This window comes from Pseudomonas sp. FW305-3-2-15-E-TSA4, assembly GCF_058787295.1.
This window is the reverse complement of sequence record NZ_JBYSZP010000006.1, coordinates 116,622-174,292: the sequence shown is the minus strand read 5'-3', so window position 1 is coordinate 174,292 and position 57,671 is coordinate 116,622. Positions and strand designations below refer to the sequence as shown.

The following is a 57,671-nucleotide window of genomic DNA, read 5'->3' as shown; positions in this document are numbered from 1 at the left end:
GGACCTACATCCAGGACGTCGGCGCCATGACCCCGGTGTTCTTCACCTTCACCGACCGCCAGAAGGCATACACGGTGATCGAAGCCATCACCGGTTTCCGTCTGCACCCGGCCTGGTACCGCATCGGTGGTGTTGCCCACGACCTGCCGCGCGGCTGGGACAAACTGGTGAAAGACTTCGTGGAGTGGCTGCCAAAACGCCTCGACGAATACACCAAGGCTGCCCTGCAGAACAGCATCCTCAAAGGTCGGACCATCGGCGTCGCCCAGTACAACACCAAAGAAGCCCTGGAATGGGGAGTCACCGGTGCCGGCCTGCGTTCGACCGGTTGCGACTTCGACCTGCGCAAAGCGCGTCCGTACTCCGGCTACGAGAACTTCGAATTCGAAGTACCGCTGGCCGCCAACGGCGATGCCTACGATCGCTGCATGGTCCGCGTCGAAGAGATGCGCCAGAGCATCAAGATCATCGACCAGTGCATGCGCAACATGCCGGAAGGCCCGTACAAGGCGGATCATCCGCTGACCACGCCGCCGCCGAAAGAGCGCACGCTGCAGCACATCGAAACCCTGATCACGCACTTCCTGCAGGTTTCGTGGGGCCCGGTCATGCCGGCCAACGAATCCTTCCAGATGATCGAAGCGACCAAGGGCATCAACAGTTATTACCTGACGAGCGACGGCGGCACCATGAGCTACCGTACCCGGATCCGTACTCCGAGCTTCCCGCACCTGCAACAGATCCCTTCGGTGATCAAAGGCAGCATGGTCGCGGACTTGATTGCGTACCTGGGTAGTATCGACTTCGTTATGGCCGACGTGGACCGCTAAGCATGAACAGCACGCTTATCCAGACAGACCGTTTCACCTTGAGTGAAACCGAGCGCTCGGCCATCGAGCACGAGCTGCATCACTACGAAGACCCGCGCGCGGCGTCGATCGAAGCCCTGAAGATCGTTCAGAAAGAACGCGGCTGGGTGCCGGATGGCGCCCTGTACGCGATCGGCGAGATCCTCGGCATCCCGGCCAGCGACATTGAAGGCGTTGCGACGTTCTACAGCCAGATCTTCCGTCAGCCGGTCGGCCGTCACATCATTTGCGTCTGCGACAGCATGGTCTGCTACATCGGCGGCCACGAGTCGGTGGTCAGCGAAATCCAGAACATTCTGGGCATCGGCCTGGGTCAGACCACCGCCGACGGTCGTTTCACCCTGCTGCCTGTCTGCTGCCTCGGCAACTGCGACAAGGCACCGGCGCTGATGATCGACGACGACACCTTTGGCGACGTGCAGCCTGCCGGCGTGGCCAAACTGCTCGAGGGCTACGTATGACCCTGACATCTTTCGGTCCTGCCAACCGCATCAAGCGTTCGGCCGAGACTCACCCACTGACCTGGCGTCTGCGTGACGACGGCGAAGCCGTGTGGCTCGACGAATACCAGGCCAAGAACGGTTACGCCGCTGCGCGCAAGGCCTTCGCCGACATGGCTCAGGACGACATCGTCCAGACCGTAAAAGACGCCGGCCTAAAAGGTCGCGGCGGTGCAGGCTTCCCCACTGGCGTGAAGTGGGGCCTGATGCCCAAGGACGAATCCATCAACATCCGCTACCTGCTGTGCAACGCGGACGAAATGGAACCGAACACCTGGAAAGACCGCATGCTGATGGAGCAACTGCCCCATCTGCTGATCGAAGGCATGCTGATCAGTGCCCGCGCACTGAAAACCTACCGTGGCTACATCTTCCTGCGTGGCGAGTACACCACCGCCGCCAAGCACTTGAATCGTGCCGTGGAAGAAGCCAAGGCTGCAGGCCTGCTGGGCAAGAACATTCTGGGCAGCGGTTTCGACTTCGAACTGTTCGTCCACACCGGCGCCGGGCGTTACATCTGCGGTGAAGAAACCGCACTGATCAACTCCCTCGAAGGCCGCCGCGCCAACCCGCGCTCCAAGCCGCCCTTCCCTGCCGCCGTCGGCGTGTGGGGCAAGCCGACCTGCGTGAACAACGTCGAAACCCTGTGCAACGTGCCGGCGATCATTGCCGACGGCGTTGAATGGTACAAATCGTTGGCCCGCGAAGGCAGCGAAGACATGGGCACCAAACTCATGGGCTTCTCCGGCAAGGTCAAGAATCCGGGTCTGTGGGAGCTGCCATTCGGCGTCACCGGTCGCGAACTGTTCGAAGACTACGCTGGTGGCATGCGCGACGGTTACAAGCTCAAGGCCTGGCAGCCAGGTGGTGCCGGTACCGGTTTCCTCCTGCCAGAACACCTCGACGCGCAAATGTATGCCGGCGGCATCGCCAAAGTGGGCACCCGGATGGGTACCGGCCTGGCCATGGCGGTGGACGACAGCGTCAACATGGTTTCCTTGCTGCGCAATATGGAGCAGTTCTTCGCTCGCGAATCCTGCGGCTTCTGCACCCCGTGCCGTGATGGCCTGCCATGGAGCGTCAAGCTCTTGATGGCCATCGAAGAAGGCCGCGGTCAGCCAGGCGACATCGAGACCCTGCTGGGTCTGGTCGGCTTCCTCGGCCCAGGCAAGACCTTCTGTGCTCACGCACCGGGTGCCGTGGAGCCGTTGGGCAGTGCCATTAAATACTTCCGTCCAGAGTTCGAAGCCGGTATCGCGCCCGCAAGCGCCGCCGTCCCGCCTCTGGCAAGGCCGATCGTAGTCGGCGCGTAAACGCTTAAAAAGGCGAAGGGTCCGTGCCCTTCGCCTTTCGTCCGATGACGCCTTTCGGGGCTGACTGGATTCGGACGGATAACAAGATTCCATTAGCCACGCCCGCTGACACCGGGCCAACGAAGACCTTTGAACCATGGCCACTATCCACGTAGACGGCAAAGCGCTCGAAGTCGACGGGGCAGACAACCTGTTACAGGCATGTCTGTCGCTGGGCCTCGACATCCCTTATTTCTGCTGGCACCCCGCGCTTGGTAGCGTCGGGGCCTGCCGCCAGTGCGCGGTCAAGCAGTACACCGACGAGAACGACACCCGTGGTCGCATCGTCATGTCCTGCATGACCCCTGCCACCGACAACACCTGGATCTCCATCGACGATGAAGAATCCAAGGCGTTCCGCGCCAGTGTTGTCGAATGGCTGATGACCAACCACCCGCACGACTGCCCTGTGTGCGAAGAAGGCGGTCACTGCCACCTGCAAGACATGACGGTGATGACCGGCCACAACGAGCGCCGTTATCGCTTCACCAAACGCACCCACCAGAACCAGCAACTGGGCCCGTTCATTTCCCACGAAATGAACCGCTGCATCGCCTGCTATCGCTGCGTGCGTTTCTACAAGGACTACGCCGGCGGCACCGACCTCGGTGTGTTCGGCGCCCACGACAACGTGTACTTCGGTCGCGTTGAAGACGGCACCCTCGAAAGCGAGTTCTCCGGCAACCTCACCGAGGTCTGCCCGACCGGTGTGTTCACCGACAAGACTCACTCCGAGCGCTACAACCGCAAGTGGGACATGCAGTTCTCGCCGAGCATCTGCCATGGCTGCTCCAGCGGTTGCAACATCTCCCCGGGCGAGCGTTACGGCGAACTGCGTCGCATCGAAAACCGTTTCAACGGTTCGGTGAACCAGTACTTCCTGTGCGACCGTGGCCGTTTCGGTTATGGCTACGTCAACCGCACCGACCGTCCACGTCAGCCAATGCTGGCCGACGGCACCAAGCTGGGCCTGGATCAGGCGCTGGACAAGGCGGCCGATCTGCTGCGCGGTCGCAACATCGTCGGTATCGGTTCGCCGCGTGCCAGCCTCGAAAGCAACTACGCGTTGCGTGAACTGGTCGGCGCCGAGCACTTCTACTCCGGTATCGAGGCCTCCGAACTGGAGCGCATCCGTCTGGTTCTGCAAGTGCTCAAAGACAGCCCGCTGCCCGTGCCGAACATGCGCGACATCGAAGACCACGACGCCGTGTTCGTCCTCGGTGAAGACCTGACCCAGACTGCTGCGCGTATGGCTTTGTCCCTGCGTCAGTCGGTCAAGGGCAAAGCTGAAGACATGGCCGAAGCCATGCGTGTTCAGCCGTGGCTCGACGCCGCGGTGAAGAACATCGGTCAGCACGAACTGAACCCGCTGTTCATCGCCAGCCTGGCGGAAACCAAGCTCGACGACATCGCCGAAGAATGCGTTCACGCCGCTCCGGATGATCTGGCGCGCATCGGTTTCGCCGTGGCTCACGCGCTGGATGCCAGCGCACCGGCCGTTGAAGGTCTGGACGCCGAAGCACTGGAACTGGCTCAGCGTATCGCTGACGCCCTGCTCGCGGCCAAACGTCCGCTGATCATCGCCGGTACTTCGCTGGGTTCCAAAGCCTTGATCGAAGCCGCTGCGAACATCGCCAAGGCCCTGAAGCTGCGCGAGAAGAACGGTTCGATCAGCCTGATCGTGCCGGAAGCCAACAGCCTTGGCCTGGCCATGCTCGGTGGCGAATCGGTCGACGCGGCGCTGCAAGCCGTGATCGACGGCAAGGCCGACGCCATCGTCGTGCTGGAAAACGATCTGTACACCCGCACCTCGAAAGCCAAGGTCGATGCCGCGCTGAACGCTGCGAAAGTAGTGATCGTTGCCGACCACCAGAAGACCGCCACCACTGACCGCGCGCAACTGGTTCTGCCAGCGGCGAGTTTCGCTGAAGGCGACGGTACTTTGGTCAGCCAGGAAGGCCGCGCCCAGCGCTTCTTCCAGGTTTTCGATCCGCAATACATGGATGCGAGCATCCTGGTTCACGAAGGCTGGCGCTGGCTGCACGCCCTGCGCTCGACCCTGCTGAACCAGCCGATCGACTGGACGCAACTCGACCACGTCACCGCTGCCGTGGCTTCGAGCACCGAGCAACTGGCGCGTATCGTCGACGCCGCGCCGTCTGCCGCGTTCCGCATCAAGGGTCTGAAACTGGCGCGTGAGCCGCTGCGTTATTCCGGTCGCACCGCGATGCGCGCCGACATCAGCGTTCACGAACCGCGCACCCCGCAAGACAAAGACACCGCGTTCGCCTTCTCCATGGAAGGTTACTCGGGCTCGGCCGAACCGCGTCAGCAAGTGCCGTTCGCCTGGTCGCCGGGCTGGAACTCGCCGCAAGCCTGGAACAAGTTCCAGGACGAAGTCGGTGGTCACCTGCGTGCTGGCGACCCGGGCACCCGCCTGATCGAAAGCTCCGGTGATTCGCTGAACTGGTTCGCTGCTGCTCCGCGCGCATTCAACCCGGCGCCGGGCACCTGGCAGGCCGTGCCGTTCTACCACCTGTTCGGCAGCGACGAAAACTCGTCGAAAGCCGCACCGGTACAGGAACGCATCCCGGCTCCGTACGTGGCGCTGGCCAAATCCGAAGCGGATCGCCTGGGCGTCAACGACGGTGCTCTGCTGAGCCTGAATGTGGCCGGCCAGACCCTGCGTCTGCCGCTGCGCATCAATGAAGAACTGGGCGCTGGTCTGGTGGCCTTGCCTGCGGGCATCGCCGGCATTCCACCGGCATTCGCCGGCCTGTCCGTCGACGGTCTGCAGGAGGCAGCGCAATGACCTGGTTCACCCCTGAAGTGATCGATGTGATCCTGACGGTCATCAAAGCCATCGTGATTCTGCTGGCCGTTGTGGTCGCGGGCGCGTTGCTCAGCTTTGTCGAACGTCGCCTGCTGGGCTGGTGGCAGGACCGTTACGGTCCGAACCGCGTTGGCCCGTTCGGCATGTTCCAGATCGCCGCCGACATGCTGAAGATGTTCTTCAAGGAAGACTGGACCCCGCCGTTTGCCGACAAGGTGATCTTCACCCTGGCACCGGTGGTGGCCATGTCCGCCCTGCTGATCGCGTTCGCGATCATCCCGATCACCCCGACCTGGGGCGTCGCGGATCTGAACATCGGCCTGCTGTTCTTCTTCGCCATGGCTGGTCTGTCGGTCTACGCGGTGCTGTTCGCCGGCTGGTCGAGCAACAACAAGTTCGCCCTGCTCGGCAGCTTGCGTGCCTCGGCGCAGACCGTGTCCTACGAAGTGTTCATGGGCCTGGCCCTGATGGGCATCGTGGTGCAGGTCGGCTCGTTCAACATGCGCGACATCGTCGAGTACCAGGCGCAGAACCTGTGGTTCATCATTCCGCAGTTCTTCGGCTTCTGTACCTTCTTCATCGCAGGCGTCGCCGTGACTCACCGTCACCCGTTCGACCAGCCGGAAGCGGAACAGGAACTGGCCGACGGTTACCACATTGAATACGCCGGTATGAAATGGGGCATGTTCTTCGTCGGTGAATACATCGGCATCATCCTGATCTCGGCGCTGCTGGTCACCCTGTTCTTCGGTGGCTGGCACGGTCCGTTCGGCATCCTGCCGCAACTGTCCTTCGTCTGGTTCGCACTGAAGACCGCGTTCTTCATCATGCTGTTCATCCTGCTGCGCGCTTCCATCCCGCGTCCGCGTTATGACCAGGTGATGGATTTCAGCTGGAAATTCTGCCTGCCACTGACCCTGATCAATTTGCTGATAACCGCTGCGGTTGTGTTGTGGAACACACCTGCGGTTGCGGTTCAGTGAGGATTTGACCCATGTTCAAATATATTGGCGACATCGTTAAGGGTACCGGTACCCAGTTGCGCAGCCTGGTCATGGTCTTCGGCCATGGCTTTCGCAAGCGCGACACCCTGCAATACCCGGAAGAGCCGGTCTACCTGCCGCCACGCTACCGTGGTCGCATCGTCCTGACCCGTGACCCCGATGGTGAAGAGCGTTGCGTAGCCTGCAACCTGTGCGCCGTGGCTTGCCCGGTAGGTTGCATCTCGCTGCAGAAAGCTGAAACCGAAGACGGTCGCTGGTACCCGGACTTCTTCCGTATCAACTTCTCGCGCTGCATTTTCTGCGGTCTCTGCGAGGAAGCCTGTCCGACCACCGCAATCCAGCTGACTCCGGATTTCGAGATGGCCGAGTTCAAACGTCAGGACCTGGTGTACGAGAAAGAAGATCTTTTGATCTCCGGCCCCGGCAAAAACCCTGATTACAACTTCTATCGTGTTGCAGGTATGGCAATCGCTGGCAAGCCGAAAGGCTCTGCACAGAACGAAGCCGAACCGATCAACGTGAAGAGCTTGCTGCCTTAAGGAAGAACGATGGAATTCGCTTTCTATTTCGCATCGGGTATCGCGGTGGTGTCCACGCTTCGTGTGGTCACCAACACCAACCCTGTGCACGCCCTGCTCTACCTGATCATCTCGTTGATCGCCGTGGCCATGACCTTCTTCGCCCTCGGCGCGCCGTTCGCCGGCGTGCTGGAAGTGATCGCCTACGCCGGCGCCATCATGGTGCTGTTCGTGTTCGTGGTGATGATGCTGAACCTGGGCCCGGCCTCGGTTCAGCAGGAACGCACCTGGCTCAAGCCCGGCATCTGGGCAGGGCCGGTGATACTCGCCGCCCTGCTGCTGGCCGAACTGCTGTATGTGCTGTTCGCTCACCAGAGCGGCCAGGCCATCGGCCACACCACCGTCGATGCAAAAGCCGTGGGCGTCAGCCTGTTCGGCCCGTATCTGCTGGTGGTCGAACTCGCCTCGATGCTGCTGCTCGCCGCAGCCGTCACGGCGTTCCATTTGGGCCGTAACGAGGCGAAGGAGTAAGACATGCCTGCTATCCCTCTCGAGCATGGATTGGCCGTTGCCGGCATCCTGTTCTGCCTTGGTCTGGTCGGCCTGATGGTCCGCCGCAACATTTTGTTCGTGTTGATGAGTCTGGAAGTGATGATGAACGCCTCTGCCCTGGCCTTCATCGTTGCGGGCGCCCGCTGGGCGCAACCGGATGGACAGATCATGTTCATCCTGGTGATCAGCCTGGCAGCCGCCGAGGCCAGTATTGGCCTGGCGATCCTGCTGCAACTGTATCGCCGCTTCCACACGCTCGATATCGACGCTGCCAGTGAGATGCGCGGATGAACCTAATCTTTCTGACTTTTGTATTCCCTCTGATCGGTTTCCTGCTGCTGTCGTTCTCCCGTGGACGCTGGTCGGAAAACCTCTCGGCGCTGATCGGCGTGGGCTCCATTGGCTTGTCGGCGATTGTCGCCGCCTACGTCATCTGGCAATTCAACGTCGCGCCTCCCGAGGGCGGCCACTACACCCTGGTGCTGTGGAAGTGGATGGCGGTCGAAGGCTTCAAGCCTGACTTCGCCCTCTACATCGATGGCCTGTCGATCACCATGCTCGGCGTGGTGGTGGGTGTCGGTTTCCTGATCCACCTGTTCGCGTCCTGGTACATGCGCGGCGAAGCGGGCTACTCGCGCTTCTTCTCGTACACCAACCTGTTCATCGCCAGCATGCTGTTCCTGGTCCTCGGCGATAACCTGTTGTTCCTGTACTTCGGCTGGGAAGGCGTGGGCCTGTGCTCGTACCTGTTGATCGGTTTCTACTACAGCAACCGCAACAACGGTAACGCCGCACTCAAGGCCTTCATCGTGACCCGGATCGGCGACGTGTTCATGGCCATCGGCCTGTTCATCCTGTTCCAGCAAGTGGGCACGCTGAACATCCAGGAACTGCTGGTGCTGGCACCGCAGAAATTCCAGGTCGGCGACTTCTGGATCACCCTGGCGACCCTGATGCTGCTGGGTGGTGCGGTCGGTAAATCGGCGCAACTGCCACTGCAAACCTGGCTCGCGGATGCGATGGCGGGTCCAACCCCGGTGTCGGCACTGATCCACGCCGCGACCATGGTGACCGCTGGTGTCTACCTGATCGCTCGTACCCACGGCCTGTTCACCCTGGCGCCGGAAATCCTCCACCTGGTCGGCATCGTTGGCGGTGTGACTCTGGTTCTCGCAGGTTTCGCCGCACTGGTACAAACCGACATCAAACGTATCCTCGCCTACTCGACCATGAGCCAGATCGGCTACATGTTCCTGGCGCTGGGCGTTGGTGCCTGGGATGGCGCGATTTTCCACCTGATGACCCACGCCTTCTTCAAGGCCCTGCTGTTCCTTGCTTCCGGTGCGGTGATCGTTGCCTGCCACCACGAGCAGAACATCTTCAAGATGGGCGGTCTGTGGAAAAAACTGCCACTGGCCTACGCCAGCTTCATCGTCGGTGGTGCTGCACTGGCCGCCCTGCCACTGGTCACCGCAGGCTTCTACTCCAAGGACGAAATCCTTTGGGAAGCGTTCGCCAGCGGCAACCACGGTCTGCTTTACGCAGGTCTGGTCGGCGCGTTCATGACTTCGCTGTACACCTTCCGCCTGATCTTCATCACGTTCCACGGTGAAGCCAAGACTGAAGCCCACGCCGGTCACGGCATCTCGCACTGGCTGCCACTGTCGGCGCTGATCGTGCTGTCGACTTTCGTCGGCGCCATGATCGTCCCACCGCTGCACGGCGTACTGCCGGAAAGCGTTGGCCATGCCGGTGGCGAAGCCAAGCACAGTCTGGAAATCGCCTCGGGCGCCATCGCCCTGGCCGGTATCCTGCTGGCGGCCCTGCTGTTCCTCGGCAAGCGTCGCTTCGTGACGGCGATCGCCAACAGCGGCATCGGGCGTTTCCTTTCGGCCTGGTGGTTCGCTGCCTGGGGCTTCGACTGGATCTACGACAAACTGTTCGTCAAGCCGTACCTTGCGATCAGCCATGTACTGCGCAGAGACCCGCTCGACCAGACCATCGGTCTGATCCCGCGTATGGCCAAAGGCGGTCACACCGCCCTGAGCCGCACCGAGACCGGTCAACTGCGTTGGTATGCCGCCTCGATGGCTGCTGGTGCCGTGCTGGTAATCGGCGCCATCGTGCTGGTAGCGGTCTGATATGAACCTTGCGAATTTGCGAAAGGAAACGAGCCCGTCATGATTCTGCCTTGGCTAATCCTGATCCCCTTCATCGGCGGCCTGCTGTGCTGGATGGGTGAGCGCTTCGGCGCTACCCTCCCCCGCTGGATTGCGCTGTTGACCATGACCCTGGAACTCGCCCTCGGCCTCTGGCTGTGGGCCCACGGTGACTATTCATTTGCTCCGGCGCCTGGCGCCGATCCGACCTGGGCGCTTGAGTTCAAGCACGTCTGGATCCAGCGCTTCGGCATCAACGTGCACCTGGCCCTCGACGGCCTGTCGCTGTTGATGATCCTGCTGACCGGCCTGCTGGGTATCCTCTCGGTACTCTGCTCGTGGAAAGAGATTCAACGTCACGTTGGCTTCTTCCACCTGAACCTGATGTGGATCCTGGGCGGCGTTGTCGGCGTGTTCCTCGCCCTCGACCTGTTCATGTTCTTCTTCTTCTGGGAAATGATGCTGGTGCCGATGTACTTCCTCATCGCGCTCTGGGGTCACAGTTCTTCGGACGGCAAGAAAACCCGGATCTACGCAGCGACCAAGTTCTTCATCTTCACTCAGGCTTCCGGCCTGATCATGCTGGTGGCGATCCTCGGTCTGGTGCTGGTCAACTTCAACAACACTGGCGTGATTACCTTCAACTACGCCGACCTGTTGAAGACCAAGATGTCGATGACCACCGAGTACATCCTGATGCTCGGCTTCTTCATCGCCTTCGCGGTCAAGCTGCCAGTCGTACCGTTCCACTCCTGGCTGCCTGATGCCCACGCCCAGGCGCCGACCGCCGGTTCCGTCGACCTCGCCGGTATCCTGCTGAAAACCGCGGCCTACGGCCTGCTGCGTTTCGCCCTGCCGCTGTTCCCGAATGCCTCGGCCGAATTCGCGCCGATCGCCATGACCCTCGGTCTGATCGGGATCTTCTACGGTGCATTCCTGGCGTTCGCGCAAACCGACATCAAGCGTCTGATTGCCTTCTCGTCCGTTTCCCACATGGGCTTCGTGTTGATCGGCATCTACTCCGGCAGCCAACTGGCGCTGCAAGGTGCAGTGATCCAGATGCTGGCACACGGTCTGTCGGCCGCGGCCCTGTTTATCCTCAGCGGTCAGCTGTACGAGCGCCTGCATACCCGTGACATGCGTGAGATGGGCGGTCTGTGGTCGCGTATCGCTTACCTGCCGGCGATCAGCCTGTTCTTCGCCGCCGCGTCGCTGGGCTTGCCGGGTACCGGTAACTTCGTCGGCGAGTTCCTGATCCTGATCGGTTCCTTCGCCAGCGCGCCATGGATCACCGCGATTGCCACCTCCGGTCTGGTGTTCGGTTCGGTCTACTCGCTGATCATGATCCACCGTGCCTACTTCGGTCCGTCGAAATCGGATTCGATCCTGCACGGCATGGACGGTCGCGAACTGACCATGGTGCTGGGCCTTGCGGTGCTGCTGATTTACCTCGGCGTCTACCCGCAACCGTTCCTCGACACTTCCGCCGCCACGATGCATGGCGTGCAGCAGTGGCTCGGCACCGCCTTCACTCAACTCGCTTCGGCCCGGTAAGAGCGCTATGGAATTCACGATTCAACACTTTATTGCGCTTGCGCCACTGTTGATCACCAGCCTCACCATTATCGTGGTGATGCTGGCAATCGCCTGGCGCCGCAACCACTCGCAGACCTTCCTGATCTCGGTCGCTGGTCTGAACCTGGCCTTGCTGTCGATCCTGCCAGCCCTGAAAGTCGCGCCTCTGGCCGTGACCCCGTTGCTGCAGATCGACACCTTCGCCTGCCTGTACATGGCGCTGATCCTGGTCGCCACCCTCGCTTGTGTAACCCTCGCCCACGCCTACCTCGGCGATGGCGGTTCGGGTTACCCGGGCAACCGTGAAGAACTGTACCTGCTGATCCTGATGGCCGCCGCCGGTGGTCTGGTTCTGGTCAGCGCGCAGCACCTGGCCGGTTTGTTCATCGGTCTGGAACTGCTGTCGGTGCCGGTCTACGGTCTGGTCGCTTACGCCTTCTTCAACAAGCGTTCCCTGGAAGCCGGCATCAAGTACATGGTGCTGTCGGCCGCCGGTTCCGCGTTCCTGTTGTTCGGTATGGCCCTGCTCTACGCTGACGCCGGCACCCTGAGCTTCGTTGGCATCGGTCAGGCCCTGGCTGCGACTGGCCTGCCTAGCTCGCTGGCACAACTGGGCCTGGGCATGATGCTGATCGGTCTGGCGTTCAAGCTGTCGCTGGTACCGTTCCACCTGTGGACGCCGGACGTCTACGAAGGTGCTCCGGCACCGGTGGCTGCCTTCCTTGCGACCGCTTCCAAGGTTGCGGTGTTTGCGGTGATGGTGCGTCTGTTCCAGATCTCCCCTGCCGCGAGCAGTGGCGTGCTGAGCGACGTACTGAGCGTGATCGCCGTCGCCTCGATCCTGTTCGGTAACCTGCTGGCCCTGACCCAGAGCAACCTCAAGCGTCTGCTCGGTTACTCGTCCATCGCGCACTTCGGCTACCTGCTGATCGCGCTGGTGGCGAGCAAGGGTCTGGCGGTGGAAGCCATCGGCGTGTACCTGGTGACTTATGTGATCACCAGCCTCGGCGCCTTCGGCGTGATCACCCTGATGTCCTCGCCGTACAACGGTCGTGACGCCGACGCCCTGTACGAGTATCGCGGCCTGTTCTGGCGCCGTCCGTACCTGACCGCGGTACTGACCGTGATGATGCTGTCGCTGGCCGGTATCCCGCTGACCGCTGGCTTCATCGGCAAGTTCTACATCATCGCCACCGGTGTCGAGTCGCACCAATGGTGGCTGGTCGGTTCCCTGGTACTGGGCAGCGCCATCGGCGTGTTCTACTACCTGCGCGTGATGGTCACCCTGTACCTGATCGAACCGAACCTGCGCCGCCACGACGCCCAGCTGCACTGGGAACAGAAGGCAGGCGGTGTAATGCTGCTGGCCATCGCCGTGGTCGCGTTCTTCCTCGGTGTGTACCCGCAGCCATTGCTGACCCTGGTTCAGCAGGCGGGTCTGGCGGGCTGATTGCTCGGCTGGCTACAAGTGAAAACGGCACCTTCGGGTGCCGTTTTTGTTTTTGCGGGATTTAACGTCAAAAGATCGCAGCCTTCGGCAGCTCCTACACAACTCCCCTGTAGGAGCTGCCGCAGGCTGCGATCTTTTGATCTTCATCCCAATGTCTTCACCATTGGCACGCAGGCCAGTTGCAGGCCAGAAGGCGATTGATAAACCGCACTTTCCTCCCCGATGTAACCGCAGCGCCGGTAAAAGTTGACCGCATTCAACGTCGCGTCCAGACACACCTCGGTCAGCCCGAGATCCCGCGCGAAATCTTCGAGAAAGTACAGAACACGCTTGCCCAGCCCGCGCTGCATGAAATCCGGGCGAATGAAGATCGCGCCGATTTCACGGTAATCCAGATCGAGCATGCCGGTCGCTACGGCTTCACCCTCAATGCAGCCCAGATAGAAGTGTCTCTCCATCAGCGCGTCGTAGCCGTCTTCGGCCGCTCCTTTGGTCCAATCGAGCATTTGCTGCTCGCTATAGGCACCAATGCACTGATGCCGAATCGCTAGTCGCCGGATATCGAAGGCAATCTGGGCATCGTCCGGGGTAGCTCTTCTGATGTCGAACATTTCTCTCTCCTTGAGCCATGTGCGGACGGGGCATGAAAAAGCCCCGTCCATTGCTGGCGGGGCTTTGGGTAACACGTCAAATGACAAACACGTATGACCTCATGGCCCGCCGGAAGCGGTCATGGAGGAGCACATCATGTTCATTCGAAGTTGGACAGTCATGGGGCGATAGTGCTGCGGATTGTTCCGACACGTCAATTGCCAAGCCTCCTCGCTACTCAATCGAACGTTCTCACCACACTCGTCGATTCGTCCTACAGGTGTTTTTACGACCGGCGTCTACCGTTGAAAAAGGGACGAAAAGCAAGGCCAGGAGGCCTTGACCGATTCGATTATCGAGACAACACTATACGTAGGTAACGTACAGAACATGGATGCTCTATTTATCGAATTACCTGTATTTCAGAAGCACCGAGACGACTATCTGGATGACGATCTGTTTCGCAGCTTTCAATTGGAGTTGCTGAAAAATCCGGAAGCGGGCGATCTCATCGAGGACACAGGCGGGCTTCGTAAAATTCGCTTTAGCGACCAACGAAGAGGGAAAGGCAAGCGCAGCGGATTACGAGTGATTTATTACTGGTGGTCAGGCTTCGATCAGTTCTGGCTCTTTACCGTCTACAACAAAAACGAGCAGGACGATTTGACGCCTGCCCAGAAAAAACTTTTCAGAAAAACACTGGATAGAGAACTCAACGCGAGAAGCCACTATGAAACGTGACATTTTTTCCGAACTGATGGATGGACTGGAAGCACTGGCCGATGAACGCCAAGGCAAAATCACCTTGCGTACCCACAAGGTTCAGCTGCCAAAACTGATGCCGATCACTGCTGAGGAAGTGGTAGCCATCCGTCAGCAACTTAATCTCTCTCGGTCAGTATTCGCGATGTATCTACGCACCAACACGCGAACGCTCGAAAACTGGGAGCAAGGACGAGCAACGCCCAATGCTCAGGCCACAACCCTGATCCGTCTGGTCGAGCGTTTTCCACAGACAATCGAACAACTCGCAGCCCTGACCTGATAGAGGGTTTTCATTCCAGCCACATGACGAAATTGTAATTCCCCCATCACCTTGGCGTTATCCGCAGCTTGCAACGATGTGACCCGGCGACCACTGCCGGCGGGCCTTTGCCCGTCGAACAATAAAACTACGCCGACGCACGTTCCCGTTCTGCCGAACCCAAGGAGTGTTTGATGGTTAACAATACAAAAATGTCGATGGCCGCTTTAGCGGTGGTGGTCGGCGCCGGGCCGTCCATGGTGTTTGCAGAAGACAAGCCTGAAGGCTTTGTCGAGGGCAGCAGCCTGACGGTGCTCAACCGCAACTTCTACTTCAATCGTGATCATCGCAACGGCCAGTCCAGCCCGACCGGCAACGGTTATTCCGAAGCCTGGTCGCATGCCGTGATCAGCAAGTTCGAATCCGGTTTCACCCAAGGCACCGTCGGGGTTGGAGTCGATGCGTTTGCGATGATCGGTCTGAAGCTCGATACCGGTGACGGGCGCAACGGCGGGCGCAGTTCGTTCGATGTGTTGCCGGTCAACAGCGACGGCGAAGCACGGGACGAATACAGCAAAGTCGGTGGCGCTGCGAAAATTCGGGCGTTCGATACGGTGGTCAAGGTTGGCGATGTGTTCCCGGCCAATCCGGTGGTCGCGGCGGGTGACTCGCGCTTGCTGCCGGAAAGCTTTCGCGGGGTGACGGCGAGCAACACCAGCATTGAAGGTCTGTCGGTGCAGGGCGGTCGGTTGCACGCGATGAGCCAACCGGTGTCGAGCGACATGCGCGAGAACTTCGCGACCTTCTACGCAGGCCCAGTCAATTCGCCGTGGATCGCTTACGGCGGCGGCGACTATGTGCTGAACAAGAACCTCAGTTTCAGCCTGTATTCCAGTCGCCTCAAGGACGCCTGGAACCAGTATTACGCCGGCACCGCATGGACCTACCCACTGGCGGACGAGTTGTCGTTGTTCGGTGGTCTGAGCTATTACAAGGCAGTCGATGAAGGCAAACAACTGCTCGGCGAATTCGACAACAACATCTGGAGCGGCCGCGTCGGCGTGAAACTCGGCGCGCACTCCGTCGCCCTCTCCCACCAGCGCAACAACGGCAACGACGACTTCGATTACCTGCGCCAGTCGGACTCGATCTTCCTCGACAACTCGATCCAGTACAGCGACTTCAACTCGCCGAAAGAACGTTCGTGGATGGTGCGTTATGACCTCGACATGAGCACTTACGGCGTACCCGGTCTGTCGTTCATGACCCGTTACGCACGTGGCACCGACGCCGACTATTCCAACGCCAACGCCGTGTACATGCGCCGCGATGCCGAGGGCAATCCGCTGACCGATCAGAAACGTTGGGAGCGTGATATCGAAGTCAAATACGTGGTGCAAAGCGGCTCGATGAAAGACCTGTCACTGCGCTTGCGCCAAGCCACTACCCGCGCCACGGCGTTCGAGTCGGATCTGGATGAAGTGCGGGTGATCGTCGAGTATCCGTTGGCGATTCTCTGAGTTTCCCCGAGCAATACCATTCACCTTTAGAAGCTCCTTGCTCCTTTGGTCAGAGGTGAATTTTTTGGCGCCCTTCGGGGCGCCTTTTTTGCTCTGCGGTCGCGACATAATCAACCCGCTATCGAGACAACCTGGCGGATAGCTGATTAATCCAAGCTTTTAGCGTAAAGGCAGCATCAGTGTTATAGGGGAAATGTCGGGGCACGGAATGAATCCCGCGTACTTGATATAAAAGCTCGACAGCCGATCATTCAAGGGATGAACAATTATCGCGCTGGATCCGATCGACTGAGACGCGTTGAGAGCTCTTTCAATCGCATCTTGCAGTAAATCGATGGCGAAGCCCTGGCCCTGAGCTTCCCGTGTTACGCCCATACGTCCCAATAGAGTTACCGGATGGACACTGGGCGAGTTGCGTTGACGGCTTTTCGGCATGACGCTGGCGCGGGCGACTGATCCGCTGGATAGCGTGTAGTAGGCCATCACATTCGACGTGCCTTTGAGGCAACTGACGTACACAACAGCCTGCTTGGTGGATTGGGCTTTTCGCGCCTTCCTCTGCAGGTATTGGTCAATGGTCACCTCACCAGAATCGAAGGCATCAAGTTCGTGTTGGTCGTTGAGCTTCTCGGGCGCGGTCAACTCCAACGTTTTGGACGAGCGAGCAGTTGGTGCAGGCATTCGTTACCTCGAGCCGGATTGGCTTCAATAGCCTGTTCGAATGCGTCAAATGCGCTGTCGTCGAGAAGGAACAGTCGTTTATCCAGAATCACCTCTTCAGCTTTTTGGCAGGCAGCTTCCAGGATAAAACTTGTGCGATCACGACCAGACATGGCGGCTGCCAAATCGATCAGATTACGTTTCTTTTCGTCCGCTCTCATGTTGATTGGAACGGGTTTGGATTTTTCAACGCTTTCAGTTGTGGACATTGTTCTGTTTCCCATCTGGGTAGGTGATGTTGGAGCTGGAGCCTCCTTATGGCGTTAGCACATCAGCTTTTGTTTATTTTTCATTTTCTGACTCCTTGAGTGGCCCGGAGAGGTTTAGGCCATGCTCTTAACGTGAGATCTAACGTTTGAGGTGCGAAGCCATGAGAGCGACTTCGGAGTCGATTCTATACCGACCGTGTAGCCAATGCATATACGCGTATAGCTTTCAGATACACGGTCATTTTATTCAGGTCTGGCGAGAAAAGGATCCTCGTCAAAGGACCTTCGCCTACGTCGCGACTTCCACGTTATCCAGCGCTTTGTTCACCGCCAGTTCACCGAGCATGACCACCTGCGCGATGCCGAGCAGCGTCTTGCGATGCGTGCCCTCCAGCAACGCGGCGAAGTCGCCGAGCATCACCGTGGCCGAGGCCAGGGATTCGCAGGCGTTGGCCAGCAGGGATTCGGTGTCGGCGTTGGGGTTGACCAGAAACAGCGCGTTGGCGGTGTATGGCGTGGCCATGATGGGCGCTGCGGGCTTGAGGTAGTAGTCGAGGGCGCGCTCGGCGGCTTCGTGGAGTTTGTGGGTGTCGATGGCGGCGTAGGGGGTTGTTGGATCGGGGTCTGCAGCAGCGTTCGCTTCGGGCGGATTGGGTGTTGGCTTTTTCATAATGTTTTCACTCAGCTTGACGGTGGAGCTGGCCCTTTCGGTTCCACGCGAAGGGGTGGCAGCTGTACGCAGGTTGGAACCCGGGCAACTGAGCAAAACCCGACAGACTCGAAGTCTCCCGCGCACAGCCGCCATAACGGAGTGCACACATGAAAGTGCGCAAGCATACGTCATGAACGGTGCGTTTTGCGTCAGTTAACCGAGGGGTTCCAATCCCGATCGCTGATTTGGCAGCGACCCACACAGGCTAGAGAGCGGACGTCCGAGGGACAACCTGAAAACATTGTGGGAAGGTTCAGCTTTTCCCACACAACTTTTAAACATTCCGAATCTAAATACAGATCGTGATACTGAAAATGTGCCCCGTGTAGGAGCTGCCGAAGGCTGCGATCTTTTGACTTTGAAGACCAAGATCAACAGATCGCAGCCTTCGGCAGCTCCTACAGGGATTAGGTGTTGGTTAGCCACCACTGTTGCGGCACACGCCTGCCACGCTGTACTTGAGCGTATTGAGCTGTCCTTGCGAGTCTTCGTAAGTCATGGCGGTCGGTACCACCGAGCAAGCCGGCTGCGGCTTCACCACGCTGACGATTTTCACCACGTCGAGCTTCATGCCGTATTCGTATTCCTTGACCACCGGCGCCGCTTTGCCCTGCTCGGCGGCGTATTGCTCCATGGCTTTGGCGTTGGCGCTGAACGCACGTTCGAAAGTGCGATCGCCGCCGCCTTCGGCCAGTGCATTTACCGACATCGCCATGATGCCGGCGAGGGTCATCCATTTGATCAACTGCATGTTTACTCCTCCGTAAAAAAACCCGGCATCGGCACACGACAACGGGCTTGTTCCAGTACGCCGGGCTTACAGGTCTTTGGTCTTGTCGTCTTTCTTCTCGTTGACGACGACCGGGTCGCGAGCCTGTTCCTTGGCGACGAACAGCTCCACGGCGCGATCATTGGCGGTCATCATCCGCTCGAAAGTACGGTCACCGCCGCCTTCGGCCATGGCCAGGGACGACAACATCAGGGCGGCTGCGAAGGTGCTCAGTTGGGCGAATTTCATGCTTGATTCCTCGTTTAAGTAGCTGACGGGATCAAGGTAACAAGGCGCACCTTTCGTGACGGTGGCGGGGGAATTACATATCCGTTATCTGCCGGATCAGTGCACGGAACCCATGTGGGAGCGGGCTTGCTCGCGAAAGCGGTGTGTCATCCAACATTGATGTCGACTGACACGGCCTCTTCGCGAGCAAGCCTGCTCCCACAAGGGATCACCTATTCAGACGGTACGGTGTCCTCATCCCGGCGATGGGCGATCTGGTACAGCACGGGCAATATCAGAAGCGTGAGGATCGTCGAGGACAGAATCCCGCCGATCACGACGGTTGCCAGTGGCCGCTGCACTTCGGCACCGGTGCCGGTTGCCAGCGCCATCGGAATAAACCCCAGCGACGCCACCAACGCCGTCATCAACACCGGCCGCAACCGCGTCAACGCGCCGACGTTGATTGCCTCCGTCAGTGAGCGCCCTTCCTCGCGCAAATTGCGAATGAACGCGATCATCACCAAACCGTTGAGCACCGCCACCCCGGACAGCGCGATAAACCCGACGCCAGCGGAAATCGACAACGGAATATCCCGCAACCACAGCGCCATCACCCCGCCAGTCAAGGCAAACGGAATCCCGGTAAACACCAGCAAGCCGTCCTTGAGGTTGTTGAACATCATGAACAGCAACCCGAACACCAGCAGCAACGCCACCGGCACCACAATCTGCAGGCGCTTGGCCGCCGATTGCAGTTGCTCGAACTGCCCGCCCCAACTGGTCCAGTAACCGGCCGGCACCTGCACCTCGCGTTCGATCACCTCACCCGCCTCGCTGACGAACGAGCCGATATCGCGCCCGCGCACGTTGGCGCTGACGATCACCAGGCGCTTGCCGTTTTCGCGGCTGACCTGGTTCGGCCCGAGCACCAGATCGAGGCTGGCGACGTCCTTGAGCGCGATAAAACCGATCTGATTCGCCGCACCGCTCAACGCCGGCACCGGAATCAGCAACGCCGACAAGCCGTCGATGTCCTTGCGCATGGCGTCGGACAAACGCACCACCATGTCGAAACGCCGATCACCCTCATATAAGGTCCCGGCCTGACGCCCGCCCACTGCGACGGCGATGGTGTCCTGCACATCACCGACGTTGAGCCCGTAGCGCGCCGCCTTGTCGCGGTCGATATTGATGGTCAACACCGGCAACCCGGTCGTCTGCTCGACCTTCACTTCAGCGGCACCGTTGACCTTTTGCATCACCGCCGCGATCTTCGCCGCCGTGGCGTTGAGCACGTCCATGTCATCGCCGAACACCTTCACCGCGACGTCGCTGCGCACGCCGGAGATCAGTTCGTTGAAGCGCAACTGGATCGGCTGCGACAGTTCATAGTTGCTGCCCGGCAGCGTCGCGGCAGCGGCTTGCAGCTCGGCCATCAGGGTTTCGCGGGACTTGTTCGGGTCTGGCCATTGCTCCTTGGGTTTGAGCATCACGTAGCTGTCGGAGATGTTCGGCGGCATTGGGTCGGAAGCGATTTCCGCCGTGCCGGTGCGGGCGAACACCCGTTCAACCTCTGGCACTTTGGCCAGGATCAGCGTCTCCAAACGCTGCTGCATATCCACCGATTGCGTCAGGCTGGTGCCCGGTACGCGCAACGCTTGCAGGGCGAAATCGCCTTCACTGAGGCTCGGCACAAACTCGCTGCCCATGCGACTGGTGAGTACGCCGCTGAGCAAGATCACCCCCAACGCCGCGCCCACGGCCACCGCGCGATGCGCCATGACCCAGGCCAGCGCCGGCGCATATACGCGACGTGCGCCGCGCATCACCGCGCCCTCTTCTTCCTTGACCTTGCCAGTCACGAACAGCGCAATCGCCGCTGGAACAAAAGTCACCGACAACAGCATCGCACCGAGCAACGCGATCACCACAGTGAACGCCATCGGGTGGAACATTTTCCCTTCGACGCCGCTCAGGGCGAAGATCGGTAGGTACACGACCATGATGATCAACTGGCCGAAAATCAGCGGTCGCCGCGCCTCTTTCGCCGCGGCGAAGACTTCCTTGAAACGCTCGGCACGGGTCAACAAACGCCCGTGATGTTGCTGCGCATGCGCCAGACGACGCAGGGTGTTTTCGACGATCACCACCGCGCCGTCGACGATGATCCCGAAGTCCAGCGCGCCGAGGCTCATCAGGTTGGCGCTGACCTTGTTACTGAACATGCCAGTGAAGGTGAACAGCATCGACAGCGGAATCACCATCGCCGTGATCAGCGCGGCGCGGATGTTGCCGAGGAACAGGAACAGAATCGCGATCACCAGAATCGCGCCTTCGATCAGGTTCTTTTTCACTGTGGCGATGGCTTTGTCGACCAGGTGCGTGCGGTCGTACACCGGCACGGCGATCACGCCTTGTGGCAAGGACTTATTGATCTGTTCGAGCTTGCTCGCGACGGCCTGCGACACGGTGCGGCTGTTCTCGCCGATCAACATGAACACGGTGCCGAGCACCACTTCCCGACCGTTTTCCGTGGCTGCGCCGCTGCGCAGTTCGCGGCCGATTTCCACTGTAGCGACGTTCTTCACCCGGATCGGCGTGCCGTCGACATTGGCCATGACGATGTTGGCGATGTCCTCGGTGCTCGCCACTTGCCCCGGTGCGCGGATCAGCAACTGCTCGCCGCTGCGCTCGATGTACCCGGCGCCGACGTTGGCGTTGTTGCGCTCCAGCGCGGTGATCAGATCGGTAAGCGTGAGCTTGTACGCGGCGAGGCGTTTCGGGTCCGGCGCGATCTGATATTCCTTGGCAAAGCCACCGATGGTGTTGATCTCGGCGACGCCCGGCACGTTGCGCAATTGCGGCTTGATGATCCAGTCCTGAATCACCCGCAGATCGGTCGGCGTGTAGGTTGTGCCGTCGTCCTTCAACGCGCCCTCCTTCGCCTCGACCGTCCACAAAAAGATTTCACCGAGGCCGGTGGAGATCGGCCCCATCACGGCTTCCGCGCCTTCCGGCAATTGCTCCTTGGCGATCTGCAGACGCTCGTTGACCAGTTGGCGAGCGAAGAACAGGTCGGTGCCGTCCTTGAAGATCACCGTCACTTGCGACAACCCCGAACGCGACAGCGACCGGGTCTGCTCCAGCGCCGGCAAACCGGCCATCGCGGTTTCAATCGGGAAAGTGATGCGCTGCTCGGTTTCCAGCGGCGAGAACCCGGCGGCGCCGGTATTGATCTGTACCTGGACGTTGGTGATGTCGGGCACGGCGTCGATCGGCAGTTTCTGATAACTGGCGATGCCGAGGCCGGCCATGAGCAGAACGGCGAGCAGCACGATGATGCGCTGCTCGATGGCAAACCGGATCAGGCGTTCGAACATGGGAACCTTCCAGAATTAATGACTGTGCTCGGCCGAGGCTTTGCCCAGCTCCGACTTGAGGACGAAGCTGCCGGCGCTGGCGACTTGCACGCCCGGTTCCAGCCCTTGGGTGACTTCCACGTGGCCGGCGGCACGGCTGCCCAGTTCCACCGCCTGCGCCTTGAAGCCGTCGTCGGTACGCACGAACACCGTGGGTTTTTCCTCGACGGTCTGGATCGCGGTTTCCGGTACGGCGACTTTGGCTTGGCGGCTCTCAGTGGCGACCAGTGCGGTGACGAACAGCCCCGGACGCCATGAGCCCTGCGGGTTTTCCAGGGTCACGCGTACGGTCGCAGTGCGGGTCTGTTCGCCGAGCAGGCTGCCGACGTACGCCACGCTGCCGGTCACTTCAGCCCTTAATTCAGGAGCGCTGACGGTCACCGGTTTGCCCACCTGCACCTTGGCCAGATCCTTGGGCGAAACGCCGAAGGTCACCCACACCCGGGACAAATCCGAAAGGGTGAACGCGGCGGTGGTTTCATCGACCACCTCGCCCGGCGTCAGGTGTTTTTCCACCACCACGCCGTCGAACGGCGCACGCAGTTCGTAGCGATTGCCGCCGGTGGCGACCACGCTGCCACTGAGCACGCTGATTTTTTGCCGGGCGTTGTTCATGGCGATTTCCGCCTCTTCCAACGCTTGCTTTGCCTGGAGGAAATCCTGCTCGGCGGAGATCTTGTCCTGCCAGAGCTTTTTCTCGCGCTCGTAGGTAGTGCGCGCCAACGCCAAGCGACGTTGCGCGGCGGCCTGTTCGCTGCGCTGATCGGATATCTGCTGACTGGCGATCACTGCCAGCAACTGACCCCTCTTCACCGGTTGTCCGAGGTTGACCGCGACCGACTCGACCACCCCCGGCACGCGCGGCACGACGTGCGCCGTGCGGTCCTCATCGAAACGCACTTCGCCGGGGAACGACAGGCCGAGACTGATGCTCTGCGCTCGTGCCTCGGCCAGTTGAATGCCTGCGGCGACGATCTGCTCGGCGCTCAATTCGATGTGGCCTTCTTCGGCATGTTCGCCTTCGGCGGCAGCGCCCTCCTCGGCATGATCAGCGTGTTCGGAGGCCTCATCGGCATGCGCGTCGATATTTGAATTGGCCGGCCACATCGAACCGATGCCAATGCCGAGCGCCAAGGTCGCCACCGCGACCACCATCAGTTTTTTATCCATGGAAACTCCTCTGCGCCGTGCCATCGCGCAGTTATCTGAAAGTGAAATTCAAGGGCTGACGCTGAGGTCGCCGAAGATCCGTTCGAGGCGCACGCGGGCGTCGGTCGCCTCGCTGACGGCCTGGATGTATTGGCTGCGCGCGGCAATCAGGGTGCGCTGGGCGTCGAGTACGTCGAGGAAAGCGAACTTGCCCATTTCGAAACCACGGGTGGCGCTGTCCACTGCGCTTTGTGCGGCAGGCAGGATGGTCTGGTTGAACGCGTTGATTTCGCCGTTGGCGGTCTGCCATTGCTCAAGGCTGGTCTGGACTTCGGTGCGCAAACGCAGCTCGGTGGCGTTGCGCAGATCCCGCGCCTGATCGCTGCGCCGTGCGGCGGCGAGCACATTGCCCTGATTGCGGTTGAACAGCGGAATCGGCATCGACAGCCCGACCACGTTGACCCGCTCGCGCTCGGTTTCGCTGTACTGGCTGCCGATGCTCACGGTCAGGTCGGGAATGCGCTGCGACTTTTCCAGGCCCAACGAGGCTTCGCGCTGATCGATCTGCAGTTTCGCCAGACGCAGCTCGGCGGTCTGGTTCAGACGCTCGAGCAAACGGCCGGGCGGCGGCAGCGTGGCGAGGTTTTGCGTCGCGGCTTGCACATTGGTCGAGGTCGGCAACGGTGCGCCCATGACCTGCGCCAACTGTTGATACGCGTTGGCCTGATCGCGCTCGGCGCGGCTCAATTCCAGGCGCACTTCCGAGAGCTGCACCTGTGCTCGCGTACCTTCGACCGGCGACGATTTACCGGCCTCGATCCGCCCCTGAGCAACGCGCACACCGTGCTCGGCCAGTTGCAGCGACTGGCGCGCCAGCTGCAAGCGTTGCTGCGCGGTTTGCGCGCTGTTGAACGCCTGGAACACATCGGCGCGCAAGGCATTGCGCTTGCGCTCCAGCTCGATGCCGGCGGCGTCCTGCGCGCGGCTGGCGACATCGATGCGCGCGCCGCGTTTGCCGCCCAGTTCAATCGGCTGACTGAGCATCACCGTGGTGGTGCGCGAGTTGCGCCGGGTGTCTTCGGCCTCCCACGACACCTCGGGATTGGGGATCAGCCCGGCCTGCTGGCGATCGCCCTCGGCAATACCGATTTCCCATTGCGCGGCAGCGAGATCGGGGTTGCCGGCGAAGGCACTTTGCAGCGCCTGATCCAGTGTCAGGGTCGATGCGCTGGCCAAGCTGCTGCCAACCAGCAACAAGAGGCCGCTGGCAGCTTTTTTCAGGCGTGATCGCGCCGTCAGTTCAATTAGACCGGGCAATGGAGGACTTCCTTTAATTCAGGATTTTTCGATGCCGCCACGTTAGAGTTTTGAACTTATCGACAAGGTGACTGGAACATTACAAATCCGTTATCCACGGTTCAGCAAAGTTGTTTTGTTCTAGGATGCGAAGTGCAATCGGCTTTGCCGCAATACATGGAAACAAATACTCGGTAGTTATCTGCTGAACAGCACTTGTCGGAATCAAACTTACGAGAGTCACGTGGTCCGCGCTGCGGCGGACTGTCGCACAGCCCCGGTTTAAAGCATTGGGTTGTTGACCCTGTAGCCGCTACAACCTTTATCGTTGCGGACATCCCCTCACCCCAGCCCTCTCCCGGGGGGAGAGGGGGCCGACCGAAGTGTCTCGCGTTTTTTATCGACCTGTTACATCAAGTCGATTATGGATTCAGTAAAGTTTTTTCACGTTGGCGTAGTTCTGAAATATCCCGCATTCAGTCCCCTCTCCCTCGGGGAGAGGGTTAGGGTGAGGGGTTGCCTTAATTAAATATCCCTTAAATAAAAGTGGTGATAGATCATGCGAATCCTTGTCGTCGAGGACGAGCTTAAAGCTGCCGAATACTTGCATCAGGGTTTGACCGAAAGTGGTTATATCGTTGATCACGCCGCCACCGGTGCCGATGGATTGCATCTGGCGCAACAGCAGGCGTATGACCTGATCATTCTCGACGTGAACTTGCCGGAACTGGACGGCTGGGGCGTGCTGGAGCAACTGCGCCGCACCCACTCGACGCGGGTGATGATGCTCACCGCGCGCGGGCGGCTGGCGGACAAGATTCGCGGCCTCGATCTGGGCGCCGACGACTATCTGGTCAAGCCGTTCGAGTTTCCCGAATTGCTGGCGCGGGTGCGTACCCTGATGCGCCGCAGCGAAAACATCCCGCTGCCGCAGGTGTTGAAAGTCGCCGATCTGGAGCTTGATCCGGGCCGGCATCGGGCGTTTCGTGGCGCGCAGCGCATCGACCTGACCACCAAGGAATTTGCCCTGCTGCACTTGCTGATGCGCCAGTCCGGCGAGGTGCTGACCCGTACGCAGATCATCTCGCTGGTGTGGGACATGAATTTCGACTGCGACACCAACGTGGTCGAAGTCTCGATCCGCCGCTTGCGGGCGAAAATCGACGACCCGTTCGACAACAAACTGATCCACACCCTGCGCGGTGTCGGCTACGTGCTGGAGGCGCGGGAATGAAGCCGGCCAGCCTGTCGATGCGCCTCGGTCTGACGGTGAGTATTCTCGGCGCGCTGCTGGTGGTGTTTCTGGCGATCCTCGCCTATTTCGCCCTGACCCATGAGCTGAATGCACTGTCCCGCGACAGCCTGCAAAAGAAGATGGCGCAGGTCGAGCACAGCCTGTCGCTGTACGTCGACACCAACGAAGTCAGTGGCAAGCCGCACATTCTGCTCGATCAGGTCATGGGCCATGACAACCTGACGCTGACGATTTACGAGCGCTCGAATCTGCGTTCGCCGCTGCTCAAATCCGGCACGGGTCTGACCGATCCACGGGTGGAACTCAGAGCTGTTCGCGGGACCACCGATCAACTGACCTACAGCGACAGCAGCGATGCCGAAGGCGCGAAGTTCCTCACCGCGTCGAAGCTGATTCGCCTCAAGGACGGCAGCAGCGTGCCGGTGCTGTTGTCGATGGACAACGCGCACGATCAGGCGCTGCTCAGCGCCTATCTGCGCTCGACGCTGATTGCCTTGCCGCTGTTGCTGGTGTTCATCGGCCTGACGGCGTGGGGCGCGGTGCAGCGTGGATTGGCGCCGCTGCGCGAGTTTCGCAAAGTGGCGGCGAGGGTCTCGACGCAGGATCTGGAGCATCGGCTGTCGGTGGTGAACATGCCGCAGGAGTTGAGCGAACTGGCGCAGGGCATCAACTTCATGCTGCATCGCCTCGATGCCGGGGTGCAGCAGTTGTCACAGTTCTCCGATGACCTGGCGCACGAGCTGCGCACACCGATCAACAACCTGATGGGCAAGGCCCAGGTGACGCTGTCTCGCGAGCGCACGAGTGAGGAATACCAGGACGTGCTGGTGTCGTGTACCGAGGAGCTGGAACGCGTGGCGCGGATTGTCTCGGACATGCTGTTTCTGGCGCAGGTCAGTCACCCGTCGGCGCTGGCGCCGTTTGAAGCGGTGGCGCTGGAGGCGGAAGCGGCGAAGGTCGCGGAGATGTTTTCGCTGGCGGCGCAGGACAAGCAGATTCATTTGAACGTTGTTGGCAGCGCATCAGTGTTGGGCGATCGGCTGATGATCCAGCGGGCGATTTCCAATCTGCTGTCGAATGCGCTGCGTCATTGCCCGAACGGCAAAACCATCACCTTGCTGATCGAGCAAGGCGCGACGCAGGCTTCACTGCTGGTCAGCAATCCCGGCACCGGCATCGAGGCGCAACACCTGCCGCACCTGTTCGACCGCTTCTACCGCGTCGACAGCGCCCGCTCGCGCTCACAGGGCAGCACCGGGCTGGGACTGGCAATCGTGCGCTCGATCATGAGCCTGCATCAGGGGGTGGCGGAGGTGAAAAGCTTGCCCGGCGTCATGACCGTATTCCGCCTCGGTTTTCCCGCTGTAACCCCCATGGCCCCATCGCTGGCAAGCCAGCTCCCACAGTGAGTCGCGGTGAACCCGGACTTTGATGGCGTCACAAAATCTGTGGGAGCTGGCTTGCCAGCGATGGCGGCGGGTCAGTCACATCTTTGTTGTCTGACACTCCGCTATCGCGAACAGGCTCGCTCCTACAGTGAATCGCGGTGAACCCGGACTTTGCAGGCGTCACAAAACCTGTGGGAGCTTGCCTGCAGCGATGGCGGCAGGTCAGTCACATCCTTGTTGTTTGACACACCGCTATCGCTGGCAAGCCAGCTCCCACAAGAGTTTGTGGTGTGCACGGATTGTGTGAGCAACACAGAACCCTGTGGGAGCTTGCCTGCAAGCGATTACGGTAGATCAGGCAACAAAAAAAAACGGCACCTTACGGTGCCGTTCGCTTTTCACATTTCAGCTATTACTTACGCGCATCCGCCCACGATTTCAGCAGTTCGTTGTAGCTCACGGTCTCGCCCTTCGGCTTCTCGTTGGCCAGTTTCGGTTTCGGTGCGCCTGGCTGGTCGAACCAGTACTGTGCGTCGCGCTCCGGGTTCATTTTCGGGGCGCATACTGCTTGCGCCTTGGAGCGTTCGAGGCGCGACATGATCGCGTCCTGATCCTTGGCCAGGCCGTCCAGCGCCTGTTGCGGAGTCTTCTCGCCGCTGGCCGCTTCGGCGATGTGGCTCCACCACAATTGCGCCAGGCGCGGATAGTCCGGCACGTTGGTTCCGGTCGGGGTCCATTGCACGCGGGCCGGACTGCGGTAGAACTCGACCAGGCCACCGAGTTTCGGCGCCAGATCGGTTATCGCCTGCGAGTTGATGTCCGACTCGCGGATCGGCGTCAGGCCGACGATGGTTTTCTTCAGCGACACGGTTTTCGAGGTGACGAACTGCGCGTACAGCCACGCCGCGAGCTTCTGTTTCTCAGGCGTGGATTTCATGAATGTCCACGAACCCACGTCCTGATAGCCGAGCTTCATGCCCTCTTCCCAATACGGCCCGCGCGGCGACGGCGCCATGCGCCATTTCGGCGTGCCGTCGGCGTTGACCACCGGCAGGCCCGGTTTGGTCATGTCGGCGGTGAACGCGGTGTACCAGAAGATCTGCTGGGCGATGTTGCCTTGGGACGGCACCGGGCCGGACTCGGAGAAGGTCATGCCCGCCGCTTCCGGTGGCGCGTAGGCCTTGAGCCAGTCGACGTATTTCTGCGTGGCGAACACCGCCGCCGGGCCGTTGGTGTCGCCGCCGCGGGTCACGCTGGAGCCGACCGGGTGGCAGTCCTCGACGCGAATCCCCCACTCGTCCACCGGCAAACCGTTGGGCAGGCCCTTGTCGCCGCCCCCGGCCATGGAGAACCAGGCATCGGTGAAGCGCCAGCCCAGCGACGGGTCTTTCTTGCCGTAGTCCATGTGGCCGTAGACGCGTTTACCGTCGATTTCCTTGACGTCTTCGCTGAAGAATTTGGCGATATCTTCATAGGCCGACCAGTTCACCGGCACGCCCAATTCGTAGCCGTACTTTTCCTTGAACTTGGCTTTCAGATCGGCGCGTTCGAACCAGTCGGCGCGGAACCAGTACAAGTTGGCGAACTGCTGATCGGGCAACTGATAAATCTTGCCGTCCGGTGCGGTAGTGAACGAGATGCCGATGAAGTCCTTGATGTCGAGGGTCGGCGAGGTGAAGTTCTTGCCTTCGTTGGCCATCAGGTCGGTGATCGATTCGGTTTTGCCGTAGCGAAAGTGCGTACCGATCAGGTCCGAGTCGTTGACCCAGCCGTCGTAAATGTTCTTGTCCGACTGCATCACCGTCTGCATTTTTTCCACCACGTCGCCTTCTTGCAGCAGGTCGTGGGTGAGCTTGATCCCGGTGATTTCGCTGAAGGCCTTGGCCAGCACCTTGGACTCGTATTCGTGGGTGGTCAGGGTCTCGGAAACCACTTTGATTTCCATGCCGCGAAACGGCTCGGCGGCCTTGATGAACCACTTCAGTTCTTCTAGTTGCTGATCGGCCGTCAGGGTCGACGGCTTGAACTCGCTGCCGATCCATTTTTTCGCAGCGTCTTCGTAGGCATCGGCCCAGGCAGATGCGCTCAAACCGCTGAGTGCCAGCATGGCTGCCAATGAAATGCTATGTCGCAGCTTATTGTTTTTGTCGAACATAGAGACCTCCAGTTTGAGTTACGGAGCACGATTGCCGAGCGACTCGACTAGCCCCAGCGCATCACAACCAACAGCCACACCAGAGACAGCGCGGACGCCACCCAGATGCTCCAGTCGGTGACGCCGATTACCAGCAGATGCAGGTAGGCGCTGCCGAGAAGACCGATGAACAAGCGATCGCCACGGGTGGTGGCAATCGGCAGAAAACCGCGTCGCAGGATGCTCGGCGAGCGCAATTCCCAGGTGGTCATGCCCACCAGCAACAGGCCGATGGCGATAAAGAACCCCGCCGTGGGGGTGGTCCAGCTCATCCATTCCATCATGTGTTCCTCAGACCCGACCGAGGGCAAAGCCCTTGGCCACGTGGTTGCGAACAAACCAGATCACCAGCATGCCCGGGAGGATGGTCAGCACCCCCGCCGCCGCCAGCACGCCCCAGTCGATGCCCGAGGCCGACACCGTGCGCGTCATCACCGCCGCAATCGGCTTGGCATTCACCGAAGTCAGCGTGCGCGCCAGCAGCAGTTCGACCCAGGAAAACATGAAGCAGAAAAACGCCGTGACGCCGATGCCGGAACCGATCAACGGGATGAAAATCTTCACGAAGAACTTGGGGAAACTGTAGCCGTCGATGTAAGCGGTTTCGTCGATTTCCTTGGGCACGCCAGACATGAAGCCCTCCAGAATCCACACCGCCAGCGGCACGTTGAACAGGCAGTGCGCCAGCGCCACGGCGATGTGCGTGTCGAACAGGCCAATCGACGAATACAACTGAAAGAACGGCAACAGAAACACCGCCGGTGGCGCCATGCGGTTGGTCAGCAGCCAGAAGAACAGGTGCTTGTCGCCAAGGAAGCGATAGCGCGAAAACGCATAGGCCGCCGGCAACGCCACACTCAGCGAGATCACCGTGTTCAAGCTGACGTAATACAGCGAATTGAGATAACCGGTGTACCAGCTCGGGTCGGTGAAAATCACCTTGTAGTTGTGCCAGGTGAAATCCTGGGGGAACAGGGTCAAGCCGCCGAGAATTTCGGTGTTGCTCTTGAACGACATGTTCAACAGCCAGTAGATCGGCACCAGCAGGAACAGGATGTACACCAGCAACGGAACAAGTTTTCTTTTGCTCATGGCCGGGCCTCAACGGTTGGCGTCGGAATGGGTCATGGCGGTGTAGAACAGCCACGAGACCAGCAGGATGATCAGGAAGTACACCAGCGAAAACGCCGCCGCCGGCCCCAGATCGAATTGGCCGACCGCCATCTGCGTCAGCGTCTGACTGAGGAACGTTGTGGCATTGCCCGGCCCGCCGCCGGTGAGCACGAACGGCTCGGTGTAAATCATGAAACTGTCCATGAAGCGCAGCATCACCGCGATCAGTAGTACGCTTTTCAGCTTGGGCAACTGGATGTGCCTGAACACTGCCCACGCCGAGGCGCGGTCGATCCGCGCCGCCTGGTAATACACGTCGGGAATCGCCCGCAGCCCGGAAAAACACAGCAGCGCCACCAGCGAAGTCCAGTGCCAGACGTCCATCACCAGCACCGTGACCCAGGCGTCCATGGTGTTGGCCGCGTAGTTGTAGCTGATGCCCAGCGCATTCAGGCTCGAACCGAGCAGTCCAATGTCGGCACGACCGAAGATCTGCCAGATGGTGCCGACCACGTTCCACGGGATCAGCAGCGGAATCGCCAGGATGATCAGCACCACTGACGACCAGCGACCCTTGGTCGGCATGGTCAGGGCGACGGCGATACCCAACGGAATTTCGATCAACAGCACGCACGCCGAATAAATGAACTGACGCAGCAACGAGTCATGCAGACGCGGATCGAGCAGCACCTGCTTGTACCAGTCGGCGCCGACGAAGTAGCGGCTGGACTGGTCGAAAATGTCCTGCACCGAATAGTTGACCACGGTCATCATCGGGATCACCGCACTGAACGCCACCAGCAGGAACACCGGCAACACCAGCCACCAGGCCTTGTTGTTCTGCACCTTGTTCATGGCTGCACCTCTTCATCGGCTTCGAGCAGAAACTCATCGGCATAAACCATCAGCCACTGCGCCGGAAAACTGATATACGCCGTGCCCTGCGGCACCGGTTTGTCTTCGGCCAGACGCACCTTCAGCGGCGCACCATCGAGGTCGAGGGTGAGAATCTTGTAGGTGCCCAGGTCCTCGACGTGGACCACCCGCGCCTGCATCGCCTCGTCAAACGGCTCGTCCCAGACATGGATGAACTCCGGGCGGATGCCGACCTTCAGATTTTTCCACTGACCGTGTTCGATATGCCGTTGCAAGGCGTCGGACAGTGGCAAGTGCGTCGAAGCGAAACCGACCCCGCCCGGCTGCGGCTGCACCTCGATCAGGTTCATCCCCGGGCTGCCGATGAAGTAGCCGACAAAGGTGTGGCTCGGCCGCTCGAACAATTCCCGGGGCGTGCCGAACTGCACGATCTGTCCGCCGTACATCACCGCGATCTTGTCGGCGAAGGTCGAAGCTTCGAGCTGATCGTGGGTGACGTAGACCATGGTGATGTTGAACTGCTCGTGGATCTGCTTGAGCTTGCGTCGCAGCTTCCATTTCAGATGCGGGTCGATCACCGTCAGCGGCTCGTCGAAGAGGATCGCCGAGACGTCGTCACGCACCAGACCACGGCCCATGGAGACTTTCTGTTTTTCGTCGGCGGTGAGGTTGCGCGCCTTCTTGCTCAGCAGGTTTTGCAGGTCGAGGACTTCGGCGATTTCCTGCACCTTGCTGTGCACTTTCGCCTCGGCCATGCCCTGATTGCGCAGGGGGAAGGCCAGGTTGTCGAACACGGTCATGGTGTCGTAGACCACCGGGAACTGGAACACCTGGGCGATGTTGCGCTTCTCCGGGGTCAGGTCGTTGACCGCTTTGCCATCGAACAGCACATGTCCTTGCGAGGGGCTGAGCAGGCCGGAAATGATGTTGAGCAAGGTCGATTTGCCGCAACCCGAAGGGCCGAGCAAGGCATAGGCGCCGCCCTGCTCCCAGATGTGGTCCATCTCGCGGATCGCGTAATCGTCAGGCCCGCTCGGCTGCTTGCTGTAACTGTGGGCGAGGTGCTGCAAACGGATTTCGGCCATCAGGCAACCCTCGCGACACGTTGGCCCGGTGCCTGCACCAGACGGCCCTGCGCATCGAACACGAACAGTTTGTGGGTCGGGATGTAGATGCGGATCGGCGCATCGACGTCGTATTCGTGAACCCCCGGCAGGTGCAGCACCAACAGGAAATGCTCGTTGCGCACGTGCAGGAAGGTTTCCGAGCCGCTGATCTCCGCCACTTCGACGGTGACCGCCAGTTCCAGATCGTCATCGTTGCTCGGCACCAGCGAGATATGGCTGGGGCGCACGCCAAAGCGAAACTCGCCCTCGCCTACAGGACGCAGGTCGACGTTCAGCGGGAAGTGCACGAAGTTGGCGAAGCTGACTTCGTTGCCGGCGATGCGCCCGGGCATCAGGTTGATCGGCGGTTCGGAGAACAGCTCCGCCGCCAGCACGGTTTGCGGCTGGTGGTAAACCGAGGTCGACGGGCCGCTCTGGATCACCCGGCCCTCGTGCAGAATCGTCGTGGTGCCGCCCAGCGCCAACGCTTCGTTGGGTTCGGTGGTGGCGTAGATCGCAATGGTGTGGCGCAGCTTGAACAGCTCGCGCATTTCCTGGCGCAGTTCTTCGCGCAGCTTGTAATCGAGGTTGACCAGCGGCTCGTCGAACAGGATCAGCTCGGCATCCTTGACCAGCGCCCGGGCCATCGCCGTGCGCTGCTGCTGACCGCCGGACAGCTCCAGCGGATAGCGCTGCAGGAACTTCTCGATGCGCAGCATCTTCGCGGTTTCCAGCACTTTGCTATGAATGATTTCTTTGGAAACACCGGCCTGACGCAGCGGCGAGGCGATGTTCTCGAACACGGTCATGGTCGGGTAATTGATGAACTGCTGATAAACCATCGACACGTTGCGCAGGCGCACCGGGCGCTGGGTGACGTCGACGCCGTTCATCAGGATCCGGCCACTGTCGGGCTTGTCCAGGCCTGCCATCAGGCGCATCAGGCTGGTCTTGCCGGACAGCGTGCGGCCGAGCAGAACGTTGAAAGATCCGGGTTCGAATTTCAGGCAGGCATCGTCGATCCAGGTCTGGCCCTCGACGGTGCGGCTGACGTGCTCCAGGGTGAGTGACATGGCTCGGCCTTTTTATTATTGGAGTCAAGCGACCTGTGCAGCAGAGCGACATTCGTGCCAGAAATGGCAAGTGGTTGATTTGTCGTGAAAAGGGCTGAAAACGCGGGGATCGGGCGTTCATTGCTGAACACATTTGAACAGTTGGGCGATTGACAATGAACAATAGTGAACAACACTCTATGAACGCCTTTTGCCCAAATTCTGTGAACGATGAAAATCCAATGTGGGAGCGGGCTTGCTCGCGAAGGCGGTGTGTCAGTCGATGTAAATGTGTCTGATATACCGCTTTCGCGAGCAAGCCCGCTCCCACAGTTTTGATCTGTGTTGGTTTTGAAAGCAGTGCCATAACAACAATAAAATGCCCTTCAGAGGCCCACCACCATGGCCGCACCTGCCCCGCCGCTGTCCCACGACGCGATTGTCCAGAGCTCCTGGCAACGTTGCCGCGCCTTCGGCCTTGACCACCAGAGCGCCCCGGCCTTCGATCAATTGCCCGCCGCCGGCATCGCGCAGTTGCTCGACCGTCACCACGCGCTGGTGCAGACCACCCATCAGGAAGTGCTGCCGTACTACGAGAACATCCTCAGCAACTCCAATTGCCTGATCATGCTCGCCGACCATCAAGGCCAAGTGCTGACATCCTGGGGCACCCAGCGCTTTATCGAGCCGAATCTGGCTCGGGGTTTTCGCGCCGGGGCGAGCTGGATGGAGCGCTGCAGCGGCACCAATGCGATCGGTACCGCGCTGGCCTGCGAGCAAGCGGTGCACATCGAGCACGATGAACACTTTCTGAAAGCCAACCGTTTCATGACCGGTTCCGCCGCGCCGATTTTCGATGCCGAGCGCAAGGTTATCGCCGTGCTCGACGTGTCCAGCGACAGTTACCTGCCGCCCTCGCACACGCTGGGCATGGTCAAGATGATGAGCCAGACCGTGGAGAACCGGCTGATCCTCAACCTGTTCCACGGCCAGCACTTTCAACTGACCTTCAACACCGGGTTGAACAACCTCGACAGTCAGTGGGCCGGTTTGCTGATTTTCGATGAGAGCGGGCAGGTGCTGTCGGCCAATCGCCGGGCGGACAATCTGCTCGGCGTGCGCCTGTCGCGGGTCAGTGTCGAGAGCCTGTTCAATGTGTCGCTGCTGGAGTTGATCAATCAGCCCGACGGGTTGCCGTTCGCCCTGCAGACCTCCGGGCGCAACCGTTTTCAGTGTTTGTTGAAGCGACCGCAACAGGCAGCGGTTCAGCCTCGGGTATTTGCTGAACCGAAAAGCGCCGAAACGTCGCTCAAACCCGCGGGCGCCATCAGCCTCAGCACCCTGCACTTCGGTGACAGCCGGGTGGAAAAAGCCGTGCGTCAGGCCGAACGGCTGCTGGAAAAAGACATTCCGCTGCTGATCCACGGCGAAACCGGAGTCGGCAAGGAAGTCTTCGTCAAAGCGCTGCACCAAGCCAGCTCCCGCAGCAAACAGGCATTCATCGCCGTCAACTGCGCGGCGATCCCCGCCGAACTGGTGGAGTCGGAACTGTTCGGCTACGAAAAAGGCGCGTTCACCGGCGCCAACCAGAAAGGCAGCATCGGCCTGATCCGCAAAGCCGACAAAGGCACTCTCTTCCTCGACGAAATCGGCGACATGCCGCTGCCCACTCAGGCGCGGTTGTTGCGGGTATTGCAGGAGCGTTGCGTGCAACCGGTAGGCAGCAGCGAATTGTTCGCGGTGGATCTGCGGATCATCTCGGCGACCAACCGCTCTTTGCGCGAACAAGTGCAATTGGGCCGATTTCGTGAGGACTTGTACTACCGAATTGGCGGTTTGACACTGGAACTGCCGCCGCTCAGAGAGCGCAGTGATAAAGAGGCGCTGTTCAAACGCCTGTGGGAGCAGCATCGCGAACCGACGCAATGGGCCGGACTCAGCCGCGAAGTGCTGGAGCTGTTCGAGCGGCACCCGTGGCCGGGCAATTTACGTCAGGTCAGCAGCGTGATGCAGGTGGCACTGGCAATGGCCGAGGAGCAGCCAGTGCGGCCGGAGCATTTGCCGGATGACTTTTTTGTCGATCTGGAGATGGAGCCGGTGGAGAGCGTGCAGCCGCTGGGGCTGGATCTGAATGATGTGGAGGCGTTGAACCGCGAGTTGAAAGCAGCCGGGGGGAATATTTCGCATCTGGCACGCAGGCTTGGGGTGAGCCGTAATACCCTCTACAAGCGTTTGCGGCAGGCGGAGAGCTGACTGCTACGCAGTCAATCGCGAGCAGGCTCGCTCCCACAGGGGATGTGTGTCGCGCAAAGATCCACTGTGGGAGCGAGCCTGCTCGCGAAGGCATCAGCCCTGGCACTGCAGTAATTAAGCCATGCGCATAAACAAAAACCCGCACAAGGCGGGTTTTGTTTTATAGCGGATCAGGCAATCAGTCAGCCAGACGCCAGGTCGTACCACCCTTGCCGTCTTCCAGCACCACGCCCATGGCGGTGAGCTGGTCGCGGATGCGGTCGGATTCGGCCCAGTCTTTGCCGGCGCGTGCCGCCAGACGCGCAGCGATCAGCGCCTCGACTTCAGCTGCATCGACACGCCCTTCAGCGCCCGCCTGCAAAAAGTCATCGGCTTCCAGCTGCAACACGCCCAGCACGCTCGCCAGTTCTTTCAGACGTGCCGCCAGACCGGCCGCCGCGTCGAGATCGCTGTCGCGCAGACGGTTGATCTCACGCACCATCTCGAACAGCACCGCGCAGGCTTCCGGCGTGCCGAAGTCGTCGTTCATCACCGTGGTGAAACGCTCGACGAAGGCTTCGCCGCCGGCCGGAGCAACGCTCGGCAGGCCTTTCAACGCGTGGTAGAAACGCTCGAGTGCGCCCTTGGCGTCCTTGAGGTTGTCTTCCGAGTAGTTGATCGCGCTGCGGTAGTGGCTCGACACCAGCAGGTAACGCACGACTTCCGGGTGGTACTTGTCGAGCACGTCACGAATGGTGAAGAAGTTGTTCAAGGACTTGGACATCTTCTCGCCATTGATACGGATCATGCCGCAATGCATCCACGCGTTGGCGTAGGTCTTGCCGGTGGCCGCTTCGCTCTGGGCGATTTCGTTTTCGTGGTGCGGGAACTCGAGGTCGCTGCCGCCGCCATGAATGTCGAAGGTTTCACCGAGGCAGCAGGTGGACATCACCGAGCACTCGATGTGCCAGCCCGGACGCCCGGCGCCCCACGGCGATTCCCAGCTCGGCTCGCCCGGTTTGGCGGCTTTCCACAGGACGAAGTCCAGCGGATCTTCTTTCGACTCGTCGACTTCGATGCGTGCACCGATGCGCAGGTCTTCGATCTTCTTGCGCGACAGCTTGCCGTAGCCCATGAACTTGGCGACGCGGTAGTACACGTCGCCATTGCCCGGGGCGTAGGCGAAGCCCTTGTCGATCAGGGTCTGGATCATCGCGTGCATGCCCGGAATGTGATCCGTGGCACGCGGTTCCATGTCCGGCTTCTTGATGTTCAGGCGCGCTTCGTCTTCGTGCATCGCGGCGATCATGCGCTCGGTCAGCGCTTCGAAAGACTCACCGTTCTCGCGGGCACGATTGATGATCTTGTCGTCGATGTCGGTGATGTTGCGCACGTAAGTCAGGTCGTAACCGCTGAACCGCAACCAGCGGGTCACCAGGTCGAACGCGACCATGCTGCGGCCGTGGCCGAGGTGGCAGTAGTCGTACACGGTCATGCCGCACACGTACATGCGCACCTTGTTGCCATCCAGCGGCTTGAAGACTTCTTTGCTCTTGGTGAGCGTGTTGTAGATCGTCAGCACTTTATATTTCCTTGACGCTAAATCACTGGCCCCACGAATCACGCAGGGTCACGGTACGGTTGAATACCGGCTGACCTGGTTTCGAGTCCTTGATGTCGGCAACGAAGTAGCCTTCGCGCTCGAACTGGAAACGGTCTTCCGGCTGGGCGTTGCCAAGCGATGGCTCAGCACGACAACCGGTCAGCACTTGCAGTGAGTCAGGGTTGATGTTGTCGAGGAAACTCGCGCTGTCTTCGGCCTTCTCCGGGTTCGGAGAGCGGAACAGGCGATCGTACAGACGCACTTCGCACTCGATGCTGGCAGCGGCCGGCACCCAGTGGATCACGCCTTTGACCTTGCGGCCTTCAGGGTTCTTGCCCAGGGTTTCCGGATCGTAGGAGCAACGCAGCTCGACGATGTTGCCGTCGGCGTCCTTGATCGCTTCGTCCGCACGGATCACGTAGCTGCCACGCAGACGCACTTCGCCGTTCGGCTCCAGGCGCTTGTAGCCCTTTGGCGGTTCTTCCATGAAATCATCGCGGTCGATGTAGATTTCACGGGCGAACGGCAGCTGGCGCACGCCGAGTTCTTCTTTCTGCGGATGACGCGGCAGTTCGAGGTTCTCGACCTGACCTTCCGGGTAGTTGGTGATCACGACTTTCAACGGACGCAGCACGCACATGGCCCGCGGGGCGTTCGCGTCCAGATCCTGACGGATGCTGAACTCGAGCATGCCGAAATCGACCACACCATCGGAACGGTTGGTGCCGATCATGTCGCAGAAGTTGCGGATCGACGCCGGCGTGTAGCCACGGCGACGGAAGCCCGACAGCGTCGACATGCGCGGGTCGTCCCAGCCATTGACGTGCTTTTCATCGACCAGTTGCTTGAGCTTGCGCTTGCTGGTGATGGTGTAGTTCAGGTTCAGGCGGCTGAATTCGTACTGGCGCGGGTTGGCCGGCACCGGCAGGTTTTCCAGGAACCACTCGTACAGCGGACGATGGCTTTCGAATTCCAGGGTGCAGATCGAGTGGGTGATGCCTTCGATGGCGTCCGACTGACCGTGGGTGAAGTCGTAGTTCGGGTAGATGCACCACTTGTCACCGGTCTGATGGTGATGGGCGTGGCGGATGCGGTACATGATCGGGTCGCGAAGGTTCATGTTCGGCGAGGCCATGTCGATCTTCGCGCGCAGCACACGGGCGCCATCCGGGAACTCACCGGCGCGCATGCGCGCAAACCAGTCGAGGTTCTCTTCCACCGAACGGTCGCGGAACGGACTGTTCTTGCCCGGCTCGGTCAGGCTGCCACGGTATTCCTTGGCCTGCTCAGGGGTCAGGTCGTCGACGTAAGCCTTGCCGGCCTTGATCAGCTCGACCGCCCAGTCGTGCAACTGGTCGAAATACTGCGAGGCGTAGCGCACTTCACCGGACCACTCGAAGCCCAGCCATTTGACGTCGGATTCGATCGCATCGATGTATTCCTGGTCTTCCTTGGCCGGGTTGGTGTCGTCGAAACGCAGGTGCGTGACGCCGCCGAACTCCTGGGCCAGGCCGAAGTTCACGCAGATCGACTTGGCGTGGCCGATGTGCAGGTAGCCGTTGGGCTCAGGCGGAAAACGGGTGACGATCTGGGTGTGCTTGCCCGAGTCCAGGTCTGCCTGGATGATCGGCCGCAGGAAATTGACCGGCACGGCAGGGCCGGACTTGGCATTCGAGGTAGGGTCGACAGTGGGCTTGCTCATAGGATCCTTGACTTACATGTGCGCGGCCGCAAAGGGGGCCAGACAAAACAAAGCCGCTATCATAGCCGATGCTGTCAAGGGGCTGACAGAGCGCGGCCTATAAAGGAGCGCATTTAATCGCCGGGTTTTGGAAAAACAGCCTCGAAATTCGCGCCTGTCACGCTAAACTGCGCTCCTTGGCCGAAGCAGGCTGAACCGGTTGTGGGGCTGAATGTCCCAGAACCACGAATTCCTTATAAAGAGTAGCGATCATGACTCAAGTCAAACTGACCACCAACTACGGCGACATCGTCATCGAACTGGACGCGGAAAAAGCGCCAATCACCGCTGCCAACTTCATCGAATACGTCAAGAAAGGTCACTACGAGAACGTAGTGTTCCACCGCGTGATCAAGGGCTTCATGATCCAGGGCGGCGGTTTCGAGCCTGGCATGCAGGAAAAGAAAGACAAGAGCCCAAGCATTCAGAACGAAGCTGACAACGGTCTGAAGAACGAGAAGTACACCGTTGCCATGGCCCGCACCATGGACCCGCATTCGGCCTCGGCGCAGTTCTTCATCAACGCCACCAACAACAGCTTCCTCAACCACACCGCCAAGACCGCTCAGGGCTGGGGTTATGCCGTGTTCGGTAAAGTCGTTGCCGGTACCGACGTGGTCGACAAGATCGAAGGCGTTGCCACCACTTCCAAGGCCGGTCACCAAGACGTGCCGAAAGACGACGTGATCATCGAGAAAGCCGAGATCATCGAAGCGTGATATTGCTGATTTCAGACTTGCATCTGGAAGAGGAGCGCCCGGACATTACCCGGGCGTTTCTGGATTTGCTCGCCGGACGCGCCCGCTCGGCGAGTGCGTTGTATATCCTTGGCGACTTTTTCGAGGCGTGGATTGGCGACGACGCCATGACGCCCTTCCAGCGTTCCATCTGCCAGGCCCTGCGTGAACTCAGCGACAGCGGCACGGCGATCTTTCTGATGCACGGCAATCGCGACTTCCTGCTCGGCAAGGCCTTCTGCAAAGAAGCTGGCTGCACGCTGTTGAAGGATCCGAGTGTCGTGCAGTTCTATGGCGAGCCGGTGCTGCTGATGCACGGCGACAGCCTGTGCACCCGCGACGTGGGCTACATGAAGTTGCGGCGCTACCTGCGCAACCCGATCACCCTGTTCATCCTGCGCCACATGCCGCTGAGCACCCGTCACAAACTGGCGCGCAAGCTGCGCAGCGAAAGCCGCGCGCAGACGCGGATGAAGGCCAATGACATCGTGGATGTGACGCCGGAGGAAATTCCGCGGATCATGCAGCAATACGCGGTGAAAACCCTGATTCACGGGCATACCCATCGTCCGGCGATCCACAAGCTGCAACTCGGCGAGCAGGCGGCGAAGCGGATTGTGCTGGGGGACTGGGATCGTCAGGGTTGGGCGTTGCAGGTGGATGAGAACGGGTATGCCCTGGCACCATTCGACTTTGCTCCGCCGCCGGCCCTGCCGCACGGCTGAAGATCGCCCCCCTCACCCCAGCCCTCTCCCCCAGGGGGGCGAGGGGGAAAGGGAGCCGATCTTCATGCTATTCAAAACCTGAGTTCAACTCGGTGGCTCAGGTCGGCGGACCTCGAAAGAAACCCTCAGTCAGTCCCCTCTCCCTCCGGGAGAGGGTTAGGGTGAGGGGCTTTTGACCTTAGTGTCCTGAAGCAGCAGGCCCGGCCTTCGCCGCAAACGGCGGCTTCGCCAGCCACACAATCAGAATCAGCCCCATGAAGCCCCAGCCCAACAACGTGAAGTAATCCACGGTGGAGAGCATGTACGCCTGGCTGGTGAGGATCTGATCCATCTGCGCATAAGCCGATTGGCTCGCGCCGCCTAAATGGTTCAAGGTCTCGCGAGTCGCCGGTTCGAAGGTACTGATACTTTCGCTCATGTACGCATGATGCTGATCGGCGCGGCGGATCCAGATCCATGTGGTCAACGATGCCGCAAAGCTGCCGCCCAAGGTGCGCAGGAAGGTTGCCAGGCCTGCGCCGTCGGCGATCTGGCTCGGTGGCAGGTCGGACATCAGGATGCTCAGGGTCGGCATGAAAAACAGCGCCACGCCGATACCCATGAACAGCTGCACCAGGGCGATGTGCTGGAAGTCCACCTCGTTGGTGAACTCGGCGCGCATGAAGCAGCTCAGGCCAATCGCGAGGAACGCCAGACCGGCCAGCAGGCGCAGGTCGAACTTGTTCGCGTACTTGCCGACAAACGGCGACAGCAACACCGGCAGAATCCCGATCGGCGCCACCGCCAGACCGGCCCAGGTCGCGGTGTAACCCATCTGGGTTTGCAGCCACTGCGGCAGGATCAGGTTGATACCGAAGAACCCGGCGTAACCCAGCACCAGCACCAGTGTGCCGATACGGAAGTTGCGGTAAGCAAACAGGCGCAGATTCACCACCGGATGCTGATCGGTCATTTCCCAGATGACGAACACTGCCAGGGCGATTACGGAAATCGCCGCGCCGATGATGATGAAGTTCGACTCGAACCAGTCCAGGTCATTGCCCTTGTCGAGGATCACCTGCAACGCGCCGACGCCGATGATCAGCGTGATCAGACCGACGTAGTCCATCGGTTGGTGACTGGTCTCCACCGGGCGCTTGGCCAGTTGCGAGCGCACCACCATCACCGCAAAGATGCCGATCGGTACGTTGATGAAGAAGATCCACGGCCAGCTGTAGCTGTCAGTGATCCAGCCACCGAGAATGGGACCTGCAATTGGCGCGACCACCGTGACCATCGCCAGCAACGCCAGGGCCATGCCGCGTCTCGCGGGGGGGTACACGGCAATCAACAGCGTCTGCGTCATCGGGTACAGCGGCCCGGCCACCAGGCCTTGCAGCACACGGAAGCCGATCAGTTCCGGCATCGAGGTGGAGATACCGCAGAGAAACGAGGCCAGCACAAACAGGATGGTGGCCCAGAGAAACAGCTTCACCTCGCCGAAACGCCGACTGAGCCAGCCGGTCAGCGGCAGCGCGATGGCGTTACTCACGGCAAACGAAGTGATCACCCAGGTGCCCTGCTCCGAACTCACCCCGAGGTTGCCGGAAATGGTCGGCAGCGCCACGTTGGCGATGGTGGTGTCGAGCACTTGCATGAACGTCGCCAGCGACAGGCCGATGGTGCTGAGCAACAGGCTGGGCGGCGTGAAAGAGGCGTTATTGCTCATTGTGAATCCTATGAAACCTGATGGTCGCCGCAGCCCTGTAGGAGTGAGCCTGCTCGCGATAGCGGTGTGTCAGACCCAATTTTCTCGACTGATACACCGCTATCGCGAGCAGGCTCACTCCTACAAGGTCAGTGCAGGTCAGCGTTGCGCGGTTTTGCTCACCGCCGCGCTGTTGTCGTGGATCAGCTGAGCGATCATCGCGTCGGCTTCGGCCAGTTGGCGGTCGTAGACGTTGGTGCTGAACGAGGCCTTTTGCGGCGGTTGCTGCGCCAGCACCGGGCCGCTCTGGTCGTGCAGGTTCACTTCAACATTGGTCGACAGACCGACCCGCAGCGGGTGCTTGGCCAGTTCTTCGGCATTGATGTGAATCCGCACCGGCACACGCTGCACGATTTTGATCCAGTTACCGGTGGCGTTCTGCGCCGGCAACAGGGCGAACGCGCTGCCGGTGCCGGCGCCGAGGCTGTCGACGGTGCCGCTGTACTTCACGCTGCTGCCGTAGATGTCGGACTCGATGTCCACCGGCTGGCCAATGCGCATGTCACGCAGCTGGGTTTCCTTGAAGTTGGCGTCGATCCACAGTTGATCCAGCGGAATCACCGCCATCAGCGCGGTGCCCGGCTGTACGCGCTGACCGAGTTGCACGGTGCGCTTGGCGACGTAACCGGTGACTGGCGCGATTAGCGTGCTGCGGGCGTTGGTCAGGTACGCCTGACGCAGATCGGCAGCGGCCGACATCACGTCCGGGTGCGACGAAACCACGGTGTCATCGACCAGCGCGCTGGTGGTTTTCAGTTGCTGCCTGGCGTTGGCCAGGGCATTTTGCGCCGAGGTCAGGTCGTCGCGGGCGTGGGACAGTTCTTCCTGGGAAATCGCCCCGCCAGCAGCGAGGTTTTTCCGGCGGTTGTAGTTGTCCTGTGCTTTCTGTACTTCTGCCTGTTGCGCGTTGACCTGGGCTTTCATGCCATCGACGTTGCTGTACAGGCCGCGCACCTGACGCACGGTACGCGCCAGTTTTGCCTGAGCACTTTGCAGGCCGACTTCGGCGTCGTTCGGGTCAAAGTTGATCAGCACCTGACCTTCGTGAACCAGATCACCATCGTCAGCGCCAATGCTGACCACGGTGCCAGTGACCAGCGGGGTGATCTCCACGACGTTGCCGTTGACGTAGGCGTCGTCGGTGCTTTCGTTGAAGCGCCCGATGAATTCGTGATACGCCCAGACGCCGGCCCCGGCGAGCAGGACCACGACGGCCAGCACCAGCAGCATGAATTTGCGCTTGCGCGGATTGCCGGTGTCGGGGGTGTTGGTTTGAGTTTGGGTGTTTTCGGCAGTGGCCATGACAAATACCTGAATTAGTTGTGCGACGTGGCTGGGGTGGCGTTGGCTGCGGTCAGGGTTTCACCCTGAAAGCCGCCGCCCAGCGCTTGCATCAGTTGAATCGACAGGTCGATCTGCTCGGCATTGAGGTTGGCCAGCTGACGCTGGGCCTGCAGCAATTGCTGCTCGATGCTGAGCACGTCCAGGTAGTTGCCGATGCCGGAACCGTAACGCTGAACGACGGTGTTGTAAGAATCCTGAGCAATCTCGGTGGCGTGTTGCTGCGCGCCGATCTGGCGGCCGATGTCACGCAACTGGTTGATCGTGTCGCTGACATCACCGAGGGCTTTCACCAGACTTTTGTTGTACTGCGCCACCGCCAGATCGTAATCGGCGTCGCGCGCATCGAGGTTGGCGCGCAGGCGCCCGCCGTCGAAAATCGGCACCGAAATGGTCGGGGCGATGCTGAAGAAACGACTGGCCGACCCGAACATCGCGTCACCCAACAAGGATTCGGCACCGGCCGAAGCCGTGAGGTTCAAGTTGGGATAGAAGCGGGTTTTTGCCGAGTCGATGTCTTTGCTCGCCGCCTCTACGCGCCAGCGCGCAGCGACCAGATCCGGACGCCGACCGAGCAGTTCCGCCGGCAACACCGACGGCACCGCCACGGCGCTGGCTTGCAGAACTTTCGGTCGAGCAATTTCGTTGCCGCGATCCGGGCCTTTGCCGAGCAGTACGGCCAAGGCGATTTTCGCGCTGTTCAAGCGTTTTTCCGCGTCGATCAGGCTGGCTTCGGAACTGGCCTCAAGGCTTTGGGTTTGCTGGAACTGGTACTGGCTGTCGATCCCGGCACTCAAGCGGCGCTGGCTCAGATCAAGCATCTGTTTGGTGCGCTTGAGGTCGTCGTTGGCCAAGTCGTAGACGATGTGCGCCTGACCCAGATCGCTGTAGGCCCGGGCCACGTCGGCGGCGAGGGTCAATTGCGCGGCCTGACGGTCGACTTCGGCAGCGCGAGCCTGACCGAGTGCAGCTTCCCAGGCATCACGCTGGCCGCCCCACAGGTCGAAGTTGTAATTGAAACCGGCGCTGACGTTACGCACGGTGGCGTAGGCATCGCCCTGCCCTCGTGGGTCCTGATCCTTGGCCAGACGCGAACGGCTGATGCCGGCGCTGGCGTCGAGGGTCGGATAGCGCTCGGCATCGGCGGCATAGGCGGCGGCGCTGGCCTGATGCGCGCGTGCTTCGGCGATCTGCATGTCCGGGCTGTCTTGCAGGGCTTCGCGGATCAGACCGTCGAGTTGTGGATCGCCGAGGCTGGTCCACCAGTCGCTTTTTGGCCACGCGGCCGGCGACAGGGTCACGCCGTTGAGCGACTGGCCGACTTTCAGGCTTTTCGCGTCGAAATTTTTGCCCTGAGTATCGAGGCCGCTGTAGTTGGCGCAGCCGGCGAGGATCATTGCCGACAGCACCAGGGTCAGACTGCTGCGCAAGGTTTTACCGCTCATTGTGTTCACCTAACCGCTGGATAGTGATCGGGTCACCGGCTGCCAGCAGGATTTTCTTGAGGATGTATTCCAGGGTTTTCAGCTCTTCGCGGGAGATGGCGCCGGCCAGTTCATTCATCGCATCGGCGCCGATGTAGGGCAGGCGATCGGCCAGTTGCTGGCCCTGCTCGGTGAGCTTGAGCTGCACCTGACGGCGATCGCCTTCGCTGCGTTGGCGAGCCAGGAAACCTTTCTGCTCCAGACGATCGAGCATGCGTGTCATCGAACCGCTGTCCAGCGACAGATGCCGGCACAGCTCGGCCGGGGTGTCGACGCCGAACTGGGCCATGATGATCAACACCTTGAACTGCGCGGCGGTGATGCCGTGGGGTTCCATGTGGGTGTCGATGATCCGGTCCTTGAGCAGCGCGGCACGGCCCAGCAACAGACCGAGATGGCAATGTTTGAATTCGTCCGGGGTGAAATGCTTCATGTGCTCACCTAATAACTGCCTAGGCAGTGAATGTATGTCGAGATGTTACTGCCTAGGCATCGAATGTCAACGTAATAGTTAGGTTGCTTTGTAATTAGTTGACCAGTGGACTGGGTTTTTGCGCTGCATGGAAGAACGCCATCGCGAGCAGGCTCACTCCTACAAGGGATCTCCTGCGAACACAGACTTCGCGTCGATCAGCAATCCGATGTAGGAGTGAGCCTGCTCGCGATGGCAGCAACTCGGTTTAAAGCCGATCAGACTTCATCGGAAGGACGGGCAGCCGCCGGCGGCTGGAGTGGATGCACTTCGCGCCCGCGCAAGGCCGTCAGCGCATAACCGCAAGCGCGTTTGATCACCGCATACATGCTGTGCCAGCCCGGCGGTGCCGGCTCGATGGCGGCATGCAGCGCCCGTGCGTAATCGAGCACCAGACCGGGCGTCCAGGCCATCACTTCGGCGCGTTTACGCACCTGCGCCGCCACCCAGAACTCGGGGCTGAGGACCACTCTGGCGAAATCGAGCATGCTCGAATGCCCGCGATTCATCGCCCCTTCAAGGGCTGCTTCGAGGCTGTGAGCGACGGCACTCGAGCAGTTGCGGCTGGTGAGGTTGTATGTGCTGTTCTGCCGATATTCGCTCCAGAACGCCTGCAACCGCCGGGCGTCGTAGTGAGCAAAACTGACCCGAACCGAAGACGGGCACCAGTCCGCCACCTCCCCCGCATAGTCAGGCAGAAACCGCCCGGCGACATCGTTGTTCGGCGTCGCCCGCAGTAACCGCACGAAATCCCCCGCCGAACGATCGATGTCGTCCAGCGGGTAATGGCTGATGTAAATCTCCGGGCCACATTCCAGTGCCGCGTGGCCAGCCGAGATCACGCCGTTGATATCGACTGCGGCGATATAGCGGTTGAGCAGGCGATTGCGCACCAGAGTGTCATCAACGGTGCCGCTGGGGGTCCAGACATGAATGACCAATGCGTCGCTGCTGGCCGGCGCACTGGGCGCAACAGGGTTTTTCAGCGGCGGCAGGTGCCTGAAGCGCACGGCTTGGCGCAACAACGCGCAGCCCGAGAGAAACAGGCTCATGCCGATGCAGAACGGCACCGTGCCCTTGTATAGCGTCGGATACGGCTCAAGGATAAACACGCCAAAGCCGAGTTCGAACAACCCCGCCAGCAGCGACACCTGCCAGCCGACAAAGCGCACCACCACCGCAGCCGCCAGCCTGAAGACCCCGTCGACGATGAAAGCCCCGCCAAACAGCACCGCCAGAATCAGCCCGGCAGCATGTTGCCGGTCAACGATCAGCAGCCCCAGCAAGAGAAACGCCAGACCTCGCGCTTTACGCAGGGCCGCAGCGGTCCCGGTCTGCGGTGCAGGCACCAGCAGCAGGATCAGCGCTTCGAGCAACAACAGATAGCCGAAGAGATGCAGCGGGAAATACAAAACGCCATCCAGCGCATCGATGAAGATCGCCACCCCGGCCGCGCCCCAGACAATGCCGGTCAGCGCCAGTGCTGACCAACGCTTGCGGACAAAGTCATTACCGAGCAAGACCATACTCAAGCGGACCATAGGCGCAACCGGCAAGGTTTTGAGGGTTCGGTGAGTCTAATACATCCTGGAAAAACCGGATCGCAGCGTCACGACCCGGCTATTGGCCACGTTCTCAGAAATCGCGCTTGTAGAAGATATCCAGCGAACTGGCGACACCGCTGGCGGCTTCGACATAAACCTTCTTGCTCAGCTTGTAACGCAGCGCGATGGTGTTGGCCGGCTCGAACACGCCGACGCCATAACGCAGGCTGAGCTTTTCGGAAATGTTACCGCTGGCAACCACGCTGGTGGTGTTGCCGCTGCCCTGGGTATCGAGCTGGAAGTCCTGAATCCCAAGGTCTTTGGCCAGGCCGCTGGTGACCCCGGAACTGCCCATCAAACCCAGGCCCAACGCCGCTTGCGCGAGCATGTTGTTGTCTTCGCCGTTGGTGCTCAGCGGACGCCCCAGTACCAGGTAGGACAACGCCTGCTCCTGACTCATGGCCGGTTCGGAGAAGATTTGCGTGGTCGGTTGCTCGGCGCTGCCGCTCAGGCGGATACCGGCGATCACGTCGTCGGTCTGGCGGATCGCTTCGATGTCCAGATACGGCTGATCGATCGGGCCGGCAAACAGCAGCCGCGCACGACGCACGTTCAGGCGCTGGCCATAGGCGCGGTAACGGCCGTCGTTGAGCCACAGCTCGCCACGGGTGTCCATGTTGTCGCCGATGTGCACGTGACCTTGCAGGTTGGCGGTCAGGCCGAACCCGGCGAAGCTCAGTTTGTCTTCGCCGACCACCACGTCGATGTCCATTTTCATCGCCAGCGGTGGTTTGCCCTCTTCGGTCTGCGCGCCAACGATGATCGTGTCGTCGGACACTTTCACCGTCGATGGCGGCAGTTCACGCACGGTGATTTCGCCTCGCGGCACCTGTACCTTGCCGGCGATTTTCAGCTCATCGCCGGCCATGGAAATCTTCAGGTCCGGCGCCACTTCCAGCTTGGCGTACGGCTCGACGGTGACCGGCAATTGCGTGCCCTTGAGCGCCAGATCGACCACCAGCGCCTGGCCCCAGGCGACGTTACCGTTCAGGCTGCCCTGCCCACTCTTGCCGCTGTTCCAGCCACCGTCGAGGCGCACCGATTCGCCGGCAATCACCGCGGTGAGTCGCAGATTCTGCAACTCCATCGGCAACTCGGCGCCAGACACTTCGCCGTCGCTGAGTTGCACGGTGCCGTTGACCAGCGGCGCCAGCAGCCCGCCGGAAATCGTGCCGCTGCCATTCAGGCGCCCGGTCAGTTTCTCGACCATCGGCACAAACGGCCGCGCCACCGACAGGTCCAGCCCGCTGAGACGGAAAGAACCACTCAGCGGTTTGTTTTTCGGCAACGGATTGAGCTGCGCCTGCACCATCAACTCGCCGAGTTTGCCGCCGACGAAGTTGAGTTCGGTATCGACGCGCTTCGGCGTGAGTTTGCTGGTGAGCTTCAGGGTCTGGTACGGGAAGTCCAGCCACTGATCCTTTTCCTTCATGCGCAAGGTGCCGCCGCTGGCGTCGACGCTGACCACGCCGTTCGGGCCGCTGGCTGGCAGGTCCAGTTGCAGATCGGCGTTGAGCTTGCCCTGCCAGGCGAAGTCTTTCGGCAACCATTGCGCCAGACTTTCGATCGGGAACTGCTTGAGGTGGTAACGCAGTTTCGGCTCGGGCAGCAGGCGCTGGTCTTCACCGCACAGACTGGCATTGCCGGACATCCAGCAATGCGCGCCGAAGTTGATCTTGCCGTCGGCCAGACGTTCGAGTTTGGCCGGGCTCTGCAGTTTCCAGTCCTGGCCGCCGGCCTGAATATCGCCGCTGGCCAAACGACCGCGCCAGTTGCCCTTGTCCAGATTGCCGTCCAGGCCAAGGGCCAGTTTCAGCTTCGGCCCGAGCAGGTCGAGGTTGAGTTTCTGGCTCTTGATGTCGCCCTGCGCGCTGGCGGTCAACACGCCGAGGTTGGTGTCGCCGGCCTGAATGCCGCTGCCCTTGAGGTCGATCTTCGCCCGTTGCGCGCTGTCGAGCGTGGCGTCGAGGTTGAGGCTTTGCAGGCGATTGTCCTGGAACGCCAGTTGCGAACCTTGCAGATCAAGTTTGCCTTGCGGAGCTTTCAGCGTACCGGCAACGTTGACCTGACCCGTGACCTGCCCCCGCAGCTGCGGCCAGAGCTGGGCCAGACGCGTCAGTTTGATGTCGATCTGGCCGGTGAGTTTCTGTTGCAGGCTGCCCTTGCCGCTGATGCTGTTATCGCCGAGGCGGATTTGCAGGGCGTTGAGGTTCCATTGCTCACCGGCACCGTCGGCCTTGGCCTGGAGGATTGCCGGTTGCCCGCGCAATTTGCCTTTGAGGTCGAGGTCGGCGCTGAGGCTCAGGCGATCGTTCTTCATTTCGCCTTTGCTGCGCAGCGGCCCGGCCAGGGTGCCCGGCAACTCCGCAACCCAGTACGCCGGGTTCAGCGCAGAGAGATCCAGCGCCGTGTCCCAGGCGATGCCGTCGGCGAACTGCACATTGACATGACCTTCGGCCTTGCCCTGCCCGGCTTCCATTTTCAATTGCGGCAAGGCGATCTGTTTCAGGCTGCCGCTGAACGGACTGCTCAGGCTGAACGCCCCCGCCGGGCCATCGAGGTCGGCGGCGAAGTTACCGAGGTACTGACCGTCGGTGTAGGAGACTTCGCCGGTGAAGGTACGCAAGGCAACTTGCGGCTCGTCGATTTCGTTATACAGCCGATGCCACGGGAAATCCTGCCAGTTGATGTTGGCCTGAGCCGTGAGGCCCTTGCTCCAGTCAACGCTGCCGGTGAGCTTGAGGCTTTGTTTGTCGTTAGCCGTCAGGTCGAGGCCGGCGATCTGCGCACCGCTGGCATCGACCTTGCCTTTGAGCAGCAGCGCCACCGGGCCTTTATCGGCGGGCAGCGTGGCGTTGCCGTTGAGCTGATAACCGTTTTTCAGGTCACCGTCGCCGGTCAGTACCAATTGATTGAGTTGCAGGGTGTCCGGCAAATCGGCGCTGGGTTTGAATGCCTCGGAGGTGATACGCACCTTGGCCGGCAGGTTTTCCGCCAGCGGTTGCAGTTCGCCGCTCAACTGGCCGTCGAGGTAACCGTGGCTGTTGGCGTGCAGGTTGAGGGTTTTCAGCAGATCGCCGTCGACTTTCAACGCCAGCGTCCATGGGCCAGTGCCTGGGGACGGCAGGCTCAGGTCACCGGCGATGTTCAGCGGCCAGTTGCCGGTCGGTTGCAGCAGGCCGGAGAGGTTCAGGCTGAGGTCGTCGCGCTGCAATTTCACGCTGTCAATTTGCAGCCCTTGGGCAGTCCAGTGCGCCGCCAGTTGCAGGCCCTTGAGCTGCTCGCTGCCGTTGAACAGCAAGCTGCCGACCTGCACGTCACCGAGCTCGATGGCCACCGGCAGTTGCAGATCCGGCAGTTTGATCGGGCCGCTTTCAGTGGTTTCTTCACTCGGCGGAAATTGCAGAATGACCTGATCGGCCTTGAGCTGTTCGATGCACAAAGTCATGCGGGTCAGGCACAGCGGTGACCAGGCGAAGATTGCCTTGTTCAGCTCGACGCGACTGCTGTCCTGCTGCCACAGCAGATGATCGGCGCTCCATTGGCCACCGAGACGGCCCTGGAAATTCTCCACGCTCAAACCCGGCACCAGGCTCAGCGCCCAACGGCTACCGGCCTGCGTCCCGAGTACCGCGCTGATGCTCATTACAACCAACAGCACCAGCGCCAACAGCGCCAGTGCCGATATTTTCAAACCACGCTTCACAGCTCAGGCCCCATGGAAAAGTGCAGCCGGATGCCGCCGTCGTCGTCCAGCGCGTGGGCCAGGTCGAGGCGGATCGGCCCCACCGGCGAGACCCAGCGCACACCGATACCGACCCCGGTCTTGAGGTTCGGCAGTTCGAGTTTGTTGAAGGAGTTGCCCTGGTCGACGAAGGTCGCGACCCGCCATTTCTCGGCAATCGAGTACTGATACTCGACGCTGCCGGCGACCATGTAGCGGCCGCCGATGCGGTCGCCCTTGGAGTTCTCCGGGGACAGACTTTGGTAGTCGTAACCGCGCACGCTCTGATCGCCACCGGCGAAGAAACGCAGGGACGGCGGCACCGAGTTGTAACCGTTGGTGGCGCTGCCGCCGACCTGCACCCGACCGAGGAAGCGGTGGTTGTCGAACACCGTGGTCAGGCCTTTGATCAACGCCGTGCCATATAAAAGGTTGTTGTCCGAACCGAGGCCTTCCTTCGCCACTTTGCTTTCAAAGGTCAGGCGATAGCCGTTGTGCGGATCGATGCGGTTGTCGCTTTTCAGGTACGAGTAACTGATGCCGGGCATCAGCAGGGTACTCAGGCCGGAGTCGTCGCCAAGTTCATATTCTTCGCGCTGCCATTTCAGCGAGATCACTCGCTGCCAGCCGCTGGGCAACTTGCTGTGCCATTCCGGGCCGAAGGTCAGAAGCTTGCTCAGGGTGTCCGAGCCGTCGATGTTTTCAAATTGATAACCACCGGCCCAACGCAGTTTGTCGGTCAGCGGTGGGTCGAGCGGGATGTCATAGAACAATCCGACGTTCTGCCGTGGCGCCGACAACTCGGCTTCCCAGCCGTAACTGTCGCCCTGCGGGTTGACCCAGTGGCGTGTCCAGTTGGCCTTGATCCGTGGGCCGACATCGGTCGAATAACCGAGGCCCAGGCCCATGGTGCGTGGCTTGCGGGTGTCGAGTTTGACGTCGACCGGGATCACGTCGTTTTTCGCCGCCGTCGGCGCCGCATCGACGCGCACACCTTCGAAATAGCCGCTCGATTGCAGGTCGCGGTTGAGTTCGGCGATCAGCTCGGAGTCATACGGATCGCCAGCCTTGAACGGCACCATGCGTTGCAGCAGGTCTTCGTCGAACGGCGTATCGCCCTCGAAACTGACTTTGCCCAGCGCATAACGCGGGCCGCTGTCGTAGATCAATTCAACGTCGGCCACCCCGGCACGCGGGTCGACCAAAAGTTTCTGGCTGGTGAAATGGCCACTGAAAAAGCCGAAGCGCGAGGCCTGGTTCTGGATCAGGCGTTTGGCGTCTTCATAACGCCCATGGTTGAGCACGGCGCCGGACTTGAGCGTGTCACTGCTCGGCACACGAAAGGATTTGAGGGAGGCGGCAGGCCCGTCGACGCGGATGGTGACGTTGCGCAGACGAATCGGCTCGCCGGGATCGATGTTCAGCACCAGGCGCGGCTTTTCGCCGCCCTTCACGTCACTGTCGATCTGCGGCTGGTAATAACCCAAGGCCTGCGCCGCTTTGCGCGCCTGCTCCTCGGCCCCGCGACTGAAGCGCAGCAAGGCTTGTTCGTCACGATCGCCGAGGCTGCCGATATAACCTTCTATATTGGCCTTGAGTTCATCGTTGGACGGTTTGATCCGCACGTCCAATTCACTTTGCGCCAGCGCCGCGCAGCTGGTTAACAGCATGAGCACGCCACTGGTAAATCTTCCTGGAAACTTCATAGGCGCGGATGCTATCACGGGCTTGGGAGCGTGATAGAACAGGAAATTTCCGAAAAAGTTCTATGGCTAAGCCGTTGCAGTTTGTAACACCTGCGGATTGGCGTGAAAAAACACGTGCTCGCGCACCGGGCCGACGGCCACTTCACCGATCTCTTCGTAGCCCTGGCGTTTATAGAATTCCAGGTAACGCGGGTTGCCGGTGTCGAGCACCACGCCTTGCGAGGTTTCGTCCACCGCGCACCAGTTATGCACGGCGGTCAGTAACTGCTCGCCGAAGTGTTTGCCTTGAAACTGCGGATGAATCCCCAGCAGCGGCAGCATGTGCACGGAGTCGCTGGGCACGCAGGCGGCCACTGCATCGTGGTATTCCAGATAGCGCCGGGTGCAGCGGAATCCGGTGCTGAGCACCATGCGCAGGCGCCATGCCCAACTTTCGGTGATGCCCAGGCGACGCTGCGGCGGCGCGATCAGGGCGATGCCGATCAGCCGGTCGTTGACCAACAGGCCGATGGCCGGCTGATCCTGCAGAAAATGCTGTTTGACCAGTTCACGCACCGTGGCCCGCACGCGCTGCTCGTAACCCGGCCGCTCGGCCTCGAACAGGTAACCGAAGGTCGGCTCGTGGCGATAGGCCTGATACAGCAGCGATCGGGCTTCGCGCGAGTAACCGCGGTCGAGCATGTGGATGTCAGCAATGGCGGTCTGGGTTTCAGGCATGACGGTGATTCTCCCCCGGGGCGCGGCTCAAATGACTGCGCTCTTGATGGTACGAACCTTTTGCCGGTGGCGCAGTTCCCCACAGGTATAGACCAACTCGGGATCTTCATCGACCGGGCGGGCCTCATCGCGAGCAGGCTCGCTCCCACATTTGGAATGCATTCCCCTGTGGGAGCGGGCTTGCTCGCGAAGAGGCCGGTTCAGACAACATCTATCTGGCAGACAAAAATGATTTCTCCCACCCCACACTGGCCCCCATCCCACATGTCAGCTAGCATCGCCCTTTTGCCAGGACTGCCGACCATGAAGATTGTTTCCTTCAACATCAACGGACTGCGCGCCCGTCCGCATCAGCTGGCAGCGCTGATCGAAAAGCATCAGCCGGACGTGATCGGCCTGCAGGAAACCAAGGTTCACGACGACCAGTTCCCGCTGGAAGAAGTGCGTGCGCTGGGCTACCACGTTTATTTCCACGGCCAGAAAGGCCATTACGGCGTCGCCCTGCTTTCGCGCAAAGAACCGATTGCGATCCACAAAGGTTTCGCCAGCGATGAAGAAGACGCACAGCGCCGCTTTATCTGGGGCACCTTCGCCGACGCCAATGGCGTGCCGGTGACCATCATGAACGGCTACTTCCCGCAGGGCGAAAGCCGCGACCACCCGACCAAATTCCCGGCCAAGCAACGCTTCTACAGCGACCTGCAAACCCTGCTGGAAAGCCAGTTCCACAACGAGCAGCCGCTGGTGGTGATGGGCGATGTGAACATTTCCCCGGAAGACTGCGACATCGGCATCGGCCCGGACAACATGAAGCGCTGGTTGAAAACCGGCAAATGCAGCTTCCTGCCGGAAGAGCGCGAGTGGATGGCCCGCCTGAAAAACTGGGGCCTGACCGACAGCTATCGTCACCTGAACCCGGACGTGACCGACATGTTCAGCTGGTTCGACTATCGCAGCCGTGGGTTTGAAGACGAACCGAAACGTGGCCTGCGCATCGACGTGATCCTCGCCTCCCACGGCTTGCTGCCGCGGGTCAAGGATGCGGGCGTGGACTATGAACTGCGCGGCATGGAAAAACCGTCGGATCATGCGCCGATCTGGCTTGAGCTGGCCTGATCTCAAGCTTTAAGAGAACCTTGTAGGAGTGAGCCTGCTCGCGATGACGGTGGATCAGTCGATGTGTTTATTGGCTGATACTCCGCCATCGCGAGCAGGCTCACTCCTACATTGGATCACTGTCATGTTTTGGTCATGCGCCTGACTTAATCTCCCCGGCAATCCCCTTGGCTTGATTCGGTGCCGGCATGATCCTGCGTGTTCTGTTCGCTTTTCTGTCGAGTGCATGGCTGACGGTCAGTGCCGCCACCCTGCCCATCCCTGAAAACGGCCCGGCATTGCGCATTCAGGGTTCCAACACCATCGGTGCCGATCTCGGCCCGGCGCTGGTTGAAGGCTTTCTGCAGGACCAGGGCCTGCTGAAAATTCACCGCGAGAACCCCGACGCCGCCAACGAACAACACATCGTCGGCCAGACTGCCCAAGGCAAACGGGTGGTGATTGAAGTCGCCGCCCACGGTTCCAGCACCGGGTTCACCGCGCTGAAAAGCGCCAGTGCCGACCTCGCCGCCTCCTCCCGACCGATCAAGGACAACGAACTGCTCAGCCTGCAAGCGCTCGGCGACTTGAAAAGCGCCGCCGCCGAGCAGGTGATTGCCATCGACGGCCTGGCGATCATCCTTCACCCCGGCAACCCACTGCAGCAACTGGACACCGAGCAACTGGCGCGGATCTTCAGCGGTGAGGTGAAAACCTGGGAAGACCTCGGCGGTCGCGGCGGCGCGATTCATTTATATGCGCGGGATGATCAGTCCGGCACTTACGACACGTTCAAGGAACTGGTGCTGGGTCGGCGTGGGAAAAGTCTGAGTTCCAGTGCGAAACGCTTCGAATCCAGCGAGCAATTGTCCGACGCGGTGAGCAGTGATCCGCAGGGTATCGGTTTCATCGGTCTGCCGTATGTGCGTCAGGCCAAAGCCGTGGCGATTGCCGACGGCGCATCGCAATCGATGTTGCCGCTCAACAGTCTGATTGCCACTGAGGACTATCCGCTGTCGCGGCGCCTGTTCTTTTATCTGCCGCCGGGCAACCAGAATCCGTGGGCATCGGCACTGGTGGCGTTTGCGCAAAGCCCACAGGGCCAGAAGATTGTCGCGGCCAACGGCTTCATCAGCCAGACCGTGCACGCGATGACCGTGACACCGAATGCGCTGATGCCCGAGGGTTATCAATCCCTCAGCCGCCATGCCCAGCGTCTGACGGTGAATTTCCGTTTCGAGGAAGGCAGCGCCAGCCTCGACAACAAGGCGCGGCAGGATCTGGCGCGGGTGCTCGACTATATACAGCGCCACGACAAGACCGAGCGCGCGGTGACGCTGGTGGGGTTTGGCGACGAGAAAGACGATCCGGCCCGCGCCGACCTGCTGTCAAAGCTGCGGGCGATGGCGGTGCGCCGTGAATTGGTGAAGAACGGCGTGGTGATGCGCGAAGTGCGCGGGTTTGGCGCGCTGATGCCGGTGGCGGCGAACAGTGCGGATGAAGGCAGGATCAAGAATCGGCGGGTTGAGGTTTGGGTGTATTGAATCTGATGTTGATGGACTGAATGGGCTGGCCCCTTCGCGAGCAGGCTCGCTCCCACATTTGATCGCATTCTTCCATTTGGTATGCGCTTTAATGTGGGAGCGAGCCTGCTCGCGAAGCCGGCGACGCGGTCTTAATGACTGCTGCGCAGCATTTCCTTCGGCACGTACTTGCCAATCTCGAACTTGCCGATCGCCGCGCGGTGCACTTCGTCCGGGCCGTCGGCCAGGCGCAGGGTGCGCTGCATGGCGTACATATAGGCCAGCGGGAAATCGTTGGAAACCCCGGCCCCGCCGTGGATCTGGATCGCCCGGTCGATCACCCGCAGCGCCACGTTCGGCGCGACAACCTTGATCTGCGCGATCTCGCTCTTCGCCACTTTGTTGCCGACGGTGTCCATCATGTACGCCGCTTTCAGGGTCAGCAGGCGCGCCATGTCGATTTCCATCCGCGAGTCAGCGATCTTGTCGACGTTACCGCCCAGACGCGCCAATGGCTTGCCAAACGCGGTGCGGCTCACCGAGCGTTTGCACATCAATTCCAGCGCACGTTCAGCCATGCCGATCGAGCGCATGCAGTGGTGAATCCGCCCTGGGCCGAGGCGACCTTGAGCGATTTCGAAGCCGCGACCTTCGCCGAGCAGGACGTTTTCGTACGGCACGCGCACGTTGTCGAACAACACTTCGGCGTGGCCGTGCGGTGCATCGTCGTAGCCGAACACCGGCAGCGGACGGACGATTTTCACCCCGGGGGTATCGACCGGCACGAGGATCATCGAGTGCTGCGCATGGCGCGGTGCGTCGGGGTTGCTCAGGCCCATGAAGATCAGGATCTTGCAGCGCGGATCGCAGGCGCCGGAAGTCCACCATTTCTTGCCGTTGATCACCCACTCGTCGCCATCACGCACGGCGCGGGCGGCCATGTTGGTGGCGTCGGACGAGGCCACGTCCGGCTCGGTCATGGCGAACGCCGAGCGGATCTCGCCGCGCAGCAACGGTTCGAGCCAGCGCTGTTTCTGCTCTTCGTTGGCGTAGCGCACCAGCACTTCCATGTTGCCGGTGTCCGGCGCCGAGCAGTTGAACGGTTCCGGCCCCAGCAGCGAGCGGCCCATGATTTCTGCCAGCGGTGCGTATTCAAGGTTGGTCAGGCCGGCGCCGAGTTCCGATTCCGGCAGGAACAGATTCCACAGCCCTTCAGCCTTGGCCTTGGCTTTGAGCTCTTCCATGATCGCGGTCGGCTGCCAGCGATCGCCCTCGGCAACCTGGCGTTCGAACACGGCTTCGGCCGGGTAAACGTATGCGTCCATGAACGCGGTCACGCGCTCACGCAGTTCTTGCACCTTGGGCGAATAAGCGAAATCCATGAGCAATTACCTTCTTTAGGCAGAGGTTGTTCAGATCATGCAATCGATGCTAGAACAGCGCGGATAATTTACCTAGCCTATTCTCGGCGTGTATAAACATTCATCACCGATATATGATCCGCTGATCGTCAGCCCACAGAACAAGAGAAGCCGCGTTATGAATCTGAGTAAGGTCGACCTCAACCTTTTCATCGTCTTCGACGCGATCTACACCGAAGCCAACCTGACTCGCGCCGGGCAGATTGTCGGGATTACCCAGCCGGCGGTGTCCAACGCGCTGGCGCGGTTGCGCGAGACCTTCAACGATCCGCTGTTCGTGCGCACCGCGCAGGGCATGGTGCCGACACCGATGGCGCAGAACATCATCGGTCCCGTGCGCAACGCGCTGTCGCTGCTGCGGGT

48 protein-coding genes (2 of these 48 cut by a window edge) are annotated in these 57,671 nt (G+C 60.6%); 22 read left to right on the top strand and 26 right to left on the bottom strand.

The features are described from left to right. The 11 genes from nuoC to nuoN form a co-directional block, all read left to right on the top strand. Nucleotides 1–830, top strand: the final stretch of a protein-coding gene (gene nuoC, locus AC3WMV_RS10375) for an NADH-quinone oxidoreductase subunit C/D (protein ID WP_103369319.1). The gene continues 955 nt to the left of window position 1, outside the view; the window shows 830 of its 1,785 coding nt (coding positions 956–1,785); its start codon lies beyond the left edge, outside the window; the stop codon is at nucleotides 828–830. Between the two features lie 2 nt (nucleotides 831–832). Then, entirely contained in the window at nucleotides 833–1,330 is a 498-nt protein-coding gene (gene nuoE, locus AC3WMV_RS10370) for an NADH-quinone oxidoreductase subunit NuoE (RefSeq protein ID WP_103369320.1), read from the top strand. Further along, nucleotides 1,327–2,682, top strand: coding sequence for an NADH-quinone oxidoreductase subunit NuoF (gene nuoF / locus AC3WMV_RS10365; protein ID WP_097088119.1), 1,356 nt, complete (start codon nucleotides 1,327–1,329; stop codon nucleotides 2,680–2,682). Before nuoE ends, nuoF begins: the two co-directional genes overlap by 4 nt. 136 nt (nucleotides 2,683–2,818) lie before the next feature. Further along, complete coding sequence (gene nuoG, locus AC3WMV_RS10360; RefSeq protein ID WP_097088121.1) at nucleotides 2,819–5,533, top strand: NADH-quinone oxidoreductase subunit NuoG; 2,715 nt, start codon at nucleotides 2,819–2,821, stop codon at nucleotides 5,531–5,533. Then, complete coding sequence (nuoH, locus tag AC3WMV_RS10355; protein WP_007964859.1) at nucleotides 5,530–6,537, top strand: NADH-quinone oxidoreductase subunit NuoH; 1,008 nt, start codon at nucleotides 5,530–5,532, stop codon at nucleotides 6,535–6,537. The genes nuoG and nuoH overlap by 4 nt, the downstream gene beginning before the upstream one ends. A gap of 11 nt (nucleotides 6,538–6,548) precedes the next feature. Continuing rightward, nucleotides 6,549–7,097 (top strand): NADH-quinone oxidoreductase subunit NuoI, encoded by a 549-nt coding sequence (nuoI, locus tag AC3WMV_RS10350; protein WP_003223795.1) that lies wholly within the window; start codon nucleotides 6,549–6,551, stop codon nucleotides 7,095–7,097. A 9-nt stretch (nucleotides 7,098–7,106) separates the two neighbouring features. After that, complete coding sequence (gene nuoJ, locus AC3WMV_RS10345; RefSeq protein ID WP_003223793.1) at nucleotides 7,107–7,607, top strand: NADH-quinone oxidoreductase subunit J; 501 nt, start codon at nucleotides 7,107–7,109, stop codon at nucleotides 7,605–7,607. A gap of 3 nt (nucleotides 7,608–7,610) precedes the next feature. Further along, entirely contained in the window at nucleotides 7,611–7,919 is a 309-nt protein-coding gene (gene nuoK / locus AC3WMV_RS10340) for an NADH-quinone oxidoreductase subunit NuoK (RefSeq protein WP_003180046.1), read from the top strand. Next, complete coding sequence (gene nuoL, locus AC3WMV_RS10335; RefSeq protein ID WP_103369321.1) at nucleotides 7,916–9,769, top strand: NADH-quinone oxidoreductase subunit L; 1,854 nt, start codon at nucleotides 7,916–7,918, stop codon at nucleotides 9,767–9,769. The genes nuoK and nuoL overlap by 4 nt, the downstream gene beginning before the upstream one ends. Nucleotides 9,770–9,808: 39 nt before the next feature. Continuing rightward, on the top strand, nucleotides 9,809–11,341 hold the full coding sequence (nuoM, locus tag AC3WMV_RS10330) for an NADH-quinone oxidoreductase subunit M (RefSeq protein ID WP_095138922.1): 1,533 nt from the start codon (nucleotides 9,809–9,811) through the stop codon (nucleotides 11,339–11,341). Between the two features lie 7 nt (nucleotides 11,342–11,348). Continuing rightward, on the top strand, nucleotides 11,349–12,812 hold the full coding sequence (nuoN, locus tag AC3WMV_RS10325) for an NADH-quinone oxidoreductase subunit NuoN (protein WP_103369322.1): 1,464 nt from the start codon (nucleotides 11,349–11,351) through the stop codon (nucleotides 12,810–12,812). A 143-nt stretch (nucleotides 12,813–12,955) separates the two neighbouring features. Here nuoN and AC3WMV_RS10320 read toward each other — a convergent pair whose 3' ends face one another. Beyond that, complete coding sequence (locus AC3WMV_RS10320) at nucleotides 12,956–13,423, bottom strand: GNAT family N-acetyltransferase (RefSeq protein ID WP_103369323.1); 468 nt, start codon at nucleotides 13,421–13,423, stop codon at nucleotides 12,956–12,958. Nucleotides 13,424–13,793: 370 nt separating this feature from the next. Between AC3WMV_RS10320 and AC3WMV_RS10315 the strand changes: the two genes are divergently transcribed. From AC3WMV_RS10315 to AC3WMV_RS10305, 3 genes are all read left to right on the top strand, one after another. Next, nucleotides 13,794–14,144, top strand: a complete 351-nt coding sequence (locus AC3WMV_RS10315; RefSeq protein ID WP_007964869.1) for a type II toxin-antitoxin system RelE/ParE family toxin — start codon at nucleotides 13,794–13,796, stop codon at nucleotides 14,142–14,144. After that, nucleotides 14,134–14,448, top strand: a complete 315-nt coding sequence (locus tag AC3WMV_RS10310) for a helix-turn-helix domain-containing protein (RefSeq protein ID WP_007964870.1) — start codon at nucleotides 14,134–14,136, stop codon at nucleotides 14,446–14,448. Before AC3WMV_RS10315 ends, AC3WMV_RS10310 begins: the two co-directional genes overlap by 11 nt. Nucleotides 14,449–14,621: 173 nt before the next feature. Beyond that, entirely contained in the window at nucleotides 14,622–15,947 is a 1,326-nt protein-coding gene (locus tag AC3WMV_RS10305; protein ID WP_103369324.1) for an OprD family porin, read from the top strand. A gap of 159 nt (nucleotides 15,948–16,106) precedes the next feature. On the opposite strand, the gene AC3WMV_RS10300 is transcribed toward AC3WMV_RS10305, so the two are convergent. The 8 genes from AC3WMV_RS10300 to AC3WMV_RS10265 all read right to left on the bottom strand — a co-directional run bounded on the left by AC3WMV_RS10300 (nucleotide 16,107) and on the right by AC3WMV_RS10265 (nucleotide 24,473). Continuing rightward, nucleotides 16,107–16,628: a GNAT family N-acetyltransferase gene (locus AC3WMV_RS10300; protein WP_052510612.1), complete on the bottom strand. Its 522-nt coding sequence runs from the start codon at nucleotides 16,626–16,628 to the stop codon at nucleotides 16,107–16,109. After that, on the bottom strand, nucleotides 16,586–16,876 hold the full coding sequence (locus tag AC3WMV_RS10295) for a type II toxin-antitoxin system TacA family antitoxin (RefSeq protein WP_041073246.1): 291 nt from the start codon (nucleotides 16,874–16,876) through the stop codon (nucleotides 16,586–16,588). Before AC3WMV_RS10295 ends, AC3WMV_RS10300 begins: the two co-directional genes overlap by 43 nt. Nucleotides 16,877–17,165: 289 nt before the next feature. Then, the gene (locus AC3WMV_RS10290) at nucleotides 17,166–17,546 is read right to left on the bottom strand and encodes a DUF6124 family protein (protein WP_103369325.1); all 381 of its coding nucleotides are present in this window, start codon (nucleotides 17,544–17,546) and stop codon (nucleotides 17,166–17,168) included. 460 nt (nucleotides 17,547–18,006) lie between these two features. After that, entirely contained in the window at nucleotides 18,007–18,339 is a 333-nt protein-coding gene (locus AC3WMV_RS10285) for a DUF2790 domain-containing protein (protein WP_103369326.1), read from the bottom strand. Between the two features lie 66 nt (nucleotides 18,340–18,405). Then, on the bottom strand, nucleotides 18,406–18,606 hold the full coding sequence (locus AC3WMV_RS10280) for a co-regulatory protein PtrA N-terminal domain-containing protein (protein ID WP_103369327.1): 201 nt from the start codon (nucleotides 18,604–18,606) through the stop codon (nucleotides 18,406–18,408). 212 nt (nucleotides 18,607–18,818) lie between these two features. Continuing rightward, on the bottom strand, nucleotides 18,819–21,968 hold the full coding sequence (locus AC3WMV_RS10275) for a CusA/CzcA family heavy metal efflux RND transporter (RefSeq protein WP_103369328.1): 3,150 nt from the start codon (nucleotides 21,966–21,968) through the stop codon (nucleotides 18,819–18,821). A 15-nt stretch (nucleotides 21,969–21,983) separates the two neighbouring features. Next, nucleotides 21,984–23,177, bottom strand: a complete 1,194-nt coding sequence (locus AC3WMV_RS10270; protein ID WP_103369329.1) for an efflux RND transporter periplasmic adaptor subunit — start codon at nucleotides 23,175–23,177, stop codon at nucleotides 21,984–21,986. Between the two features lie 48 nt (nucleotides 23,178–23,225). Beyond that, nucleotides 23,226–24,473: a TolC family protein gene (locus tag AC3WMV_RS10265; RefSeq protein ID WP_103369330.1), complete on the bottom strand. Its 1,248-nt coding sequence runs from the start codon at nucleotides 24,471–24,473 to the stop codon at nucleotides 23,226–23,228. 538 nt (nucleotides 24,474–25,011) lie between these two features. On the opposite strand from AC3WMV_RS10265, the gene AC3WMV_RS10260 reads away from it, so the two are divergent. Beyond that, a complete protein-coding gene (locus AC3WMV_RS10260; protein WP_103369489.1) occupies nucleotides 25,012–25,686 on the top strand; it encodes a heavy metal response regulator transcription factor in 675 nt (224 codons plus the stop codon). Continuing rightward, nucleotides 25,683–27,116: a heavy metal sensor histidine kinase gene (locus tag AC3WMV_RS10255; protein WP_103369487.1), complete on the top strand. Its 1,434-nt coding sequence runs from the start codon at nucleotides 25,683–25,685 to the stop codon at nucleotides 27,114–27,116. Before AC3WMV_RS10260 ends, AC3WMV_RS10255 begins: the two co-directional genes overlap by 4 nt. Before the next feature lie 391 nt (nucleotides 27,117–27,507). Here the strand turns inward: AC3WMV_RS10255 and AC3WMV_RS10250 are convergent, their stop codons facing one another. From AC3WMV_RS10250 to AC3WMV_RS10225, 6 genes are read right to left on the bottom strand one after another with little or no spacing between them, the layout of a single operon-like run. Then, the gene (locus AC3WMV_RS10250; protein WP_103369486.1) at nucleotides 27,508–29,250 is read right to left on the bottom strand and encodes an ABC transporter substrate-binding protein; all 1,743 of its coding nucleotides are present in this window, start codon (nucleotides 29,248–29,250) and stop codon (nucleotides 27,508–27,510) included. 47 nt (nucleotides 29,251–29,297) lie between these two features. Beyond that, entirely contained in the window at nucleotides 29,298–29,570 is a 273-nt protein-coding gene (locus AC3WMV_RS10245; protein WP_027614647.1) for a DUF2160 domain-containing protein, read from the bottom strand. Nucleotides 29,571–29,580: 10 nt separating this feature from the next. After that, on the bottom strand, nucleotides 29,581–30,381 hold the full coding sequence (locus tag AC3WMV_RS10240; protein ID WP_096795652.1) for a carbohydrate ABC transporter permease: 801 nt from the start codon (nucleotides 30,379–30,381) through the stop codon (nucleotides 29,581–29,583). A gap of 9 nt (nucleotides 30,382–30,390) precedes the next feature. After that, nucleotides 30,391–31,257, bottom strand: coding sequence for a carbohydrate ABC transporter permease (locus tag AC3WMV_RS10235; protein WP_007961995.1), 867 nt, complete (start codon nucleotides 31,255–31,257; stop codon nucleotides 30,391–30,393). Further along, the gene (locus tag AC3WMV_RS10230; RefSeq protein ID WP_103369484.1) at nucleotides 31,254–32,363 is read right to left on the bottom strand and encodes an ABC transporter ATP-binding protein; all 1,110 of its coding nucleotides are present in this window, start codon (nucleotides 32,361–32,363) and stop codon (nucleotides 31,254–31,256) included. Before AC3WMV_RS10230 ends, AC3WMV_RS10235 begins: the two co-directional genes overlap by 4 nt. Then, on the bottom strand, nucleotides 32,363–33,457 hold the full coding sequence (locus AC3WMV_RS10225) for an ABC transporter ATP-binding protein (RefSeq protein ID WP_095138884.1): 1,095 nt from the start codon (nucleotides 33,455–33,457) through the stop codon (nucleotides 32,363–32,365). Before AC3WMV_RS10225 ends, AC3WMV_RS10230 begins: the two co-directional genes overlap by 1 nt. A gap of 381 nt (nucleotides 33,458–33,838) precedes the next feature. Here AC3WMV_RS10225 and AC3WMV_RS10220 point away from each other — a divergent pair, with 381 nt between their 5' ends. Then, nucleotides 33,839–35,689: a sigma-54-dependent Fis family transcriptional regulator gene (locus AC3WMV_RS10220; protein WP_103369482.1), complete on the top strand. Its 1,851-nt coding sequence runs from the start codon at nucleotides 33,839–33,841 to the stop codon at nucleotides 35,687–35,689. Between the two features lie 178 nt (nucleotides 35,690–35,867). On the opposite strand, the gene cysS is transcribed toward AC3WMV_RS10220, so the two are convergent. Then, complete coding sequence (gene cysS / locus AC3WMV_RS10215; protein ID WP_103369480.1) at nucleotides 35,868–37,250, bottom strand: cysteine--tRNA ligase; 1,383 nt, start codon at nucleotides 37,248–37,250, stop codon at nucleotides 35,868–35,870. 22 nt (nucleotides 37,251–37,272) lie between these two features. Beyond that, nucleotides 37,273–38,973: a glutamine--tRNA ligase/YqeY domain fusion protein gene (locus AC3WMV_RS10210; RefSeq protein WP_103369478.1), complete on the bottom strand. Its 1,701-nt coding sequence runs from the start codon at nucleotides 38,971–38,973 to the stop codon at nucleotides 37,273–37,275. A gap of 251 nt (nucleotides 38,974–39,224) precedes the next feature. On the opposite strand from AC3WMV_RS10210, the gene AC3WMV_RS10205 reads away from it, so the two are divergent. Continuing rightward, nucleotides 39,225–39,731 carry a peptidylprolyl isomerase gene (locus AC3WMV_RS10205; protein ID WP_027614639.1) on the top strand — a complete coding sequence of 169 codons (507 nt, stop codon included), beginning with the start codon at nucleotides 39,225–39,227 and terminating at the stop codon, nucleotides 39,729–39,731. Further along, nucleotides 39,728–40,474, top strand: coding sequence for a UDP-2,3-diacylglucosamine diphosphatase (gene lpxH / locus AC3WMV_RS10200; RefSeq protein WP_103369476.1), 747 nt, complete (start codon nucleotides 39,728–39,730; stop codon nucleotides 40,472–40,474). Before AC3WMV_RS10205 ends, lpxH begins: the two co-directional genes overlap by 4 nt. 178 nt (nucleotides 40,475–40,652) lie before the next feature. Here the strand turns inward: lpxH and AC3WMV_RS10195 are convergent, their stop codons facing one another. The 8 genes from AC3WMV_RS10195 to AC3WMV_RS10160 all read right to left on the bottom strand — a co-directional run bounded on the left by AC3WMV_RS10195 (nucleotide 40,653) and on the right by AC3WMV_RS10160 (nucleotide 53,269). Then, a complete protein-coding gene (locus AC3WMV_RS10195; protein WP_103369474.1) occupies nucleotides 40,653–42,182 on the bottom strand; it encodes a DHA2 family efflux MFS transporter permease subunit in 1,530 nt (509 codons plus the stop codon). 138 nt (nucleotides 42,183–42,320) lie between these two features. Further along, the gene (locus AC3WMV_RS10190; protein WP_103369473.1) at nucleotides 42,321–43,523 is read right to left on the bottom strand and encodes an HlyD family secretion protein; all 1,203 of its coding nucleotides are present in this window, start codon (nucleotides 43,521–43,523) and stop codon (nucleotides 42,321–42,323) included. Between the two features lie 14 nt (nucleotides 43,524–43,537). Next, on the bottom strand, nucleotides 43,538–45,007 hold the full coding sequence (locus tag AC3WMV_RS10185; protein ID WP_103369471.1) for an efflux transporter outer membrane subunit: 1,470 nt from the start codon (nucleotides 45,005–45,007) through the stop codon (nucleotides 43,538–43,540). After that, entirely contained in the window at nucleotides 44,997–45,479 is a 483-nt protein-coding gene (locus AC3WMV_RS10180; protein ID WP_027614634.1) for a MarR family winged helix-turn-helix transcriptional regulator, read from the bottom strand. Before AC3WMV_RS10180 ends, AC3WMV_RS10185 begins: the two co-directional genes overlap by 11 nt. Before the next feature lie 257 nt (nucleotides 45,480–45,736). Beyond that, nucleotides 45,737–47,059 carry an HdeD family acid-resistance protein gene (locus AC3WMV_RS10175; protein ID WP_103369469.1) on the bottom strand — a complete coding sequence of 441 codons (1,323 nt, stop codon included), beginning with the start codon at nucleotides 47,057–47,059 and terminating at the stop codon, nucleotides 45,737–45,739. A 94-nt stretch (nucleotides 47,060–47,153) separates the two neighbouring features. After that, on the bottom strand, nucleotides 47,154–50,828 hold the full coding sequence (locus tag AC3WMV_RS10170) for a translocation/assembly module TamB domain-containing protein (protein ID WP_103369468.1): 3,675 nt from the start codon (nucleotides 50,826–50,828) through the stop codon (nucleotides 47,154–47,156). Beyond that, complete coding sequence (locus AC3WMV_RS10165; RefSeq protein ID WP_027614631.1) at nucleotides 50,825–52,552, bottom strand: autotransporter assembly complex protein TamA; 1,728 nt, start codon at nucleotides 52,550–52,552, stop codon at nucleotides 50,825–50,827. Before AC3WMV_RS10165 ends, AC3WMV_RS10170 begins: the two co-directional genes overlap by 4 nt. Before the next feature lie 66 nt (nucleotides 52,553–52,618). Continuing rightward, nucleotides 52,619–53,269, bottom strand: coding sequence for a GNAT family N-acetyltransferase (locus tag AC3WMV_RS10160; protein WP_007961094.1), 651 nt, complete (start codon nucleotides 53,267–53,269; stop codon nucleotides 52,619–52,621). Between the two features lie 303 nt (nucleotides 53,270–53,572). Between AC3WMV_RS10160 and xthA the strand changes: the two genes are divergently transcribed. After that, the gene (gene xthA / locus AC3WMV_RS10155) at nucleotides 53,573–54,385 is read left to right on the top strand and encodes an exodeoxyribonuclease III (RefSeq protein ID WP_095138861.1); all 813 of its coding nucleotides are present in this window, start codon (nucleotides 53,573–53,575) and stop codon (nucleotides 54,383–54,385) included. 188 nt (nucleotides 54,386–54,573) lie between these two features. Next, complete coding sequence (locus AC3WMV_RS10150; protein ID WP_103369466.1) at nucleotides 54,574–55,908, top strand: substrate-binding domain-containing protein; 1,335 nt, start codon at nucleotides 54,574–54,576, stop codon at nucleotides 55,906–55,908. Nucleotides 55,909–56,039: 131 nt separating this feature from the next. Here AC3WMV_RS10150 and AC3WMV_RS10145 read toward each other — a convergent pair whose 3' ends face one another. Then, nucleotides 56,040–57,269: an acyl-CoA dehydrogenase gene (locus AC3WMV_RS10145; RefSeq protein ID WP_103369464.1), complete on the bottom strand. Its 1,230-nt coding sequence runs from the start codon at nucleotides 57,267–57,269 to the stop codon at nucleotides 56,040–56,042. 157 nt (nucleotides 57,270–57,426) lie between these two features. Between AC3WMV_RS10145 and AC3WMV_RS10140 the strand changes: the two genes are divergently transcribed. Beyond that, nucleotides 57,427–57,671: the start of a LysR family transcriptional regulator gene (locus AC3WMV_RS10140; protein WP_097088160.1), read on the top strand. Its footprint extends 685 nt past the window's final position; 245 of the gene's 930 nt are visible here — the first part of the coding sequence; the start codon lies at nucleotides 57,427–57,429; its stop codon lies beyond the right edge, outside the window.

Bases quoted from the DNA above. Each gene is read 5' to 3' on its own strand.
- nuoL (WP_103369321.1), top strand. From the start codon at position 7,916: ATGAACCTAATCTTTCTGACTTTTGTATTCCCTCTGATCGGTTTCCTG.
- AC3WMV_RS10270 (WP_103369329.1), bottom strand. From the start codon at position 23,177: ATGGATAAAAAACTGATGGTGGTCGCGGTGGCGACCTTGGCGCTCGGC.
- AC3WMV_RS10290 (WP_103369325.1), bottom strand. From the start codon at position 17,546: ATGAAAAAGCCAACACCCAATCCGCCCGAAGCGAACGCTGCTGCAGAC.
- AC3WMV_RS10150 (WP_103369466.1), top strand. From the start codon at position 54,574: ATGATCCTGCGTGTTCTGTTCGCTTTTCTGTCGAGTGCATGGCTGACG.
- AC3WMV_RS10245 (WP_027614647.1), bottom strand. From the start codon at position 29,570: ATGGAATGGATGAGCTGGACCACCCCCACGGCGGGGTTCTTTATCGCC.
- AC3WMV_RS10275 (WP_103369328.1), bottom strand. From the start codon at position 21,968: ATGTTCGAACGCCTGATCCGGTTTGCCATCGAGCAGCGCATCATCGTG.
- AC3WMV_RS10220 (WP_103369482.1), top strand. From the start codon at position 33,839: ATGGCCGCACCTGCCCCGCCGCTGTCCCACGACGCGATTGTCCAGAGC.
- nuoN (WP_103369322.1), top strand. From the start codon at position 11,349: ATGGAATTCACGATTCAACACTTTATTGCGCTTGCGCCACTGTTGATC.
- AC3WMV_RS10195 (WP_103369474.1), bottom strand. From the start codon at position 42,182: ATGAGCAATAACGCCTCTTTCACGCCGCCCAGCCTGTTGCTCAGCACC.
- AC3WMV_RS10230 (WP_103369484.1), bottom strand. From the start codon at position 32,363: ATGGCCGAAATCCGTTTGCAGCACCTCGCCCACAGTTACAGCAAGCAG.
- nuoK (WP_003180046.1), top strand. From the start codon at position 7,611: ATGCCTGCTATCCCTCTCGAGCATGGATTGGCCGTTGCCGGCATCCTG.
- nuoH (WP_007964859.1), top strand. From the start codon at position 5,530: ATGACCTGGTTCACCCCTGAAGTGATCGATGTGATCCTGACGGTCATC.
- nuoJ (WP_003223793.1), top strand. From the start codon at position 7,107: ATGGAATTCGCTTTCTATTTCGCATCGGGTATCGCGGTGGTGTCCACG.
- AC3WMV_RS10180 (WP_027614634.1), bottom strand. From the start codon at position 45,479: ATGAAGCATTTCACCCCGGACGAATTCAAACATTGCCATCTCGGTCTG.
- AC3WMV_RS10305 (WP_103369324.1), top strand. From the start codon at position 14,622: ATGGTTAACAATACAAAAATGTCGATGGCCGCTTTAGCGGTGGTGGTC.
- AC3WMV_RS10210 (WP_103369478.1), bottom strand. From the start codon at position 38,973: ATGAGCAAGCCCACTGTCGACCCTACCTCGAATGCCAAGTCCGGCCCT.
- AC3WMV_RS10280 (WP_103369327.1), bottom strand. From the start codon at position 18,606: ATGAAATTCGCCCAACTGAGCACCTTCGCAGCCGCCCTGATGTTGTCG.
- AC3WMV_RS10300 (WP_052510612.1), bottom strand. From the start codon at position 16,628: ATGCCTGCACCAACTGCTCGCTCGTCCAAAACGTTGGAGTTGACCGCG.
- AC3WMV_RS10315 (WP_007964869.1), top strand. From the start codon at position 13,794: ATGGATGCTCTATTTATCGAATTACCTGTATTTCAGAAGCACCGAGAC.
- AC3WMV_RS10255 (WP_103369487.1), top strand. From the start codon at position 25,683: ATGAAGCCGGCCAGCCTGTCGATGCGCCTCGGTCTGACGGTGAGTATT.
- nuoG (WP_097088121.1), top strand. From the start codon at position 2,819: ATGGCCACTATCCACGTAGACGGCAAAGCGCTCGAAGTCGACGGGGCA.
- AC3WMV_RS10225 (WP_095138884.1), bottom strand. From the start codon at position 33,457: ATGTCACTCACCCTGGAGCACGTCAGCCGCACCGTCGAGGGCCAGACC.
- nuoF (WP_097088119.1), top strand. From the start codon at position 1,327: ATGACCCTGACATCTTTCGGTCCTGCCAACCGCATCAAGCGTTCGGCC.
- AC3WMV_RS10310 (WP_007964870.1), top strand. From the start codon at position 14,134: ATGAAACGTGACATTTTTTCCGAACTGATGGATGGACTGGAAGCACTG.
- AC3WMV_RS10205 (WP_027614639.1), top strand. From the start codon at position 39,225: ATGACTCAAGTCAAACTGACCACCAACTACGGCGACATCGTCATCGAA.
- AC3WMV_RS10240 (WP_096795652.1), bottom strand. From the start codon at position 30,381: ATGAGCAAAAGAAAACTTGTTCCGTTGCTGGTGTACATCCTGTTCCTG.
- nuoE (WP_103369320.1), top strand. From the start codon at position 833: ATGAACAGCACGCTTATCCAGACAGACCGTTTCACCTTGAGTGAAACC.
- AC3WMV_RS10285 (WP_103369326.1), bottom strand. From the start codon at position 18,339: ATGCAGTTGATCAAATGGATGACCCTCGCCGGCATCATGGCGATGTCG.
- AC3WMV_RS10190 (WP_103369473.1), bottom strand. From the start codon at position 43,523: ATGGCCACTGCCGAAAACACCCAAACTCAAACCAACACCCCCGACACC.
- nuoM (WP_095138922.1), top strand. From the start codon at position 9,809: ATGATTCTGCCTTGGCTAATCCTGATCCCCTTCATCGGCGGCCTGCTG.
- xthA (WP_095138861.1), top strand. From the start codon at position 53,573: ATGAAGATTGTTTCCTTCAACATCAACGGACTGCGCGCCCGTCCGCAT.
- AC3WMV_RS10250 (WP_103369486.1), bottom strand. From the start codon at position 29,250: ATGTTCGACAAAAACAATAAGCTGCGACATAGCATTTCATTGGCAGCC.
- AC3WMV_RS10320 (WP_103369323.1), bottom strand. From the start codon at position 13,423: ATGTTCGACATCAGAAGAGCTACCCCGGACGATGCCCAGATTGCCTTC.
- AC3WMV_RS10175 (WP_103369469.1), bottom strand. From the start codon at position 47,059: ATGGTCCGCTTGAGTATGGTCTTGCTCGGTAATGACTTTGTCCGCAAG.
- AC3WMV_RS10185 (WP_103369471.1), bottom strand. From the start codon at position 45,007: ATGAGCGGTAAAACCTTGCGCAGCAGTCTGACCCTGGTGCTGTCGGCA.
- AC3WMV_RS10160 (WP_007961094.1), bottom strand. From the start codon at position 53,269: ATGCCTGAAACCCAGACCGCCATTGCTGACATCCACATGCTCGACCGC.
- AC3WMV_RS10235 (WP_007961995.1), bottom strand. From the start codon at position 31,257: ATGAACAAGGTGCAGAACAACAAGGCCTGGTGGCTGGTGTTGCCGGTG.
- AC3WMV_RS10145 (WP_103369464.1), bottom strand. From the start codon at position 57,269: ATGGATTTCGCTTATTCGCCCAAGGTGCAAGAACTGCGTGAGCGCGTG.
- AC3WMV_RS10295 (WP_041073246.1), bottom strand. From the start codon at position 16,876: ATGTCCACAACTGAAAGCGTTGAAAAATCCAAACCCGTTCCAATCAAC.
- AC3WMV_RS10260 (WP_103369489.1), top strand. From the start codon at position 25,012: ATGCGAATCCTTGTCGTCGAGGACGAGCTTAAAGCTGCCGAATACTTG.
- nuoI (WP_003223795.1), top strand. From the start codon at position 6,549: ATGTTCAAATATATTGGCGACATCGTTAAGGGTACCGGTACCCAGTTG.
- AC3WMV_RS10165 (WP_027614631.1), bottom strand. From the start codon at position 52,552: ATGAAGTTTCCAGGAAGATTTACCAGTGGCGTGCTCATGCTGTTAACC.